The sequence below is a fragment of the Stenotrophomonas sp. NPDC078853 genome (assembly GCF_044901215.1).
GTDB lineage: Bacteria > Pseudomonadota > Gammaproteobacteria > Xanthomonadales > Xanthomonadaceae > Stenotrophomonas > Stenotrophomonas lacuserhaii.
The window spans coordinates 168935-223234 of record NZ_JBJDOQ010000005.1; the positions used below are offsets into that span (position 1 = coordinate 168935).

Below are 54300 nucleotides of genomic sequence, written 5' to 3' on the forward strand. Positions count from 1 at the left end.
GCATCCACATGGCTGCGCTGTACCCGGAACGCGTCCGGGTACAGGATCAGCTGCGACCAGCCACGCAGGCCGGCTTCGCCCAGCCCCAGCAGCGGCAGGCAGCACACCGCCGCCAGCAGCACGATGTCTTCATCGCGCAGGACCAGATCGCCCAGCGGGCTGATGGTCTTCTCGTGCAGGAAGCGGGTGGCCAGGGCGCGCAGCGCGTCCAGGCGATCAGCAGGCACGCCCTGCAGCCACGGGACATCCCGGCAGGCCTGCTGCCACAGCGGTTCGGGAATGGGACGGGGGGCCGGCCGCAGCCAGCGCGACAACGCCTGGATCAGCGGAACATACCCGGCAGGAAGCTGTGCCACTTCGGTGCGCGCAGGCGCTGCAGCACGTCATCCTCGCCACCGCCGCCGCCACTGCTGGTGGCCTGCGCAGGCACCGGCTTGGGCGTGCTGGGCACCGCAGCGGCAGCACTGCGTGCAGTCGGCGGGCGTTCGGCATCGGGCGTGGAATAGACACAGTCACCACGCCCTTCACTGGCCATCACGGTAGACGCGGTGGCAAGCAGCGGGGCCATCAACAGGACCAGGCAATGGGCAGAACAGCGCATCGACGACATCCGTGGTTAAGGGCGGGTGAGTTCCCGATTCTAGCCCGAATCCGGTCGCCTATTGGAAGACCCGCCGGGCAGGGGCAATTCCTTTGCCGCATACTTTCCCTGTTTATCTGACGGAAGCTGCCGTGGACGACCGCGAACTGCTGGCAAAACTGGCCGCCGGACCGCTGTCCGGTGATGCCCTGGCGCGCGAGCTTGGCCAGACCCGGGCGGCCATATGGAAGCGCATTCAAGGACTTAGGACAGCCGGGGTGGCGATTGAAGGCCGCGCCGGTGACGGCTATACGCTTGCACAGGCGGTCGACCTGCTGGACGCTGGCGGCATCCGCGCCGCGCTGCCTGACGCCGCCGCTGCGCTGCTGGACGAGCTGCAGGTGGTCTGGAGCACGGTGTCCACCAACACCGAATTGCTGCGCTGCAGCGCTCCGGAGCGCGGCAGTCGCGTCATGCTGGCCGAGCGCCAGACCGGTGGCCGCGGCCGTCGTGGGCGGGATTGGGCATCGCCGCTGGCCGCGCATATCTACCTTTCGGTGCTGCGCGGATTCGCCGGCGGGCTGGCCCAGCTGGGCGGGCTGAGCCTGGTGGCTGGCGTGGCGGTGGCCGAAGCCCTGCGCGGGCTCGGCCATGCGCAGGTGCAGTTGAAGTGGCCCAACGACCTGGTGGTGGACGGCCACAAGCTGGGCGGCCTGCTGGTGGAAGGCGGCGGCGAGTTCGCCGGGCCGGCGCGCGCGGTGATCGGCATCGGCCTCAACGTACACATGCCGCCGGCCTTTGCCGAGCGCATCGACCAGCCGTGGACCGATCTGGACCAGTTGGCGGGCGAGCCGGTGCAGCGCACTGCGGTAGCGACTGCGGTGCTCGCCGCGCTGCTGCCGGCGCTGGAGCAGTTTGAAACCGAGGGCCTGGCCCCGTTCCTGCCGCGCTATGCCGCGCTGGACAGCCTGGCCGGGCGCGAGGTGCGGGTGCAACTGGGCGGCGCCTGGCAGGACGGCCGCGCGCTGGGACTGGCCGAAGATGGCGCGTTGCGGGTGGAAATCGAGGGCCGCGAGCAGCATGTACACGCCGGCGAAGTGAGCGTGAGGGCACGATGAGCGACTGGTTGTTCGATCTGGGAAATTCCCGCTTCAAGTATGCCCCGCTGCTCGGCGACCGTGCCGGCGAGGTGCAGGCATGGACGCATGGCGCCGAAGACCTGCGCGGCGAAGCATTGCGCACGCTGCCGCAGGGCGGCACCGCCTACGTGGCCAGCGTAGCCGCCGCCGGACTGACCGCCACCATGCTGGAGATCCTGCGCATGCGCTTCCAGCACGTACACGTGGCCCGCACCGAAGCGGCGTTCGCCGATGTGCGCATCGCTTATGCCACGCCCGCGCGCTTCGGCGTGGATCGTTTCCTGGCCCTGCTGGCAGCCGCGCGCACGCAGCGCCACGTGCTGGTGGCTGGCGTCGGCACCGCGTTGACCATCGACCTGCTGGACGCCCACGGCCAGCACCACGGGGGTCGCATCGCGGCCTCTCCGACCACCATGCGCGAAGCCCTGCATGCGCGCGCGGCGCAGTTGCCGGCCAGTGGCGGGCACTACCGCGAGTTCGCCGATGACACCGATGATGCGCTGGCTTCCGGCTGCGACGGCGCGGCGATCGCACTGATCGAACGCAGCCGTGAGCAGGCAAGGCAGCGGCTGCAGGCACCGGTGGACCTGCTGCTGCATGGCGGCGGCGCACCGGCGCTGTTGCCGCAGCTACCGGCCGATGCGGGCCACCAGCCGCTGCTGGTGCTCGATGGGCTGGCACGCTGGGCCGTTCACCTGCCGACGGCGACAGGCTAGGATCGGCAGATGCTGACCCGTGCCCTGATCGTGTTCCTCGTGCTGCTCAACGTAAGCGTCGCCCTGTGGTGGATGCTGCGCGGTGAGCAGGTTGTCCCGGATGTGAAGCTGCCTTCCGGCGTGGCCGAACTGCAACTGGTGGATGCGGCCGTACCGGTGACGGCGCCCTCGCCAACGGCGTCCACTGCGCCGCTGACCGATACCACGCCCACCGCGGCCGAACCTGCCGCGGCGGTGGCCGATTCACCGTCCGGCCAAGCGCCCGCGGTGGCCGAAGCGCGTCCGGCCCCGGTTGCCGCCGCAGTGGTGGCACCGCCTGCACCCGCGCCGGAAACCGTGCCCGCCCCCGCAGCGCCCGAGCGTTGCGTCGCGCTGGGTCCGTTCGCGGACCAGGCCGCCGCCCAAGGCGCCCTGGCCAAGGTCGGTGCGGCACTGACCCGAACGCGCCTGCGCGAACAATCAACGCCCGGCGCCACCTCGCGCTACCGGGTGATGATGCCGCCGGCAGAGAACCGCGAAGCGGCCCAGGTCACCGTGCAGCGGATCATCGCCGCCGGCCTGAGCGATTACTACGTGATTGGCCAGGGACCTGACGCCAACGCCATCGCGCTGGGCCAGTACCGCAATCGCGAAGGGGCCGAGCGCCGGCTGGCGGCACTGCGCGCGGCCGGATTCCAGGCCCAGCTCAGTGGTGGCGAAGGCGCCTCCACGTGGTGGCTGCAGGGCGCGCTGGCCGATGGCAAGACCGATCCCGGCCTGCGCCAGCGTAGCGGGGCGGCGCAGCAACGCTCGCTGGACTGCGCTGGTCTGCGGTAGAATCGCCGTGCTTCGCGGCCTGGCCACGAACGCGTCGTACCCCGTGCCGCTTTAGCTCAGTTGGTAGAGCAACTGTCTTGTAAACAGTAGGTCATCCGTTCGATTCGGATAAGCGGCACCACCTGATACAGTCAAAAACCCCTTAAAAACAGCCTCGGAAACCAGAAAGGCCAGCGGGGGTGCTGGCCTTTTTCCGGCCACCGGTAAAATTGACGGTAAAATTAGTCACGTTTTTGTGGTTTCACGGCCAAGATAGTTCTCCTTGCAGAGCACTTGCCGAGCGCCGGCTGGGACGGGGCTCACCAATGGGGAGGCTTGTTGATTGGCTTCTTTCCCGTATGCACGCGCGGGGGCAGGTGCGCGCGCTCAAGATCGGCATCTAGAAGATAGGCACGCGTCCAGTCAGCTTGGGCAGACAAGGATGAACTCACTGCGCGGCCAGTGGGCTGGCCTGGTGTAGGGGGAGGTCGAGGGGTGACTACGCCCAGCCTGATCCCGGGAAAATCCGCCCTGATGGACTTTAGTACGGGCTCCACGTCGCTGTCATTCGAAACGACAACTTGCTGTTGATACTCACCAGACGCCGCGTCTCGGTACATCGACAACGCCAAGTTCACATCGGTCTGTTTTTCTTCGAGCTTCCACACCCGAACTCGCCTGTTTCGATCGTATGGGTGGCCTTCCACGTACTCAGGAAGCAGGGTTCCATGCTTGTCGTGACTGTGCTTGCCCATGGTCACTGCCAGTCGCGTTGGATGCAGGAACTGTAAGGCTCGCAGGTAAGTCTGTTGTGCGATCACAGAGGGCTCGCCGTGTGTGGCGAATCGTCCTAATGCAGGGGCGCTGAAATAGTGGACGTGTTGGAGGTCACTATCAGGATCTTGGTCATTTAGCAGGTAGTCGAACAGGCCAACGATGTCGAGCCACTTGTGAGCGCTTCCACGGATCCGCCCATAGTAGAAGTTGTAGCCGTCGATATAGACCGCGGTTGCTAAGCGCATCACATGCATCCTGCAGATATGAAAAAACCGCCTCTCGGCGGTTTTTTCGTCCTAAGCCGTGGAGCCAACCTAATGGCGCGACAAAGGAGGAGTGGTGACCCAATTATATGCCCGTTACACATGTAATACGCTAGCGATACACGCCACAAATAGAACGATGGGCCAACATATTTAGGACGATGAGACGCAACTTCCGGGGAACATGGTACGGGTCGCATTGTAACTGGCCCTAACCTAATGCATTAGACAAGTCATTTTTACCGAGGCCGGGGCGGCTTTACGAACGGGACTTCATGGTCGTAGCGCTGCCTCATCGCCTCCGTGCGGTGTCCGCCAGCAGACTTGTCGTCGCTATCGGTGATGCCTCGGTGCTTGAGCCCATGCAGGGCGAACCGCTGCGCCTCTGTGATCACGCTTTCAGCGATCGCGCGCTTTATCATCCGCTGCCACGCAGTGTCGAGGGCGGACTTCGTGAGTGGCGTCCCCGATTCGGACACCAGCAGTCGCCGCTCCCCGGCCTTGATAGGCACCGGTCGACCATGAGCGACCATCCGTTCGCTTCGGTAAGCCTGCAGCCAGTCCACGGCCTGGCGCAGATCCTTCGTCCAACGGGTGATGTTGTCGCGGGAGCCCTTTCGCCGGTTGCTTAGGATTCCCTCGGGCAGTATCTCTGCATCGGTGAGCGTATCCACCTCGATACCGCGCAGACGCACCGTGTAGGCCAGCACCATCACCGCAGGAAGGTAGGGCGGTGCGCTGCCGGTGGTGTGTGCCTTCTTCGACGCACCCTCGCGGGCAAACTGAAGAACGGCGGCAAAGGCATCGTGGTCAGGCATGCGATGTGCACCGACCTCCTTCACCTTGCGCACCCCTCTGGCAGGATTGCTCGCGCAGTGTCCTTGGCGGTTGCCCCACGCAAACAGTCGGCCCAGGTACTGAGCGATGCGACTAGCTTTCGACGGGGTGGCCGGCAGCTCCGGTTGCTTCCCTGCTGCAGGGCGGCCCATGGCGATCGTTTCAACCACGCGCTGAATGATAGGCACTGTGAGGTGAGCCACCTGCTGATGGCCGAGCGTACGCCCATCCTTGAGCACGTAGGTGCATGCTGCATCAGCAAGCCAGTCATATCCCTGACGGGATTTGATGCCTAGTGCCTTGTATTCGCTCGATCGCTTGAACAGCTTTGTCAGTTGCACCAGGCTCCCGCTGGCATCGCCTTCGACCCTGTTTTCCATGATCGCGTGCAGATCCGATTGACGGGCCTTTCGGCCCGCCACTGTTTCCTTTCTCTGCCCGGCACCTTCCGGGTGGCCGAGTGCAGCCGCGTGCTTAAGATGGCGCCCCCGTGCTGTTGTTCACTGACTGGCGACAGCTGCCGCTCACCACCGACGCCCTGCAGTGCGCCGGGTTCACTTGGCGAGGTGTGGCGGTCTGGGACAAAACCGAGGGTGTGCGACCCCAGCTGGGGCGCTTCCGAAATCAGGCCGAGTACGTGGTGTGGGGCAGCAAGGGCAACATGCCTTTGGGGCGGCGCGCGTCGGTGCTGCCCGGCGTTATCCGTGAGCCGGTGAGAAAGGCCGACAAGCATCACATGACCGGCAAGCCCACCGACCTCATGCGGCAGCTGGTGAGGATCTGCGAAGAGGGCGGGCGGATCCTCGATCCTTTTGCTGGATCCGGTACCACTCTGGTCGCCGCGGATCTTGAGGGCCACAGCTGGACGGGAATCGAGATGACCGGCCACTACCATGATGTAGCGCGTACGCGGCTGCTGACGCCGTAACCACTTCCAAGTAGACCAAAGAGCCGTCCTTGGGCGGCTCTTTTACTTTGAGCGACCAGCCCCGATGCCAGGTTCCGATACTGCCGGTGCTGTGAACATATGCTGCGGCCACCGCTCTTGGAACTCCCGAATCTTGCGCGTCAATGCCAGGGCAATCGGACTCAATTCCGTATCGCCGCGTTCGCGAGAAGAAAGGGATATCCCGACTATGCCAGACAGGAACGCTATTACGGCCACGCGCTGAACCTTGAGGGCCATCGCATCGGGTCCCACCTGGGGTTCGAAGGTGTCACCGCCATCAAACAATTCGACGATGATGTCGCCGCCGTGAACGAACCCGTGCCAGTCTTTCACCTCATCGGCGAGCGCCGCGATCAAGGCCGGTTCCTGCGGACAGATCGTCGGAGCCACCAGCTTTGCGATTAGGCGAGGACTCAGGTCGACCAGGTTTCCCGGCCTGCTCGGCCAGGCACGCATAGGGATGGTGCCGGCGGTCCGGAACGCGCTCACTTCGTCGTCCGTGGCTTCCACTTCGAAGAAGGCGGCGCGCAGCCATGTCTCAAGCAGTGGCCGCCAAAGCGTGAGCGTCACCATGTGCGTTTTGATTGGCTCTGTGCGCAGCATGTGGCAGATCGACCACGCAATGTCGAGTGCGTATACGAGCAGCGCGCCAGCGACCAGGCGACGCTCGGTCCTTGGCCCCCCGCCACCATCCGACAGCGCGGCGCGTGCCTCTTCCACGAAGCCCTGCGCATCGGTGGCGATAGCAACCAAGCTTCCCCGGGTCGCCGTCGGGCGTGTGCGTGCGGCTGATCGTGTCTGATCAATCGCACGCTTTATCGCTTCTTGCAGTTCATCCATCGTCAGTGATCCATTCCGAGCCACGGAGCATAGCGCCGGCAGGCAGGCAGGCGTTGGCGACCCGGTCGGGTGGCACCGTGCCATCACGGACCGACCAGAGCGGCACACCATACGAAGCGACACTCGGCCGTACGGGCGGGGCGGTCCAGACCCCTGCGCGCGCACTCGTCTCCCCGCCACGCCTGCGGTCTTTTTACCCCTGTTTTTCCGCACCCTGCGTCTCTCGGCGAGGGCCGCCGCAGCAGCTGCTCACGGCGCCCCGAATGCCTGCCCGGACCCTGCGGAACCCTGCGCCAAAGGGGCCATTCCTGAGCCCCCTGGCGCGGCTTGAGCGATGACCCCGCCAACCGAAATTATTTGGAGACCCACGGGAACCAGGTAACCCGGTAATCAGGCCGCTGAAATGTGCACGAGAGCTAGATGCCCCAAGGGATGCGCCAGATTACCTGCTCAGGTAATTCGAGGTAATTCCGTATCCGGTTGGGGGTAATGCAATTGATTTGAAAGGATTTTTTTTGTGGGGTGGTTACCTCGCCAAAAGGTAATCAGGTTACCTCGACGTTACCCAAAAATTACCTTTGATATATTGATATAAATATATGATTTATAAGTAATTATAGGGGGTCATGGGTGAGTGATTACCTAAGTTACCTATTTCCGATGGTCGTCCAAATATTCGCCATTAAAAGGCCGGGGAAGCTGCCCCGCCCCCACCGTCGCGCTCCACGCACTCTCACGCTCACCTTGCGAGTGCGGTTGATCACCCGCTTGGCCAGCGTCAGTGATCGCTGGCCGCAGGATCCGTCGGGGTGGCCAGGTCGGCGATCCTATCGTTGGGATGCAAGTCATAGACAAGTTGATGAGGGACGCCCACGCGTGCTCAAAGCAACAGCACCAGCGGGCCAACAAGTCCGTGATCACGTCTATGGAGGCATGTACTCGTCCGCTGCGCCGTTAGGGCATGCGTATGGAACGGTGCCGCCTGCGAGTCGTACGGCGCGCCTGGACACCACCACGCGTCAGGGCGGACCGCTGCTACGGAATTTGCTCCGATGAGCTTCGACGGCTTTTTTCGCCTCAGCGATATCGGCATCACTGAACTGCGAAGGCGATGGCATCGATTCTATGTAGCGGTGAAAGCGTTTTTCCATGCCCCCTAGACTGATGCTGTCGTAGTTGGATTCCTTGAACAGGTAGGAGGCTAGGGGAAGCAGAGCATCGTCTAAACGCTGAGTGAAAAACCGCTGCGCGATCCACAGATAGAGATCGACGATCTGCAAGCCGATCGAGTCCTTGCTACTGGAAATATGGAGGTCTTGGCTCGGTATGGATAGACCAAGTATTTCATCCTCGTCCAGATGGGTATAGAGGGGATGAGTTAGCAGTTGCTGTCGCTCTACGGGGGATGCATTGTTCATCCCGTCCCGCATTATTTTTTGCGCCCGGTGAGTCTCGATCTGTGCTTGGTTAAACTCAATTTGCCGATCGACCACGATGGCTGTCGCGTCCCTCAGCGATTTGGATCTGAGCCTTCTTCCGATTGATGTCGTCACAAATTGAAAGCCGACCGCATTAGGTGAAACAAGCTTTCGATCAGGTCGGCCAAAGTCCAACGAGAGCGGGTTCGAAATTCCATAACAAAGCGGCTGTATGAAGGCCTCTTTGCTGCGTTCGTCCCAATCGGTATCCAATATCCTCGCCTGCACTTTTCCGAGCAAGGCTACGATGTCCGCGGCTCTCGACTGTACATCTCTAGAGGTGCATAGATCCCACGCACTCCGGAGCAAGCTCTCATCCATGACATCAGAGAGCCCTTCAACGATAAGAAATCGTAGGGGCGTCCAGTAGTTGTGCCACATCACAGCAGGATTGAGACCAGCGTCGTACACAGCGTCGAAGAAAAGTACCACCGCTAAGGTCCGCTTCTCGATAAAGTAGAAGTCGAAGGCTAGTTCCAAATCGTCATGAAGCTTGATAAGCAGCGGTGCTATCGCTTGGATGCCCGCTGAGCGCATATTTTTGGCGTGTAGATCGGTACGGTCTGCCATCGCAAGCATCTCGCGATGGAGTTGGCTGCCCGCTTGATCCAAGTTGTGTACGGTGCTAACGACGCCATAGCCTAGGATTGGCTGATCTAAGTTGAAAAGATCATTTCCAGTGTTCCCTGACTCGTCTACATAGAAGTACATCGGCAGTCCATTGCGTGAGTAGTCTCGTCCGGTAAAATTAGCTCGGCAGTCCTTCAGTTGCAATGGTTTCACGCCATGCACTAGGTAAAAATAACGTGGCCAAGCCCATGATTTTTAAAGTTAGTTTAGCTACCTTGTAAACAGTAGGTCATCCGTTCGATTCGGATAAGCGGCACCATCTTTCAATGCCCAGCCGCCGCCCCCGCAGGCGACGACACCCCGTACTCAGGAATCGGCGTAGCGGTGCGACAGCAGCGAGCGCACCAGGAAGGTCACCTGCGCGGCCGAGCGTGCATCAACGCGCAGTACGGGAACGCGGAAGCCGGCAGCAAACAGGGCATCGCGCACGGTGGGAATCAACAGCTGCGGGTGCTCGTCGGTGCGGGTGACGCCGACCGCCAGGCTGGCATCGGGCGCGATGCGGGAAAACTCCTGCAGCAGTTCCAGCGTGGTGGCGACCGGGTCGGGTGATCCGGCGCTGACCAGCACGATCACCCCGAGCGCGCCTTCGCACACCATCGGCCACATGAAATCCAGGTAGCGCTGTCCCGGCACGCCGTACAGGTGCAGCAGTTCGCCGTCGTCCAGTTCGATCGAGCTGTAATCCAGCGCCACCGTGGTTTCCACCTTGTCGGCGGTGGCGTCCTCGCTCAGCGGCATTTCAGTGCTGATCGGTTCGACATCGGAAATCGCGCGCACCGCGGTGGTCTTGCCCGCGCCCATGCCGCCGACGAACACCAGTTTGTTGGCCGGACCGCTCATGCGCGACCCGCCTGCAGGTCCAGTCCGAATCGACGTGCGACCCAGGTCAGGAACCGTGAGTCGCGAAGGCCCGCGGGGCGCGCTGAGGGGGGCACGGCGTTCTCCTGGTGCTTGGCAAGGCCACTGCTGGCAGCAGCCGAGAAAAGGAATTGCACGGTATCGTGCGGCAAACCGCTCGCCGCGGCCAGCGCGGTGCTGGTCCACGACGCGGCATGCAGGCGTGCGATGGGCAGCAGCCAGCTGGCGGGCACATCGCGGTGGTCCAGGTCGGGCCAATGCAGCAGCTGCAGGGAGGTGCCCGCGGCGACCGCCGGCAGCAGCTGCGGGCGATGACGCGCGATGCAGAAATACAGCGATTCGAACGAATGGCGGCGCGGCAGCAGGTACACGTACTGATGCTGGAAAGTGTCCATGTCCAGCGCCGTCGACGACCAGGTGAGGTCATCCAGCAGCGGCACGATCTCCGACAGGGACGCGCCAACCGGCAGTGCAAGGCTGCGCGTCGCGGTATCCACCACCACCCGCGTAGCGCCACGCTGCAGCAGGTACAGGCTGGCATCATCGCCTGACTGCATCGCGCGCAGCAGCAGCGGCGTGCCCGCTTGCGCGGGTTGTTCCGCTGCCGGGTCCGGCGCTTCGCCCACGGTGGCCAGCAGCCCGGCCAGTGCCTGGTTGATGTCACGCACGCTGGCGCCGTGCGGCAGCACGCCCGTCGCAGCCGTCGCGCCACGCACGATGCGCAGCGTCGCCACGCCCTGGGTGCGTGCTTGCTGCTGCAGGACGGCCATGGCCGACGGATCGCCGCCCACCACCAGCAGATCGGCCTGCTCCCCGCTCCACGGCTGCAGACGGATATCCATGCGTTCGGCCAGCAACAGCGAGCAGGCCAGTTTCAGCCGGGTACCGTGCAGCAGGTCCAGCCCGGCGTGGGCGACCCGGAAATGTCGTATCGGTGTGTTCATGGGCGGTCAGTGCAGGTCGCCGGCCACGCCCGCGTCAGGCAACGACGGCGGGCGTGGGGCGAGCGCGGCTCAGCTGAAGTCCAGCGTCTTTTCGAAGGACTTCAGTTCGTGGCGCGCCATCGCCAGGTTCGAACGGCTGCGGTCCAGCGCCACGTACAGGAACAGCATCGGATTGCTTTCCAGCGGGCGGATCAGGTGGTACTGCGAGCTCAACGTGATCAGGATGTCTTCCAGCGTGTCCGACAGCCCCAGCTGCTGGGCGACGCGACGTTTGGCGCGCACCACTTCGGTGTTGCCGGCCGCAGCCAGTTCCAGGTTGATGTCGCCGCCACCGGTCATGGCCAGCGCCATGCCGCTGTCGCTGTCGACGAGCGCGGCACCGACGAAGCCGGCGAGCGTATTGAGGTTTTCCAGGTTGAGCTTAGACACAGTCGTCCTTTCTTGGGTCGTGCAGAGGGAAACAGGCCAGCAAGGCCTGCAAGGTGAAAAAACAAAGGCGCTACGATCAGGCGGCGCGGGCGCGCAGCGCGGTTTCCAGCTTGGCGGCGCATTCGCGCGCATGGAACAGCAGCACGGCCAGGTTGACCTCCACCGCCGCGACTGCGGTGAGCGTCATCGGCTTGTCCGCGTTGACCCGGATCAGCACGACGTTGCCTTGGCGGGTGCACACGGTGGCGTGTTCGGCTTCGCTGAGCGACAACTCGCGCGATACCGTTTCGCCCAGCGTGAGGAAGGAGTTGGCCATCGCAGCCAAACGACGGCCGTCCACGCCCAGCACCGAATCCTCGGCTACCGCGCGGCCATCGGCGGTGGACAGCAGGAGCAGGGTCAGGCCCGACTCGCGTTCGCGCGCCTGGCGGAAGATGTCTTCGATACGGGACGCATCGTAAAGATGGCGCGCGGGTAGGCTTTCGCCGGTCGCGCTGCGAACGATCTGGTTGATGGCACTGCGCTGCACTGGTTTCCCCCTGGAACCTGGGTCGGTACGACCCAGGGCGATGCTTTTCTATCAACCGCGGAGGGTCGAAAGTGTGAACCGTAGCACAGTATATCTGACCGTTTTCGTAATGGATCTTCACCTTGCAGGCGTGTCAAGTGTTTGACGCCCATGGAATTCCATCGGACCAGACCGATGACGTGGGTGCGGCGGACATCGCGCCTGCTGCACCGCCGCGAGTACACGCCGGGTGCGCTGGCTAGACTGCTTCTTTTGTCCAGAACGAGGTCTCCATGTCGCATCAACCTGTCTCGCTGATTGGCGTGCCTACCGATATCGGCGCCGGCGATCGCGGTGCACGCTTGGGCCCCGAAGCGTTGCGCATTGCCGGCCTGGCCGAAGCATTGATTGCCCGCGGCGTGGACGTGCGTGACCTGGGCAACCTGGATGGACCGCGCAACCCGTGGACTGCGCCGGTGCAGGGCTACCGGCATCTGGACGAGGTGGTGGAATGGAACCGCGTGCTGATGGAGGCCAGCCTGGCCGAGCTGCGCGCCGGTCGCATGCCGATCATGCTCGGCGGTGACCATTGCCTGGGCGTCGGTTCGGTTACCGCCGTGGCGCGCTGGTGCCGCCAACAGGGCAAGCAGCTGCGCCTGTTGTGGCTGGACGCGCACTCGGATTTCAACACCAGCGATGTCACTCCGTCCGGCAACGTCCACGGCATGCCGGTAGCCTGCCTGTGCGGGCTTGGCCCGGATGCATTGACCCGGCTCGGCGGTGACGCCCCGGCGATCCTGCCCTCGCAGGTGCGCCAGATCGGCATCCGCTCGGTGGATCCGGAAGAGAAACGGCTGATCAAGACCCACCGCGTGGACGTGTATGACATGCGCTACATCGACGAGGCCGGCATGAAGCGCACGATGGAAGCCGCCCTCGCCGGAATCGACGACAACACCCACGTGCACGTCAGCTTCGACGTCGATTTCCTCGACCCCAGCATCGCCCCCGGGGTGGGCACGACAGTGCCAGGCGGGGTGAACTACCGCGAAGCGCAGCTGGTGATGGAGATGATCGCCGACAGCGGGCGCATGGGGTCGCTGGACATCGTCGAACTCAACCCGCTGCTGGACAACCAGAACGCCACTGCGAAGCTGGCGGTGGACCTGGTGGAGAGCCTGTTCGGGAAGTCCACGCTGATGCGCGATTGAGGGCCAGTTGCGGCGTCCCGCTGGCCCACATGAACCGATCAACTGCTCGTTCACACTCGCTCCACGCGCCGCGCGCCAGATTGCACTTCACGCGGCACGCCCGGGTCGTTCCGGGCGCCGTGACCTGAGAAGGAGAAGTCGATGAAACGCATTATTTCCGTACTGCTGCTGGCGCTGTGTACTGCTGGTTCGCTGACTGCCTGCAATACCGTTGCCGGAGCCGGCAAGGACATGCAGGGAGCAGGCGAGGCCGTCCACGATACGGCGCAGGAATGCAAGGACGGCAAGTGCTGATCAACGGCTTTCCCGCCGTCTGCACCGCGGCCGCGGTGGTTTTTTAAATCAAACTGGAGAGTCCCTATGAAGCGTGTAATTTCCCTGATGCTGCTGTCGATGTTCTCGGTCGCCATGCTGGCCGGCTGCAATACCGTTGCCGGTGCCGGCAAGGACGTGCAGGGTGCTGGCGAGAAGGTCGAAGACGCCGCCCGCGGCAACTGATCCGCGCAAGCGTTTCAGTGATGAAAAGGCCGGGATTTCCCGGCCTTTTTTGTGCCTGCGCGATGGCATCCGTTCAACGAGATGAGCAGTGGTTTCATCTGTGCTTGACTGCTGCCCAACATCCGATGACGCATGCTGCAGATGCGGTAAACATGACGCACTTCATCAAGAGGCCAACGCACATGAACAAAGACATTATTTCCGGCAAGTGGACCCAGCTCAAGGGCAAGGCCCAGGTGCAGTGGGGCAAGCTTACCGATGACGACTTCGATGTTGCCGAAGGTAACGCGGAATACTTGGCCGGCCGCGTGCAGGAACGTTACGGCATCGCCCGCGACGAAGCGGACAGGCAGGTCAAGGAGTTCGATTCCTCGCTGCGCAAGGACTACCCGGACTTCAAGTAAGTCGGGCGGTTGAAACCGGTAGAAAAACGGGCCTTCGCGGCCCGTTTTTTTATGGGTGATCCAGGCTCAGCGACGCGGCGGGTCGGGCACGTACTGATCGGGAAAGGCCTGCGGCTCGCGCTCGGGGACACGCGCGGGACGATCGAGAACGATCCCACGCGCGCGCAGGTTGCGCGCACTGTCGTAGCGAAGCTGGGTAACCTGGGCCGGAGCGGACGTCGCGCGTTCGAAGGCGGTGTCGCGCACCGCTGAGGCCTCGCGTTCGCCATGTCCCGTGCCCAGCCGTTGCACCGGCGCCGGCGCGGATTCGGCCATCACCCGCGACTCGCTCCTGGCGGCATCCTGGCTTGCGGCCGGGGCAGGCGCGGCGCGGCGCGGCGACGTGGCCGGCCGATGCTCCCAGCGCACGGCATTGGCTTGGTTGAACACCGCGATGCCGACCACGCCCAGGTTGTCACCGCGCCCGGTGCGTTCGGCATAACTGTCGCGCGGGCTGCTGAAGACGAACTGCGCCACTTCATCGTTGGACTTCCGCCAGCCGGCGATGTCGGTGGTCTGCCAGGGGTTGAGCACGTAACCGGTCTGGTCGGGAGTGGCCTGCTCGCCGCTGATCGCGTTGATGCCATCCACCGACAGCACCACCAGCACGCGTTGCGGGCTGGCATTGCGCAGGCGCACGCTGTACCGGTGTCCGTGCTCGCCCGGGGTCCAGCGTTGGCCGTCGTGCGCGTACTGCGGCAGCAGCCCGCCGGTATCGCGGTCCAGCAGGGTCAGCAATACCGGTCCACTCGCGATCCGCGAGGGGGGTGGGGTGATCATCGGCGGCGTCGGCCTGAAGCCGGCCAGCAGGGCAACGCTCAACAGGGGCAGCAACAGGCGCTTCATCCGGATTCTCCACGGCGGGGTCTACTGCGCAAACGCCCGAACGGGGCCGACGGGGTTGCGCCAGCAAGGGTAAACTGCAGCCGTTCACCGAAAGTTTCCCGTCGAGCAGTCATGACCACCCGAGTCCTTACCGGCATCACCCCCTCCGGCACCCCGCACCTGGGCAACTATGTCGGGGCCATCCGCCCCGCCATTGCCGCCAGCCGTGCGCAGGGCATCGAGAGCTTCTTCTTCCTGGCCGACCTGCACAGCCTGATCAAGGCGCAGGAGCCGGCGCGCACCCAGCGTTCCACGCTGGAAATCGCCGCCAGCTGGCTGGCCTGCGGGCTGGATCCGGAACAGGTGTGGTTCTACCGCCAGAGCGACATCCCGGAAACCAACGAACTGATGTGGTTCCTGACCGTGGTCGCCAGCAAGGGCATCCTCAACCGTGCGCATGCCTACAAGGCGGCAATCGACAAGAACGAGGCCGAGGGGCTGGACCCGGACGCCGGCGTGAGCGCCGGGCTGTTCATGTACCCGGTGCTGATGGCCGCCGACATCCTGATCTTCAAGGCCAACCGGGTGCCGGTGGGCCGTGACCAGATCCAGCACATCGAGATGGCCCGCGACTTCGGCCAGCGCTTCAACCACGTCTACGGCAAGGAGTACTTCCCGCTGCCGGAGGTGGTGATCGACGAACAGGTCGCTACGCTGGCAGGCCTGGATGGCCGCAAGATGAGCAAGAGCTACAGCAACACCATTCCGTTGTTCGCCCCGCGCGAAGAGCTGAAAAAGCTGGTGTTCTCCATCCTGACCGATTCGCGTGCGCCGGGTGAGCCGAAGGACACCGAAGGCTCGGCCCTGTTCCAGATGTACCAGGCGTTCGCCACGCCGGAACAGACCGCCGGCTTTGCCAGGGCCTTCGCCGAGGGCATCGGCTGGGGCGATGCCAAGCAGCAGTTGTTCGAGCGCATCGATGCCGAACTGTCGCCGCTGCGCGAGCGCTACGAAGCGCTGATGGCCGAACCGGAGAAGATCGAAGCGCTGCTGCGCCGGCGCGGCCAGCAGTTGCGCGAACAGTACGCGGTGCCGCTGCTGAAGGAGCTGCGCCATGCGGTAGGCCTGCGCGACCTGGCCGACGTGCCGAAGGCCGCCGCCGCCGAACTGGCCCGCAGCGCACCGCCGGTGTTCAAGCAGTACCGCGAGAAGGACGGCCGGTTCTACTTCAAGCTCACCGACGGCGAAGGCACGTTGCTGGTGCAGAGTGCGGGCTTTGATTCACCGCGCGACGCCGGGCAGCTGATCGCCGTGCTCAAGCAGGCCGAACAGGGCGACGCGCTGCAGAGCGAACTGTTCACGCTGGAAGCCGAAGTGGACGCCGTGCTGGCTGCCCTGGCCACCCTGCGCGACGCCGGATAACGGGCGACCCCTTTCAACCGAGGATCTGCTGATGGCCTGGTTGTCGCTGCTGCTGTTCCTGCCCTGGTTCATGCTGCTCGGCGGGCTGTTCTGGTGCTACCCACGCCAGCCGCGTTGCCCGCGGCGGCGTGCCTTCGATGCGGTCGCGCTGCTGCTTGCCCTGGTGTTGAGCGTGCTTTCCATGCACTGGGGTTTCCAGTTGGGTCGGGCCCAGCCCGATGCCGGCCCTGTCTGGCCGCAGGTGCTGGCGGTGCTGTATGCCTACGGCGCGTTCCTGGCGGTGATGGTGGCCGCGCTGCTGCTGCGCCCGCGCTGGCTGCTGCGCGCGCCCTGACGCAGCCCTCGACCAAAGCCGCATCGAACGCCTTCGCCCGCGCGCCTACCATGGGCATCTGTCCTTGATCCTGCCAGGTGTGCGTCGATGACCGCCGATCCCAGCATCCACACCATCGATACCGGATTCCAGCGCGCCGACTTCGACGCGGCCTACCTGGTGGTGGAGAACGGCCGTGCCGCCTTCATCGACTGCGGCACCTCGCTGGCGGTACCGGCGATGCTGCAGGCCCTGGCCGATGCCGGGCTGGAACCGCAGGCGGTGGACTGGCTGCTGCTGACCCACGTGCACCTGGACCACGCCGGTGGCGCCGGCACGCTGATGCAGCACCTGCCCAATGCGCGCGCGGTACTGCATCCGCGCGGTGCGCCGCACATGATCGATCCCGCACGGCTGATCGCCGGTGCCACGGCGGTGTACGGCGAGGAGGAAATCGCGCGCAGCTACGGTCGCATCGAGCCGATTCCGGCAGAGCGGGTGGTGGTGGCCGAAGATGGCCAGCGCATCGACCTGGCCGGGCGCGCGCTGGTGCTGATGCACACGCCCGGCCATGCGCAGCACCATTACTGCGTGTGGGACGCACGCAGCCGCAGCTGGTTCACCGGCGATACCTTCGGTCTGTCCTACCGCGAACTGGACAGTGCGCAGGGGGCCTTCATCATCCCCACGTCTTCACCGGTCCAGTTCGATCCCGAGCCGTTGAAGGACTCCATCCGCCGGATGCTGGCTTACCAGCCCGTCGCCATGTACCTCACCCATTACGGGCGGGTGGACGCAGTGGAAGCGCGCGCTGCGGACCTGTTCGAGCAGATCGACGCGATGGTGGCGATCGGGCGCCAGTGCGACGGCCGCCCGGACCGCCATCGCCATCTGCTTGCGGCATTGCGCGCGCTGTACCTGGAACGCGCGCTGGCGCATGGCTGTGCGCTGGACCAGGATGCGGTAGCTGCGGTGCTGGCGATGGACATCGAGCTCAATGCGCAGGGCCTGGCGTGCTGGCTGGACCGCGGACGGCGCTGATCATTCCGCGTCATCGTGCTGTCACGTACACTCAGGGCATCCCTGTTTCCCTGTCCCCCGGTGATCCGTGAACCCGATGCGCGTGCTGTTGTTGTCGTCCTGCCTGTTCGTCGGTGGCCTTGCACATGCGGCCAATGATCTTCCCGGCGGCGGCATCGATCCGCAGGCGCTGTCGCGCCACGTGCGCGTGCTGGCCTCCGATGAGTTCGAAGGCCGCGCACCGGCCAGCGAAGGCGAAGAGCGCACGGTGCAGTACCTGATCGAGCAGTTCCGCAGCTACGGCCTGCAGCCGGGCGGCGTAGACGGCAGCTGGGTGCAGCCGGTGCCGCTGGTGCGCGCGCAGCTGGACGGCGCGGCCACCGCCACGCTGTCGCTGAAGGGCGGCAAGCGCACCCTCGCCAACGGCGCGGACGTGACCCTGCAGAGCCTGCAGCCGCGCGCGCGGGTACAGATCAAGGATGCGCCGCTGGTGTTCATCGGCTATGGCATCGATGCGCCCGAGCGCAGCTGGGACGATTACAAGGGCGTGGACCTGCGCGGCAAGATCGCGGTGGTGCTGATCAACGACGCTGACTTCGAGACCGACGCACCCGGCGCCTTCGATGGCAAGGCGGTGACCTACTACGGCCGCTGGACCTACAAATTCGAAGAGGCCGCGCGCCGGGGTGCCGAAGGCGTGCTGATCGTGCACGAGACCGCGCCGGCGGCCTATGGCTGGGCCACGGTGAAGAGCTCGGGCACCTCGCCGCTGTTCGACATCCAGCGCAGCCGGGACGAAGCCATGGCCCAGCACACGCCACTGCGTGGCTGGATGCAGCGCACCCTGGCCGAGGCGATCTTCGCCGATGCCGGCCTGGACTTCGAGGCGGAAAAGCGCAAGGCGCAGCGCGCCGATTTCAAGCCGGTGCCGCTGGACAACGCCCGCCTGAGTGCTGCCTTCAAGCTCAAGCGTGAAGAGGTGGTCACCCGCAACGTAGTGGCCAAGCTGCCCGGTGCCGAGCACGGCGACGAGGCGGTGATCTTCTCTGCCCACTGGGATGCGTTCGGCATCGGCGAGCCTGATGCGAAGGGGGATCGCGTGCGACGCGGCGCCATCGACAACGCCACCGGCGTGGCCACGGTGCTGGAACTGGGCCGCGTCTTCGCCGCCGGCCCGCAGCCGCAGCGTTCGCTGTATTTCGTCGCGCTGACCGCTGAAGAGAAGGGCCTGCTCGGCGCCAGCTACTACGCCAGGCACCCGCTGGCACCGCTGGAAAAGACGGCCGCAGTGCTGAACATCGAGATGTTCAGCCCGGATGGCGCGACCCGTGACATCGCCTCGTGGGGCAAGGGTCGGGTATCGCTGGAAGGCGACCTGGAGCGCGTGGCAAAGGCCCGCGGCCGCGGCTACAGCCCGGATCCGAACCTGGAAGCGGGCTTCTTCTACCGTGCCGACCACTTCGCGTTCGCCCGCCTGGGCGTACCGGCGATCACCATCGGTCCGGGGCTGGACAAGCTGGACGGTGGCATCGAAGCCGGCCGTGCGCTGCGCGAGAAATACTTCAAGGACTGTTACCACCAGGCCTGCGATGCATGGACCCCGAGCTGGGACCCGGCCGGCCACGCTGCCGATACATTGCTGGTCTATGACCTCGGCCTGGAGCTGGCCAACGGCCGCAGCTGGCCGCAGTGGGAAGAAGGCTCGGAGTTCCGCAAGGTGCGCGACGCCAGCGAAGCGGCACGCCGCTGATCTGGTGGGTGACGACCGTTGGTCGTCACGCCTCTCCCGCAGCCTCAGACCACCGGCGGACCGGGCTGCTTCCAGTGATTGTTTCCCGGCAGCAGCAGGTTCAACGCGATCGCCACCACCGCGCACAGCGCGATGCCCTTCAGGCCGAAATCATCCGGACCGGTGCCGGTGCCGACCAGTACGCCGCCGATACCGAACACCAGCGTTACCGACACGATCACCAGGTTGCGTGCTTCGCCCAGGTCGATCCGGTGGCGGATCAGGGTGTTCATGCCGACTGCGGCGATGGAGCCGAACAGCAGGCACAGGATGCCGCCCATCACCGGTACCGGGATGCTCTGCAGCAGCGCACCGGACTTGCCGATGAAGGCCAGGCTGATGGCGAAGACCGCCGCCCAGGTCATGATCTTCGGGTTGTAATTCCTGGTCAGCATCACCGCCCCGGTGACTTCGGCATAGGTGGTGTTGGGGGGGCCACCGAACAGTCCCGCCGCGGTGGTCGCCACGCCATCGCCGAACAGGGTGCGGTGCAGGCCGGGCTTCTTCAGGTAGTCGCGCCCGGTGACGCTGCCGACGGCGATCACCCCGCCGATGTGTTCGATCGCCGGCGCCAGCGCGACCGGCACGATGAACAGGATCGCCTGCCAGTTGAACGCCGGGGCGGTGAACCGTGGCAGGGCAAACCACGGTGCCGCCGCGATGCGCGCGACATCGACCACGCCGAATGCGAAGGACAGCCCGAAACCCACCAGCACGCCGAACATGATCGGCAGCAGCCGGAACATGCCACGACCGAACACCGCCACCACCAGCGTGGTCAACAGGGCCGGCATCGAAATCAGCATCGCTGTCTGGTACGGAATCAACTGCGCCCCATCGGCGTCCTTGCCCATGGCCATGTTGGCGGCGATCGGCGCCATCGCCAGGCCGATCGAGATGATCACCGGGCCGATCACCACCGGCGGCAGCAGCCGGTCGATGAAACCGGTGCCCTTGATCTTCACCGCCAGGCCCAGGAAGGTGTAGACCAAGCCAGCAGCCATCACCCCGCCCATGGTTTCAGCCAGGCCGAACTGCTGCTTGGCGAGGATGACCGGGGTGATGAAGGCGAAGCTGGAAGCCAGGAACACAGGCACCTGGCGGCCGGTCATCAACTGGAACAGCAGCGTGCCCAGCCCGGCGGTGAACAGCGCCACGTTCGGGTCCAGCCCGGTGATCAGCGGCATCAGTACCAGCGCGCCGAAGGCCACGAACAGCATCTGCGCGCCGGACAGCACCTGGCGCCAGAGCGGGTCGTTGAATTCATCCTGCATCGTCGGGAGTTCCTGGGTAGGCGCCGGCAACCAGTTCGTCGGCAGGGGCGGGGTGGATGATATAGGCCTTGTCCGCGCTCCGCTGGAGACGCGTCGCCAGCATGCGCGGCGCGCCGAAAACAGCATGCCGCGTTCCTGACTGCTGCGCGGCGCCGCAAAGGCCTAGAATCCTCCTTCCCCCGCACCCTGGTGGCCCATGGCCGTCGTTCCTGAATCCCCCGCCGCACCGCGTCCCGGTGCCGTCGCCCTGGCGTTGCTGCTGGTCTACGTGGTCTGGGGCTCGACCTACCTGGGCATCGCCAAGGCGCTGCAGGCCGGCGTGCTGCCGCTGACCTCGGTCTCCGGTGCGCGCTTCATCATCGCCGGCAGCCTGATGTACGCCGTGCTTCGGTTGTTCAGGAAGATGCCGCGTCCGACCCTGCGCCAGTGGCGCAACCTGACCATCATGGGCTTCACCATGCTGCTGCTGGGCAACGGCATGGTGGTATTGGCCGAACGTGACGTGTCCTCGGGCCTGGCCGCCACCGCGGTGGCCTCGGTGCCGTTGTGGATGGCGCTGTTCTCGGCGGTGCGCGGCCAGCACGCCAGCCGCGGGGAATGGCTGGGCATTGCCATCGGCTTCCTCGGCGTGGTCTGGCTCAACGCAGGCAGCAGCCTGGCGGCCTCGCCGACCGGTCTGGTGCTGTTGCTGGTGGCACCGGTCGGCTGGGCATTCGGCTCGGTCTGGGTACGGGGCCAGGACCTGCCGGGACCGTTCATGACCGCTGCCGGGCAGATGATCTGCGGCGGCATCCTGCTGGTCATCACCGGACTGGCGGTGGGTGAGCGGCCGACCGCGCTGCCGAGCCTGGACGGCCTGCTGGCGGTGGCTTACCTATGCGTGTTCGGCTCGATCGTGGCCTTCACCGCCTACGTGTGGCTGCTGCACAACGTACGTCCCGCGCTGGCCGGCAGCTATGCCTATGTCAATCCGGTGATCGCCGTGCTGCTCGGCGTACTGCTCAACGGCGAACACTTCGGCTGGCGCGACCTGGTGGCGATGGCGGTGATCCTGTCCGGCGTGCTGGTGCTGGCACTGGCGAGGACGCGCAAGTGAGCGCCATGCCCACCAGCGAGCAGGAGCAGGAGCAGGAACAGCGCCGTGGCTTCGCCGTCACCGCTTTCACCTTCGTGCTGTGGGGACTGGTACCGGTGTACTGGCACCTGCTGCGCGAAGTGCCTTCGTTCCAGATCATCGCCCACCGCATCATCTGGAGCACGGTACTGGTGGTGGGCTGGCTGCTGCTGAGCAGCCGCCTGCGGTGGTGGAAAGCGATTGCCGCGCAGCCGCGTGCGCTGGCCACGCTGGCGGTCAGCAGCCTGGCCATCGCGTTCAACTGGGGCCTGTACATCTGGGCGATCAACGCGGGCCACGTGATCGATACCAGCCTGGGCTACTTCATCAATCCGCTGGTCAGCGTGGTACTGGGCGTGGTGGTGCTGAAGGAACGCCTGCGTCGCCTGCAGTGGCTGGCGGTGGCCTGCGCGGCGGCCGGCGTGGGCTGGCTCACGTGGCAGGCCGGTGCACCGCCATGGATCGCGCTGGGGCTGGCCGGCTCGTTCGGCCTGTATGGCCTGCTGCGCAAACTGATATCGGTCGATCCGGTGGCCGGCCTGGCGGTGGAAAGCCTGTACTTGTTCCTGCCGGCGCTGGGCTTCGCGCTGTGGAGCGAGAACGGCCACGGCGGCGCCTTCTTCGGGGGCTGGGGCTGGCGCAACGACCTGTTGCTGGTCTTCGGCGGCGTGGTCACTGCCGCGCCGTTGATCGGCTTTGCCTACGGCGTGAAGCGCATCGCCCTGTCCACCGTAGGCGTGCTGCAGTTCATCGCGCCCAGCCTGGGCCTGGTGCTGGGCGTGTTCTTCTTCAACGAACCCTTCGATGGCGCACGCGCCACCGGCTTCATCGCGATCTGGATCGGCCTGGGCCTGTTCGTCTTCGACGGCCTGCGCCGCGCCCGCCGCTAGTCAGACCTCGCGCAGGGCGGTGGTGATCGGCAGGCGGGCGGCGCGCAGGGCGGGGAACAGGCCACCGACCAGGCCGATGCCCAGCGCCCACTTCAGCCCGCTCCACAGCAGTTCCGGGGAGACGTGGAACTTGAACACCACCGCACTGAAATTGCTGCCGATGGTGGACACGCTGTAGCCGTTGAACAGCAGCCAGGCGATCGCGCAGCCCAGCAGCCCACCCAGCAGGGCCAGCAGCATGGTCTCCAGCATCACGGCGGTCACCACCGGCAGCCCGCGGAAGCCGATCGCGCGCATCGTGGCGATCTCGCGCGCCCGCGTGGCTACGGCGGCATACATGGTGTTGAGCGCACCGAACACGGCGCCGATGGCCATGATGGTGCCGATGACCTTGCCCAGGATGTTGATCAGCGTGGTCAGTCCGCCGCCCTGCTTGCTGTAGTACAGCCGCGTAGTTTCCACCTCCAGCTTCAGGCGCGGGTCGCCGGCGACGGCGGCCTTGAACTGCTCGAAGCCCGGCTTGCCGTCGGTGCGCACCGTCACCGATTGCAGCGAGTCGCGCTGGTAGGTGGTGGCCAGCGTATCCACGTCGGTCCACAGCTCCGAGTCGTGCGCATCGCCGGAAGCGAACACGCCGACCACCGTCCATGCCTGGTTGCCCAGGGTCAGCGTGCTGCCCACGTCCATGTCGCGGAACTGGGTCTTCGCACCCTGGCCCACCACCATCTCGCGCTTGCCGCTGGCGAACCTGCGGCCTTCGATGATGCGTACGCGATCATGCACCGCCCAGGCCATTTCGCCGACGCCGCGGAACTGCGCGTTGACATCGGTGCCGTCCGAGCGGGACACCAGGTTGACCACCTGCGACAGTTCGGCGGACAGCAGTGCGCGCCCCTTTTCGTCGCGTGCCACGCCGGGCAGGGTGGACAACAGCGGAATCTGGTCGCGGGTGATCACCGAGTTGGTTTCCGCCTGCGAGCCCCCGCGCAGCACGATGGCGGTGGTGTCATCGCCGGTGCTGTTGAGCGTGGACTGGAACCCTGCGCCCATCGCCAGCATCGCCACCAGCACGCCCACCACGCCGGCGATGCCGACCACGATCACCGAGGAGGCGCCCCAGCGTTGCGGCAGGCTGGCGATACCGATGCGGGTGGCAGCCAACGCGAGCCGTCCGCCGCGGGTCAGCACCAGCCACAGCGCGACCAGCACCGCCACGATCAGCACGCCCTGCCACGGCAGCCAGATCCATCCCGCCAGGCCCACCGCCAGCACCACCAGCATCGCGCCGTTGAGCAGCCACTTCTTCAGTGTGTTCTTCATGTGCGGGTCCTCAGCGTCCGGCCAGGGCGTCGACGATCTTCAGCCGCTTGGCGCGCAACGCCGGCAGCAGTCCGACCACGATGCCGATCACGATGATCAGTCCAATGCCCACCAGCCAGGTGGTGGTCGGCACATGCGGTGGCAACAGGCCGCGTGTCTGTGGTGCCAGCACCGGCAGGATGGTCGCCGCCAGGCCCATGCCGATCGCACCGCCCAACCCTACCAGCAGGATCGATTCCACCATCACCAGGGCCAGTACGGTACGGTCCTGGAAGCCGAGCGTCTTCAGCGTGGCCAGTTCCGGGATGCGTTCGCGCACCGCCTGGGCCATGGTGTTGCCGGTCAGCAGCAGCAGGGTGAAGAACACCGCGCCCATGATCGAGGTGACGATCATGCCGATGTCCGCGAACTGCTTGACGAAGGCCTGCTGGAACGCCGATTCGGTCTGGGTCTTGGTTTCGTGGTCGGAGTTGGCCGATATCGCGTCGATGGCCTGGGCCACCCGCGAGGCATGGTCCGGGTTGTCCAGGGTGATGGTGTACCAGCTGACCCGGTTCTTGATGTAGTCGTTGGACTCATCGAAGTACTTCCAGTTCATCATCAGCTGCCGCTCCTCGTTCCCGGCCACTGCGCGGTCCTTGGAGCGGAACGTGCCGACCATTTCCAGCGGCCAGTCGTTGCTGCCGCCGCGCGGGAATATGGTGGCCTGCAACGGGATGGTGTCGCCGATCTTCCAGCCGAAATCCTTGGCCAGCGACTCGCCGACGATGGCGCCGGTGCGGGTGTCCTGCCAGCGCTTGAGCTGGTCCGGGGCGACCTCCAGTTCGCCGTAGACGTCGAAGTAGTTCGGTGCTACCGAGAAGTTCGGGAAGAAGTCCTTGGGGTCGCGGTAGATGCCACCGAACCACATGCCGTAGGTGACGTCGCGCACGCCGGCTACCTGGCGGATCTGCGCTTCCAGGCGGATCGGCAGCGACTGGGTGATCGACAGCCGCGAGGCGGTGATCAACCGGTTGGCGCCTTCCACGCTGCCACCGGACATGAAGGCCACGCGCACCGAATCGAGCATGCCGAACAGCAGGAACGCGGCCACCACCGACAGCAGGGTCAGCAGGGTGCGGGTGCGGCTGCGGAACAGCTGCGCCCACACCAGGGAGAAATACTTCATCGCCGTGCCCTCGGTCAGTGCGCCAGCGGCGCGTCGGCAAGTTCGCCCTTGTCCAGGTGCACCGTATGGGTCGCGTACTCGGCGGCCTTCGGGTCGTGGGTCACCATGATGATGGTCTTGCCGTGTTCACGGTTGAGCTGCTGCAGCAGCTGCAGGATCTCTTCGGCGGACTGGCGGTCCAGGTCGCCGGTCGGCTCATCGCAGATCAGGAAGGTGGGATCGGAAACAATCGCGCGGGCGATTGCCACGCGCTGCTGCTGGCCGCCGGACAGTTCGTTGGGCCGGTGGCTGCGGCGGTCGGCCAGGCCGACCAGGGTCAGCGCGATCTCTGCGTTGCGCTTGCGCTGCGCAGCACCCAGGTGGGTCAACAGCAGCGGCAGTTCGACGTTCTTCTGTGCTGTCAGCATGGGCATCAGGTTGTAGAACTGGAACACGAAGCCAACGTGGTGGCTGCGCCAGGTGGACAGCTGGCCGCCGCTCATCTGGTCGATGCGCTCGCCTTCGATGGTGATCTCGCCGCCGCTGGGCGAGTCCAGTCCACCGATCAGGTTCAGCAGGGTGGTCTTGCCGGAACCGGAGGGCCCCATCAACGCCACGAAGTCGCCCTTCTCGATGTCCAGGTCGATGCCGTGCAGCACCTTCACCTGCTCCGGGCCCCGCTGGTAGGTCTTGGTGATGCTGCGCAATGAAACCAGGGTCGACATGCCGATTCTCCGAATGCGTTGGTGACGGCCGCTGGCCGTCAGACAGAAAACCTACGGTTGTTCCTTCACCTTGCTGCCATCGCGCAACGTATCTGCTGGGCTGGTCACCACAAGCTCACCCGGGCGGACGCCCTGCAGCAGTTGTCGATCCGTATTCAACGCCAGGCCTGGCTTCACGCTGCGCTGCTGCACGGCATCGTCCACCAGCACGAACACCACGCTGCCACCCTCGCGTTCCACCACGGCATTGGCCGGCACCCGCACGCCCTGCGGCTTTGCCGCTGCATCGGCCCTGGGTTGTTCCAGGAAGCTCACCCGCACGCCCATTTCCGGCACGATCCGCGGGTCGCGGGTCTTGATCGCCACGCGTACCTTCACCGTGGCCTTGCCGCGGTCGGCGGTGGGAACGATGGCGATAACCTCGGCCGGGATTTTCCAGTCGGGATAGGCGTTGAGCGTGGCTTCCACCGGCATCTTCGGCTGTACGCGGCCGATGAACGCCTCGCCGACATCGACTTCGATCTCCAGCGAATCCATGTCCACGATGGTGCCGATGCCGGTGCGGGTGAATCCGCCGCCGGCCGACAGCGGCGAGACGATCTCGCCCGGCTGCGCGGCCTTGGCAGTGACCACGCCGGAGAACGGGGCGCGGACGATGTTGTTGTCCACGCCCAGGTCGGCGATCGCCAGTTGGTTGCCGGCCACCTGCACGTTGCGCCGGGCGGTATCCAGCTGCGCACGCAGGCTGTCACGCTGGGCCACGGCCTGGTCGAACTGCGAGCGCGATACCAGCTGCTGGCCGACCAGCGCCTGCAGCCGGGTCGCCTCGGCATCGGCCTGGGTGAGCTGGGCCTGCAGGCCGGCGACCTGGCTGCGCGCGGCCTGCACCTGCGAAGCATAGAGATCGCGCTGGGCGCCGGCATCGATCGGGTCCAGCGTGGCCATGACCTGGCCCTCTTCGACCCGCATGCCTTCTTCAATCATGACTTCACGCACCTTGCCGGTGATCTTGGCCGATACGGTCGCCATGCGCCGGGCCACCACGTAGCCGCTGGCATCGAGCACCGATGCGCTGCTGCCTGCCTCGCCCAGTGCCACCGCGGGTGCGGTCTGCACTTCGATGGCCTGCGGACGCAGCCGCCATGCCGCGATGGCGGCGGCGAACAGCACCACCACGATGATCACGATCCACAGCCAACGGCGGCTGCCCGGAGCGGGCGGCGGCGTCTTGCGGTCGATGCGAAGTTCCTTCAACAGTTCAGCAGAGGCGTTCATAGGGACCATGACGATGGATCGAGCGGAGTGTGACCCCAACACCGACTGGGGGCAAACCGGGTTCCGGCGTCGGCAAGGATGCACGCCTGGTACCGGAAACGGGCAGTGACAGCTGTCACCCTCTGCTGCTGACGTGCGCCAGTGCGTGTACGCTGCGACCTGCCGCACACTGGCCACCTCTTTCCCGGGAGTTCGCGATGCACCTCGATGCCCCTCCACTTGCGGTCCTTGAGCAGGTGCACGTGCGATATCGCAACGTGCAGGCGCTGGCTGGAGTCAGCCTGCAGGTACAGGGAAGCGAAGTGCTGGCCCTGCTCGGTCGCAACGGCGCCGGCAAGAGCACGGCCATCGCAGTGCTGCTTGGGCTGCGGCGGCCGGACAGCGGACAGGTGCAGCTGCTCGGTGGCGATCCGCAACACCGTGCCCAGCGCGAGCAGGTCGGGGTGATGCTGCAGAGCACCGCGCTGCCGCCGAACCTGCGGGTCGGTGAGCTGGTGGAGCAGTTCCAGGCCAGCTACCCGCGGCCTCGCCCGCTGGCCGAATGCCTTGCCATCGCCGGTGTCCGAGACCTGCGGGAGCGGCCCTACGGCGCGCTGTCCGGCGGCCAGCAGCGGCGCGTGCAGTTCGCCATCGCCGTGTGCGGCGGTCCGCGCCTGCTGTTCCTTGATGAGCCGACCACCGGCCTGGACATCGAGGCCCGGCAGGCCATCTGGGACGCCATCGCGACGCTGCGCCAGGAAGGATGCGGCATCGTGCTGACCACCCATTACCTGGAAGAAGCCGAAGCGCTCGCCGGGCGCGTGGTGGTCATGGAACGGGGGCAGGTACTGGCCGATGGCCCACTGGCGACGTTCCGGCCGCAGCTGGCTCCGCGGCGGATCCGATGCCGCAGCCGGCTGGACGTGGCCCACGTGCGCGGTTGGGAGGGCGTCATCGATGCCCGCCGCGAAGGCGACCACCTGCAGCTGCTGGCCGAACCGGCCGAGGCGGTGGTGGCCCGCCTGCTTGCCGAAGATCCCCAGCTGCGCGAGCTGGACGTGCGCGGCGGGGGACTGGCCGAAGCATTCGTTGAAATGACCCGGGAGGCCGCATGAGCCTGCCCCGGGCCGACAGCGAAGCAGTGCGCCGTCCGGTGGCGCGGCGGCTCGCACCGTACGTCGCCGAGTTGAAGGCCGAGCTGCGGCGCACCTGGCGCACGCCGGCCTTCGTGCTGCCCTGTCTGCTGTTCCCGGTGCTGTTCTACCTGATGTTCGGTGTGCTGCTGGGGCGTGGCGAAGCGGGGCGCTACCTGCTCGCTACCTACTGCATCTTCGGCGCCATGGGGCCTGCCCTGTTCGGTTTCGGCGTACAGCTGGCCGTGGACCGGGCCAGTGGCCTGCTGACCCTCAAGCGCGCCCTGCCGGTTCCGCCGCTGGCCCCCATGCTGGCCCGGCTGCTGATGGCCCTGATCTTCGCCGTGGTCGTGGCGGCCTTGCTGATCATCGCCGCGCACGCGGTGGGCGAGGTCGTGCTGACCCCCTCGCAGATGGCTGGCCTGATCGGCGTTTCGGCGCTGGTCGCACTGCCGCTGGGCGCGGTCGGCCTGCTGATCGGCAGCCATGTCGGTGCCGATGCGGCGCCGGCGATGGTGAACCTGTTCTATCTGCCCCTGGCGCTGCTGTCGGGCCTGTGGGTACCGCTGTCGATGCTCCCGGACGTGTTCACCCGGCTCGCTCCGCTCTGGCCGACCTGGCATGCGGCCCAACTGGCGTTGCATACCATCGACGAGCCGGCCAGCGGCAGCATGCCGGTGCACGTGGGGGTGCTGGCCCTGGTGACGGTGATCGGCGCGCTGCTGGCGACCCGTCGCCTGCGCCGCATCGGCTGAGTCCATGATCGCCCGCGCCCGCCGCCTGCTGGAATCCACCGTGCTGTCCAAGGGGTTGGCCACCCTGCTGCGCCCCGCGCCGGATTCCGCTGCAGCCGACCATCGGCGGCGCGGCCAGTCCGGCTGGAGTGATTACGTCCACCTGCTGTGGACCTCATGGGTGTTCCTGACGCCGCTGTTCGGTGGCGGGTATACCGCGCGCTGGGCGCTGCTGACCCTGCTCAGCTATCCCACCTTCCTGTTCCTGTACGCGCGCGCGATGCTGGCGCCGCGCCACCATGCACCGCGCTATGCGCTCGCGATGGTCGTGATGAGCCTGGTGCTGGTGCCGTGGTATCCGTCCGGCATCAGTTATTTCGTGTTCGGCTGCGTGATGCTGCGCGTGTGCCGCAACGGCAGCACCTGGCGCTATCTGTTGCAGTTGCTATTGCTCAATGCGGTGTATGTCGGCACCGCGTGGCTTGCGGGCTGGGCCTGGCAGAACCTGGTCTGGATTCCCTTCATGTCGGTGGTGATCGGCCTGATATCGAACATGGAGGCGGTCAACAAGGACCGCGACGCACAGCTGCAGCTGTCACAGGATGAGGTGCGCCGGCTGGCGGCCACGGCCGAGCGCGAGCGCATCGGCCGCGACCTGCATGACCTGCTCGGGCACACGCTGTCACTGATCACGTTGAAGCTGGAGCTGTCGCGCAAGCTGTATGACCGCGGCGATGCGCGTGCACGGCAGGAGATCGGCGAAGCGGAAGACATCGCGCGGCAGGCGCTGGCGCAGGTCCGCAGTGCGGTCACCGGATTCCGCTCCAGCGACCTTGCCGGTGAGCTTGCCTCGGCCCGGCTGCTGCTGGAATGCCAGCAGGTCCACTTGGACTACCAGCCGCCGCCGCCGATGCCGCTGGAGATCGAGCGCGCGCTGGCGCTGGTGCTGCGCGAGGCGGTGACCAACATCGCCCGCCACGCGCTTGCGGGCAACGCCCAGGTGCACTTCGAACGCGACGGCCATGCCCTGATGATGCAGGTCCGCGACAACGGCCGTGGCGGCGTGACCACCGAAGGCAACGGCCTGGCTGGAATGCGCGAACGCATCGCCGCACTGCGCGGTACGCTGCAACTGGAGCCGCTGCCGCAGGGCGGCACCTGCATCACCGTGCGCGTGCCGATGCCGGCCGTATCGACGCCCAGGGACCGGGCGCCGGATCCATTGCCTGCCAGCCTGCTGAAGGGAACCCCATGATCCGGATCGTGCTGGCCGAAGACCAGGCCATGGTGCGCGGCGCGTTGTCGGCGCTGCTGGGGCTGGAGCCGGACATCGAGGTGCTGGGCACCGCAGCCGACGGCGAAGCGGCGTGGCGACTGCTGCAGCAGGTGCGGCCGGACATCCTGGTCACCGACATCGAAATGCCCGGGCTGACCGGGCTGGAACTGGCGCAGCGGATTGCGCGGCAGCAACTGCCGATCAAGGTGGTGATCGTCACGACCTTCGCCCGTACCGGCTTCCTGCGCCGCGCCCTGGACGCGGGCGTGCTCGGTTACCTGCTCAAGGACGCGCCGGCCGACCACCTGGCCGATGCCCTGCGCCGCGTGCAACGGGGCGCCCGCGCCATCGACCCGCAACTGGCACTGGACGCCTGGTCGCAGGCCGATCCGTTGACCGACCGCGAGCGCCGCGTGCTGCGCCTGGCAGGCGAAGGAAAGACGGCCGGGGAGATCGCCACCGAGCTTGGCCTGTCGCATGGCACGGTGCGCAATTACCTGTCCGAATGCATCGGCAAGCTGGGCGTGGCCAACCGCATCGAAGCTTACCGGCTGGCCCGCCAGAAGGGCTGGCTCTGACGCCGGCTACTTCTTCGCCATCGACTCGAACACGCCATCGCGGCGCACCCAGGCGTGGTACAGCGCAGCGCCCAGGTGCATCAGCACGGTGGCGAACAGCACATAGGCCAGCAGGCTGTGGGCGCTGCGCAGCGCGGTATACAGCGCTGCCGAATGCGGGGCGATCGGGGGCAGGTTGAAGCCGCTCCACAGCACGATCGGATAGCCGCCGGCGGACAGCATCGACCACCCCAGCAGCGGCATCGCCAGCATCAACGCGTACAGCAGCCAGTGCGACGCCTTCGCGGCCAGCGCCTGCCACCACGGCAGATCGGCCGGCAGCGGCGGTGGCCGGTGGCGCAGGCGGTTGTACAGGCGCAGCAGCACCAGCAGCCCGATGGCGATGCCCAGCGGACGATGGATGTCCACCAGGGTCGGCCGCAGGTGCAACGAGGCCATCATGGTCACGCCGATAAACAGCATCGCCAGGATCATCACGGCCATCGTCCAGTGCAGCACGCGGGCCAACAGGTTGAAATGGCCGGTCGTGCGATTCGGTGCGTTCATTTCGATACCCCTGCGCCATCGCCGGCTTCGCCACGCGCGGTCTCGCGTTCGCGGCGGTTGAACGAATGCGAGTACACCGCCGAGCGTGCCGCCAGCACCGCATCGTCGCTGCCGCTGATTCCATCGGGCAGGATCAGCGGATCGAAGTTGAGGTCGTTGCAGGGCCCCCCGGCCTGCGGCTGCATATGCGCCAGCGACAGCACGCCGGCCTGCACACGGGAGCGTCCGGCGGGCCACGGGGTGGAGGGATCTTCCACCACGTCGCCGGGTCCTGCCAGGGTCACCACCAGGTTCCAGCGCACCGGCCCGCTGGCCAGCCGCGTGGCGAACTCGTCGGCCAGATGGTCCAGACCGGCACCGGCGCGCGCCGTTTCGTCCAGCACCTCGACCGCAGCCTGCGGTTCCCAGCTCCAGCGCACCGCCTGGCGGGTGCCGTCGGCGGCGGTGAACCAGAAGCTGTTGACGCTGTTGAACTGCGTGTTGGCCCAGCTGGTGGTCCACGGGGCGGTCTTTGCCCACTGCTGGAAGGCGCGCGCGCTGGGATACTTCTGCAGCACGGCGGCCATCTTCGCCGGGTCCGGCTTGCCGGTGGACGGGTCGGGCAGCTGCGCCTGGGTCTGTTCCAGGAAGGCCTCCGGGCTGGGCACGGCGAAGAACGGGAAGCTGTTCATCGCCATCCGCCATTCCTGCCCGTTGTCACTGACCAGCTGCAGGGCGATGCTGCGCACCCGTGCCTGCGCATCGGCACCGTGCGGATCGCCGCCGCCGATCGACAGCCGCCCCAGCACCGGCACCCGTTCCTGCTGGAACACCTGGGCGCGGGACAGCGCCGCACCCTGCGACGTGGGTTCGAACCAGCCACTCACACACACGCCCTTGCTATGCGCGCGACGGAAGCCGGGATGCGCCGGGCCGGTGGCTTCGATGGTGTCGGTGAAGCGCTGCGCCGTGGGCCGATCACGACCAATCCAGCCGGCCAGCCATGCAAAGGCCAGCGCGATCAGGCCCACGATCAACGCAATCAGCGCGAGCCAGGGCAGCGGCGAATGCGGCCGTGGGCCGCGCGATAAGCCGCCTTTGCGGGTGAAGCGGAACAAGGGCATCGACGGTTCCTGCCTGGCATGGAAATGCGCGGTGCCCACATCCTAAGCAAAAAAGGGGACGGAGGGGATTAAGTCGCAAACGACCCTATCTGGTCACCCGCGACTTAATCCCCTCCGTCCCCTTTTTCAGGAGTCAGGCGTAGCGTGTTTTCAGCATGGCCCAGGCCGAACGCAGGGCCAGGGCTTCGCCGCCAGCGGGGCGGCCGGGGCGTTCGCCGTCGTTCCAGGCATACACGTCCAGGTGGGCCCAGCGCTGGCCGTCGGCCAGGAAGCGTTCCAGGTACAGCGCTGCGGTGACCGCGCCACCCATCCGCGAACCGGCATTGGCCAGGTCGGCGACGCCGCTGTGCAGGTAACGCAGGTACGGCCGCCACAACGGCATCCGCCACACCGGGTCACGGGTCTGCTCGCCGGCCTGCAGCCACTGCTGGGCCACCGTGTCATCGTTGCTGAACAGCGCCGGCAGGTCCGGGCCCAGCGCGATGCGTGCCGCACCGGTGAGGGTGGCGAAGTCCAGCACCAGGTCCGGCTGCTGTTCACTGGCGAAGGTCAGGGCATCACCCAGGATCACCCGGCCTTCGGCGTCGGTGTTGTCGATCTCCACGCTCAGTCCCTTGCGGGTGGCGATCACTTCGCCCGGACGGAATGCATCCGGGCCGATCGCGTTTTCCACCGCTGGCACCAGCAGCGTCAGCCGCACCGGCAGGGCCTGGGCCATCACCAGCCCGGCCAGCGCCAGCGCATGTGCCGCCCCACCCATGTCCTTCTTCATGTTGCGCATGCCGTCGGCCGGCTTGATGTCCAGCCCGCCGGTATCGAAGCACACGCCCTTGCCGACCAGCACCAGCGACGGATCGGTGTCCTTGCCCCAGCGCAGCACGATCAGCCGCGGCGCACGGTGGGAGGCACGGCCCACCGCGTGGATGGCCGGGAAATCCTGCTCCAGCAGCGCCTCACCGGTGATCGCCTCGAGCTGCGCGCCATGTGCGTTCGCCAGTGCGCGCGCGGCGTCTTCCAGCTGCTGCGGCCCCATGTCTTCGGTGGGCGTGTTGACCCAGTCGCGCACGCGCAGGCTGGCGGCGACCAGCGCGGCCACCTCGGCCGACGGGCTGGCCAGCAGCTGGGCCGGTGCACGATTGCGCGCCTTGTAGCGGTCGAAGCGGTAACTGCCCAGTCCCCAGCCCAGCTGCAGCAGGTCCTGTTGCGCCGGTTCCAGTGCGGTGGCCACCTTCCACACGGTGCCTTCGGGCAGCGCGTGCGGTGCATGGGCATAGCTGTACGCATCGCCTGCATCGCCGATCCCGATCACCGCACCGGCAATGCCGTGTTCGCCCGGCAGCAGTGCCACGCTGTGGCCGCTGGCGGTGAAATTCTGCGACTGCAGCCACGCCTGCAGCGCGGGTGGCTGGGCGGCATTCCATGCCATGAACTGCGCCCGGTCCAGCACGTGCAGCGGCAGCGCCTGGTCGGAGGTGGCAACGAAACCGGTGATCTCGGTCATGGGGTCAGGCGCTCCTGGTTGCGCTGGCGGCGGGGTTGGCATCAAGCCAGTCGGCCAGCCCGGTGAGGGTGTCGAACTGCAGGTCCGGCTGCAGCGAAGGATGGTTCCAGCGGGCCGCTTCGCGGTTGATCCAGCAGCCGCGCAGGCCGGCGGACATCGCCCCGGCCACGTCCATTTCAATGTGGTCGCCCACGTGCAGCACGTGCTCCGGTGCAACACCGAGGCGCTCGCAGGCGGCATGGAAGATGCTGGCGACCGGCTTTGCCGCACCGTGTTCGCGGGCACCCAGCTGGAAGGCGAACAAGTGCGCCACGCCGATCCGTTCCAGGTCGGCGTTGCCATTGCTCAGCGCCGCCACCGGCACCCGGGCGGCGATGCGCTGCAGGGCATCCAGCGCATCGGGGTAGTACTCCACCTGGTTGCGCGCGGCGAAGAAGGCTTCGTAAGCGGGCTCCAACAGGGCCGCATCGGCGCCGCTGTCCTGCAGCGCCTGCTGCAGTGCCAGCCGGCGCAGCGCACTCAGGTCATGGTGCAGGTGGGGATTGTCGAGGTAGGCGCGCTCGCGCAGTTCACGCATCGCGGCCTGCGGAAACATCGCGGCCGTGGCGGGACTGTGCTGCAGCATCCAGTCGTGCAGGACCTGCTCGATGCGTGCGCCGATCGGAGCGAAGGGCCACAGGGTGTCGTCGAGGTCGAGGGTGATGGCTTGGATGGGGAAGTTCACCCGGTCATTCTACGCCCGTCGCTATCGGCTTTCATTCCAGCAGCCGCGACCAGCCCTGCATGCCCTCCAGCCGTGCCAGCACCAGCTTGACGCAGACCAGCAGCGGCACCGCCAGCAGCAGGCCGACGAAGCCCCACAGCCAGCCGAAGATCATCAGCGCCAGGATCAGCACCAGCGGCGAAAGTTTCATCCGTCGGCCCAGCACGATCGGGGTGATCAGCTGGCCCTCCAGCGCGTGCAGGGCCAGGTAGCAGGCGGCCGGCAGGATCGCCTTGAGCGGATCCGGGAATTCGACGAAGCCGACCAGCAGCATCAGCGCCACGCCGATCAGCGGACCCACGTACGGGGCAAAGTTGAGCAGTGCGGCCATCGTGCCCCACAGCAGGGCATCCTGCATTTCCAGGCCCAGCAGCATCAGCGTGCCGGCGAACACCAGGCCCACCAGGCTGTTGATCACGGTGATGGTCAGCACATAGCGCGACACTTCGCGTTCGATCGAACGCAGGATATCGGTGGTGAAGCGCTGTTGCTGGCGGCTGGGGAACAAGGCAATGGCATGCCGCTGCAGGTCCTGGCCGTAGATCATGAAGAACAGCGTCAGCAGCACCACCGCCAGCACTGAGGCGAGCAGGCGCGGGGCCTGGGTGATCGCCCGGTACGGGTCATCCAGCTGGGTGCGCACCACCTCCACGCGGCGGTTGCCTTCACCGGCGGCCACGCGTGCGAAGTTCTCGGCGGCCTGGTTGGCCTGCTGCACCGGTTTGGTCAGGTTCTGCACCTGGCGGCCGATCTTGCGCAGCTGCTGCGGGGCTTCCTGCGCCCACTCCATGGTCGGCACGACCAGTTGCACGGCCAGTGCAGTGGTGGCACCCAGGCCGACCACGATCACCAGGATGGCACCGAGCGCGCGCGGTACCCAGATGCGTTCCAGCATGCGCAGGATGGGGTTGCCCACCAATGCGAAGAACATCGCCAACAGGATCGGCAGCACCACCGGCTGGGCCGCCCACAGCGTGAATGCCACGGCGAGCGTTGCCAGCACGACCAATGACACCGGCGCGCGGGGGCGCGCGGGCAGTGGCGCGGGCGCGATCGGTTCGACGGGGACGCTGGAAAGGGACTCGCTCATCGTCGCACCGACAGGGGAAAAGTTGCCCATTATCTGCCCGCCGCGATCAACGCGGCGGGTTCACCGTGTCAACGCTCGGACAATTCCGTAGCGGCTTCGGCCGGGCGGGGACCGTTGGCGTCCTGTGGTTGCTGGCGGCCCGGGCCGGCCTGCGGCGCAGGGGACCGCTGCACGGATGCCGCGGCCGCCGCGCCAGCGGCCGCACCCGCAGCAGCGGCTGCCCCGGGATTGACTGCATCATCGACTTTGTCGGCGGCAGCATCGGCCTGCTCGGCGGCATCGTCTGCCGCACCGGCCGCGTGCGCGGCCATCGCCGAAGCGAACGCGGCCTGGCCACTGGCCAGCAGGTTGGAGACCGAGCCGATCATCTGCAGCCAGCGTGCGCCATTGATCTTGCCGGGCACTTCCAGCTTGCCGACCACGAAGCCGCTGGCCACGCCGGCAATGATGATGCGCAGCGGCGACCAGCCACTGCGCCACGCCTGGCTGAGCACGCCCCAGTTGTCCTGGGTATCGGCCAGCCGTACCGCAACCACCTGCTCGCAGCGCTTCACCCGGCTGCGCAATACGCTGAACTTCATGGCTTGCCCTCCGGGATCTTGACGCCGGCGTCGGGGTCTTCTTCATCGCCGGGCTCGTCGAACAGGCCCAGCTTGGACAGCTGCCGGCGGGTGGAATGCATGCCGGTGTGGTGGAAGAAGTAGGACACCCGCCACGCGGCCAGGCCGGTTATCGCCAGGCTCAGCAGCGAAGTGATAAGCAGCGCATGCAGCCAGGACATGCCCCAGCTCTGCAGCAGGGCGATCAACGTGGCCGCCATCAGCAGCCACGCCGACGCGCCGAACACGATCGCCACCCCCGCCCATGCGAGCGCACGGCCGAAGGCACTGCGTGCCAGGGCAAAATCCGCTGACGCCAACCGACGCAGCGAACGGAACGAATGCTTTGCGGCATCCACCGTTGCGCGGCTGGCCTGGCTGACCTGCCGGATGCTCTCATCCAGCGGCGGGGTAGCCGCTGGATCAGGCCCGTTGGCGGTGTTGTCGCTTTCGCTCACGCCGCGGCTTACTTGTCGCCGCCGCTACGGGCCAGCTTGGCGATCAGCCAGCCGGCAGCGAAGGCGACGCCGAACGAAGCGAGGGGACGCTCGCGGATCAGTTCAGCGGCGCTGTCGACCAGGTCCTTGCCCTTGTCCATCAGTGCATCGACCTGTTCCTTGGCAGCGGCACCGCCGAACTCGGCAGCAGCCAGGCCGGACAGGGCGGTATCGGACAGTTCAGCCTTGACGTTGGCCTTGCCGATCCGCAGTTCATCGCCGGCCGCACCCGTGGCACCCTTGATGGCGCTGCCAGCCGCGTTGGCGGCCGACTTCAGGTGGGTGGAGGCTTCGCCCAGGTGGTCCTTCAGGTTTTCGGTGTTGGTGGGGCTCATCGCAATCTCCTGCTTCAGTGAATAAGGCGGCCGCCATCCCGACATGCGGGATGGCCACGGACGACATGGATACCATCGCCCGGGTATAGGGGGCGTTACGGTACGTCATGCCGTCAGCGCATGACCAACTGCCCCCTGGCATTGCCCCGCACGATGCGCAGCACCAGTTGCTGCGGAGGCTGCAGGAAATTGGCCCGCCAGCTGGCGAGGTCGGCGAACTCACCTGCGCTGGCCTCGGTCACGATGTCGCCTTTGGCAAGGCCGGAAGCGGCGGCGCGGCTGCCGCGGGTGACCTCGTTGACCAGCACGCCGCTGAGCCCGGACTGGCGCAGCGACTCGGGCAGGTCAACGAAGGTGGCACCGCCCAGGCGCGGATCCAGCGTGTCCCCGCTGATCGCGCGTGCCTGCTCCTTCAGGGTGGCCTTGACCTGCACCGGCTTGCCATCGCGACGCAGTTCCAGGGTCATCGTGCTGCCGACCGCCGCGAGTCCTTCTATGTTGTGCAGCGCCTGCGCGCTGTCCACGCGTTGGCCGTTGGCGGTCACCACCACGTCGCCGGCACGCACGCCGGCCGCCGCTGCCGCCGATCCCGCCAGCACCCGGGTGACCAGCGCACCACGCGCCTCGCTCAGTCCCAGGCCCTGCGCCAGCTGCGGGGTCAGGTTCTGGCTTTCGATGCCCAGCGTGCCGCGCACCACCACCCCATGCTTGACCAGCTGGTCGACCACGTTGCGCGCCAGGTTGGACGGAATGGCCAGGCCCAGGCCGATGTTGCCGGCCATGCTGCCCTGCGGGTTGAAGCTGGCGGTGTTGATGCCCACCAGCTGCCCCTGCAGGTTGACCAGCGCGCCGCCGGAGTTGCCGGGGTTGATCGATGCATCGGTCTGGATGAAGTTCTGGTAGCCAAGCCCGCGGATGCCGCTGCGGCCGACGGCCGACACGATGCCCGAGGTCACGGTCTGGGTGAAACCGAATGGATTGCCGATGGCGACCACGAAGTCACCTACGCGCAGCTGGTCGCTGTTGCCGAGGGTGATGCCGGTCAGGCCCTGCGCGGGGATGCGGATCAGCGCGATGTCGGTGTCCGCATCCGAGCCGAGGAATTCGGCTTTCACCGTGCGCCCGTCGGACAGGGTGACCTGCACGTCGTCGGCGTTGTCGATGACGTGGTGGTTGGTCAGTACCAGGCCTTCGGCGGCGTCGATGATCACGCCCGAACCCAGCGATTCGTTGATGCGTTCCTGCGGCACGTCCGGGAACAGGCGGCGGAAGAACGGGTCTTCGAAAAACGGATTGCGCACGCGCACCACCTGCTTGGTGTTGACGCTGACCACGGCTGGGGTGACCTTCTCCAGCATCGGTGCCAGCGAGGGAACCGGCTGCCCGGCGACCGCAGCGGGCAGCGCGCTGGTGGCCGGGATGGTGATCGGCGCCGGCGCTGCTTCGGCGCGGTTGTCCAGGTGTGCATTGATGCCGCTGGCGACGAAGCCGCCGAAGGCTGCGGCCAGTGCGAGCGTAAGCAGGGTCGGAATCGGTCGCATGGGAATCGGTGTCCGGGCAGGAAGGTGGAGTAGGGCGCGCTCGATGCTGCAGGCGAGGCCCGCAGGGAGCTGCGGCAGGGCCGCAGAAGTGTCTCCCGCGCTGGATAAACATGCCATGAAAGATGCGGTCCGGCACATGGAAAGTTGCGCAGTTCCGCGCAAACTCCGCTGCCGGTGTCGTATCGGCAAGCGGTCCTGCAGCATCGCGGCGGCTGCCCACGATGACGCCCGCCGTGCAGGACGCCTGGCGCCAAACCACTTGAAAACGCGGGTTTTCGAGTTGCCATGCGCGTCGATGGTCGTGCCTGGTCGCAGCCATCGTGGTGGCGCGCGCTTGCGCCTGCGCAGTTTCCCGTTCCACGATGCACCCTGCCGGTATAGCATCGCCTCCGTTTTGACATTCCAGCCCCTCAGGAGGGCAAATCATGAGCAACGGTAATGGTGTGACGACGACATTGAGCGAGACCGTCGAGACTGTAAAGGAAGCTGCAACCAACGTTGGCGAGACCATCGCCCACACCGCCGAAGACGCCGTGGCTGCGGTCAAGACCACGGCCAAGCGCGTGCGCAAGGCCGCCACCACCCGCGTGGATGCCGCCAGGAACGCCGTTGCCAAGGTCGAGAAGACCGTCGCCAAGCAGGCTGACAAGGCCGCCAGGTCGGTGGGCAAGTCGATCTCCAAGGCCAAGCAGAAGCTTGAAGCCGCCAAGCAGAACGCACAGGCCGAATCGGCCGCGCTGAAGAAGGTCGTCGCCAAGAAGAAGGCCGCCGCCACCAAGACCGTTGCCAAGAAGGCTGCCGCAGTGAAGAAGACCGCAACCAAGAAAGCTGCCGTAGCCAAGAAGCCCGTCGCCAAGAAGGTCGCCGTGGCCAAGAAGACCGCGACCAAGAAGGCCGCTGTTGCCAAGAAGCCCGTCGCCAAGAAGGTCGCCGTGGCCAAGAAGACCGCGACCAAGAAGGCCGCTGTTGCCAAGAAGACCGTCGGCAAGAAGGCCGCCGTTGCCAAGAAGACCGTCGGCAAGAAGACCGCGGTTGCCAAGAAGGCCGTCGGCAAGAAGACCGCGGTTGCCAAGAAGACCGTCGGCAAGAAGACCGCGGTTGCCAAGAAGGCCGTCGGCAAGAAGACCGCGGTTGCCAGGAAGACCGTCGGCAAGAAGACCGCCGTTGCCAGGAAGACCGTCGGCAAGAAGACCGCCGTTGCCAGGAAGACCGTCGGCAAGAAGACCGCCGTCGCCAGGAAGACCGTCGGCAAGAAGGCCGCCGTTGCCAGGAAGACCGTCGGCAAGAAGACCGCGGTTGCCAAGAAGACCGTGGCCAAGAAGTCGGCTGTCGCCCGCAAGGCCGTTGCCAAGAAGGCAGCGCCGGTGAAGAAGGCCGCCCGCAAGGCGCCTGCCAAGAAGGTCGCCACCCGCAAGGCCGTGACCAAGCGCGGCAAGTAAGCGCGCCGGGCACCCCTGTCGCCGGCTGGCGCCAGGGGATGTCGATGATGATGCGCCTGCACACACGTGGCAGGGCATCATGGGGGCCTCGCCAAGGAGTGCCCCTCATGCGTGGTCTCGATTTCAGTTCATGGCAGGCCGTGCTGTCCACCCTCGGTGGACTGGCGCTCATCACCCTGCTGGGCGTGGGTATCCGCCTGCTGGTGATGCAGACCCTGCAAGCGCGCCGCGAGCGCGAAAACCGCCAGATCAATGAACGGCTGCGTACCTTGATGGCGGCCTACAAAGTGCTGGGCGGATCGTTCACCGGCGATCTCGATGTCGATCCTTCGCACCTGCGCCAGCTGCGCGAGCGCGCACACCAGCACGGCATCAGCGAGCCCGGTTCGGATCGGGCGCGGCGCATCCGCGATGCCGTGGAAGCGGCGTTGTCGGACATCCTGCTGCTGGGCACCGACGACCAGGTGCGGTTGGCTGCGCATGCCGCCACCGAACTGGCCCAGGGCCGCCCCGTGCACACCCATGCATTGGTGGTTTCGCTGCGTGACTTCATCCGCGGCGCGTTGGACCTGGCGCCCATTCCCAGCGGATTGGAGATTCCGCACCAAGGGCCGACACGTCCTGCATCCGGCGGCGCCGCCAAGGGCCGCGCCGATGCAGGCGAGCGCGGCGGCAAGGCTGGTGGCGGCGGCGGCGGTGGCGGTGGCGGCGCTGGCATGGGCGCGATGGGCCGCCTGGGTGCCGGCATGGCAGTCGGCACCCAGGCCCCCGGCGACACGCCGGACGGTCCCTGACCCGTCCGCGTTACGGTAGTTCGACGATCGGCGTGAAGCCGCCGAAGATCATCCGTTGCCCGTCGAACGGCATGGGATTGTTGGTCGGATCCATCCGTGGATCGTCCATCATCCTGGCCATGCCGCTGTCGCGGGTGGCTTTATCCGGCCACTCCACCCATGAAAACACCACGGTCTCGTCTTCCTTGGCTTTCACTGCCCCGTAGAAATCCGTCGTCTTGCCGTGCGGTACGTCGTCGGCCCAGCACTCGACCACCCGCGTCGCGCCCAGCTCCAGGAATACCGGATCCATGCTGCGCGCGTGGTCGATGAACGCCTGTTTCTTGCCCGTGGGTACCGCCAGGACGAACCCGTCGATGTAGCTCATTGCCTGTTCTCCGGATGGCCTGCGGATGCAGGGCCTTCATGGGTACGACGAACGAGTGGTCTCCAGAACGACATGCTGCGACGTCATCCACCGTGTCCTGGCTGTTTACGCCCGGACACCCTCGATGCGCGTGAATGCCGTATGCACACCAGGAAAGGGAAAGCGCGCGCGTATGCCTGAAAACAGCTGAATAGCAGCCAAAAATCGCTTTCCTGCTTTCAGGATGGGGTTAGGTCAAAAAACGGAAACTTTACATCCCCCGATGCGACGGCGTTCCGGCGCTGCTGCAACAAAACCAGAAAGACAAGAGGTTGTACCCATGAAGATGTCCCTGATTGCCCTGGCCCTGGCTTCCGCGCTGCCGTTCGCTGCTTCGGCTGCCGAGAACCTGTCCTACAACTACGCCGAAGGCAACTACGTAAAGACCGATGCCGATGGCGGCAAGGCCGATGGTTGGGGCGTCAAGGGTTCCTACGGCGTGCTGCCGAACATGCACGTGTTCGGTGAGTTCAACCAGCAGGAAGTGGATGCGACCAAGCAGGACGTCGACCAGTGGCGCGTGGGCGTGGGCTACAACGTTGAGATCGCACCGTCGACCGACTTCGTCGCGCGCGCTGCATACAACAAGTTCGACGCCAAGCACGGCCTGGATTTCAACGGCTACAGCGCTGAAGCCGGTATTCGCACCGCGTTCGGCCAGCACGCCGAAGTCTACGCACTGGCCGGTTACGAAGACTACAGCAAGAAGCACGGCATCAGCCCGGAAGGCGAGTGGTACGGTCGTCTGGGTGCGCAGGTCAAGTTGAACCAGAACTGGGGCATCAACGGTGACATCAAGATGAACCGTGACGGCGACAAGGAATGGTCGGTCGGCCCGCGCTTCAGCTGGTAATACCGCCGCTGCATGCCCCGCGCATGCAGCCTGCTTGAACAGACAGGCCCGGCATTGCCGGGCCTGTCTGGTTTCCGATTCCGCGCGGCGCGTACGCCAGCTTACTGGCCCTGGTACTGCTTCTCTTCCACCAGCGCCGAGCCGGCCACCCGGTTGATCTCGTTCTTGACCTGCACGCGCTCGCCGTTGGTGCGGTACACCCCGCGCGCCAGCTGCACGAAGGCATCGTCGAACACCTGCGCTGCTTCCTTGTCGCGCAGCTGGTCCTGGATGTCCCACATGCGTTCGTTGATCACCTTCAACTGCTGCTTGAGTGCCTCCAACGCCGGCTGGTTGCTGCGCTGCGTCGCGTAAAGCGGCAGCAGGCCGTCCAGTTCGGTGCGCACGTTGGCCAGCTTGGCCGCATCGTCGATACGCTCGGCCTTGATTTCCAGGATGGTGATCTTGTCGATCAGCTCACCGATCGATACAGGGGTCAGGATCGCGTCCACGCAGGTGCTCCGTTCAACAGGCCTGCATGATAGCGCGCAGCCGCCATGCCGATGCGATGCCACGGTTTACGCAGGCTTTGCGCGCAACCGCTGCTGACGCCCTCGATCATTTACGCCGCCGGATCCCACACTGCGCAGCTCCGGTGGCAGGGCCACCCAGCAGACAAAGGTGATGGGATGAAGTGGCAGGCAATGGGCAGCGTGGGCATGGCCGGCGTGATGGCAATGAACCTGGTGGCCGTGGGGGACGCCAAGGCCGATGTCAGCGGCACCCTCGCGCTTGCCAGCGATTACATCTGGCGTGGCAGCTCCCAGACCGGCGAAGAGGCCGCCGTGCAGGCAGGCGTACGTGCCACGCATGGCAGCGGCCTGTATGCCAGCCTGTGGGGATCCAACGTATCGTTCGAACCGGACAGCGGCGCACGCAGCGAGTTCGATGCGGTGCTGGGCTGGAGTGGCGAGCTGGCCCCGGACTGGAGCCTGGATGCCAACGCCACGCGCTATCTGTATCCGGGAACGGGACGCGCGCTGGACTGGACCGAGCTGTCCGCCACCGCGACCTTCAAGCAGTGCGCCTGGCTGCAACTGGCGCACTCGCGCGACGCGCTGGCCGGCGGCCATCCCGGCACCTATGCACAGATCGGCATGCGCCTGCCGTTGTCAGACGCGACGCGTCTGGAAGCGGCCTACGGCCATTACCGGTTGGCCAGCGCACAGGCCGCCGATTACCAGCACGTGCAGCTCAGCGTGATCCACGCCATCGCCCCGAAGTGGGAGCTGCGTGCCACCGGCCACGCCACCGACAACGCCGCACGCCAGCTGTTCCCCGGCAATGCCGGCACCCGCCTTGAACTGGCCCTGCAGGCCAGCTTCTGATCCCGGCACAGCCGCCGAGCATGGCTCGGCGCTACCGCACCTCTGCAGGCCGCCAGGAAGCCGTCCGGGGGTCGGGCGGGGTGGGCTTGGCGGGACGCTGAGCCGCATGGATGCGGCGACGCAGCCTACAAGGACGTACTTGCGGCGTGTCCCGCCAAGCCCATCCCGCCCGACCCCTGCACCGTATCCGGCTGTTGCTCCAAGCGACTCAGCCGTTCGAAGAGGAACCACGCACGCGCAGCACCAGGCCCTTCAGGAAGTAGCGCATCAACTGGTCGCCCGCCTTGCGGAAGTGCTTGTGGTCGCGCTGCCGGAACACCGCGCTCAACTCCGGTTTGGAGACTGCAAAGCCCGCCGCCTGGAAGATCTCCTGCAGGTCCACGTCACGCAGCTGGAAGGCCACGCGCAGCTTCTTCAGGATCAGGTTGTTGTCGATGCGCGTCTCGATCGCGCGCTGTGGCTGGCTCTCGTCGCGGCCGCGCAGGTGCACGATCAGGCCATCCAGCACATGGGCCAGCGCCTCGTCGCTGCAGGGCTCGGCACCCGCTTCGTTGTCCGGCTTCAGCCAGGCATTGACCTGCTCGGCGGTGACCGGGAAGGCAGGGTCGGCCAGCTCGCACAGCACCACTATGTGGTTGTCGCTCAGGTCCAGGGCAAAGCGCAGGCTGCGCAGCACATCGTTGTTGATCATTGTCTTCCACACCGCCGGCAGGGAGCGCCGGGACGTGCATTGTACCGCCCGCGCCGCTGTCATCCTGCGGTCATCGAACTGCAGCACAGTGCGCCCCTCGACCCCTTAAGCAGGATTGCCCGCCATGCGTCCCTGGATTCCCTTGCTGCTGGCCGTCTTGCCGGCCGCCTGCCCGGCGGCGGCGCAGGACCGCTACGTGCCGCTGGAGCAGCGCATCGACGCGGCGCGGCTGGCCGACGTCGGCCTGACCCCGGACCAGCTGCAGCAACTGAACCGCCTGCTGCGCGAGACCCAGCCGCAGGCGCCGACGGCATCCGACGCGCCGCCGCCTGCCGACCGCGCCACGCCGACCGCTGCGGCCCCGATGTTCATCGGCCTCGACGACGGCCCGATCAAGGCGCATGCCACCGGCACCATCAGCGGCTGGCAGCCGGGCATGCTGTTCACCCTCGACAACGGCCAGCAATGGCAGGTGCTGAAGGGCGAAATGACCCTGCGCCGACCGCTGCAGGATCCGCCCATCGAGGTGGTGCCCGGCATCGCCGGCCGCTGGTTCCTGCAGGTGGATCCGGACCTGCCGAAGGCGCGCGTATTCCGCGTGCGCTGATCGCGGGCGACCGATCCGGCAAGGCAGGTGGACGCTGACAGTGCCAGAATATCGGCCTGGATCTTTCTGGAGTTGCCTGATGACCCGTACCGTTCTGATCACCGGCGCCACCTCCGGCTTCGGCGCTGCCGCCGTCCACCGCTTCGCCAAGGCGGGCTGGAAGGTGATCGCCACCGGCCGTCGCGGTGAGCGCCTGCAGCCCCTGGTGGACGCCTATGGTGCCGACCAGGTGCACGCGGCGGTGTTCGATGTCCGCGACGCAGTCGCCATGGAAGCGGCACTGCTGGCGTTGCCGCCGGCGTTCGGGCAGATCGACCTGCTGGTCAACAATGCAGGCCTTGCGCAGGGCACGCTGCCGGCACAGCACGCCAAGCTGGAGGATTGGCGCACGATGATCGACACCAACGTCACCGCGCTGGTCACGCTCACCCACCGCCTGCTGCCGCAGTTGGTGGAGCGCAAGGGGGCGATCATCAACATCTCTTCGGTGGCCGGCGTCTACCCGTATCCGGGCGGCAATGCCTACGGCGGCACCAAGGCCTTCGTCAGCCAGTTCTCGCTGGGGCTGCGTTCGGACCTGCACGGTACCGGCGTGCGGGTGACCACCATCGAACCGGGCATGGCTGAAACCGAGTTCACCGTGGTGCGTACCCATGGCGACCAGGCCGCGTCGAACAAGCTGTACACCGGCGCCAACCCGATGACTGCCGAAGATATCGCCGAGCAGATCTACTGGGTGGCCAGCCTGCCGCCGCACCTGAACATCAATCGCCTGGAACTGATGCCGGTCAGCCAGTCGTATGCCGGCTTCCAGGTGGCACGCGAAGGCTGAGGCCGCCCGGCGAAGCATCCGCTGGGCGAACCGCCGAGCCCCTCGTGGCTGGTCGCGAAGTGCTTGTTCTCGTGCGCGGGCCGGGCAACAAGGCTGGGCGGGGGACGGCAAAAACCGCTCCGGCGGGCCTCGTGTCGCGCCATCCATGGCGTTCCACGCCCCCGCCCAACCTTACCGCCCGGCCCTGCCACGGATCGCTTGGCGTCCACCACGGTAGAAAGAAAAGAGCGTGGAGCTGACCTGCGGACCGTGGCGGGTGTTACTGCGCCTTGATCGCCATCGCCTGCAGGCCGGTTCCATCCAGCTTCTGCTTGGCTTCGGACAGCTCGCCTGCGGTGCCATACGGCCCCATGCGTACGCGATACACCGTCTTGCCGCTGATCTGCGCCGATTCAACCCGCGCAGCAAGCCCGATCATCGCCAGCTTCGCCTTGGTCGCTTCGGCATCGCCGGACGCACCGAATGCGCCGGCCTGCAGGATGTAACGCACGTTGCTTTCGGCAGGCGCGGCTGCAGGCGTGGTCGCTGCGGTCGCTGCAGGCGCGCTGGTGGTGGCGGCCGGCGGTGCGGTGGCGGTGGCCGGCGCGGCGGGACGCTCGCTCAACGGTGTCGGCAGGGCGACCTGGCGTACCGGCGCCGTGCTTGCCACCGTCGCCGTGGCACCGGTGGTGGTGGCTGCGGTGGAAGCCGGCGCAGGCGCGGCGGCCGGGACCGGCTTGCCTTCCAGCGCCGCCTGCGCGCGCTGCGCCTCGCTGCGGGCAAGGCGCTGTTCCTCAGCGCGCGTGCTCGCAGCCAGCTCTGCATCGGACATCTCCACTTCCTTGCCTGGCAGCAGCGTGTAGAAGTCGTACTGGGTCGCCGCTGGCTTGGCCGGGGTATCCGGCTTGGCCGCTGCAGGCGTTTCCACCTGCGTGCCGACGTCACCCTCGGCTTCGACCACCGGTGCCGGCTGGGCGTTCGGATCCGGACGCGGACCTGCGCGCAGGAAGCCATCGGCATCCCCCTTGAACAGGTTCGGCGCGGCCAGGAACACCACGGCGGCAATCGCCACACCGGCGACCAGCCACACCCACCCCGGCGTTCCCTGGCTGCTGTTGCGCCGTGCCTGACTCTTGCCGCGTCGTGCTGCCATGTCTACTGCTTCTCCAATGCTTACATTTTTTCCGGGGCGCCTACGCCCAGGAGTTCCAGGCCATTGCGCAACACCTGGCGCGCCGCGCTGGCCAGGGTGAGTTTGGCATCGCGGTCGGCGGCATCTTCCACCAGCACCGGCGTCCCGTGATACCACGTGTGGAAGGCGTGCGCCAATTCACGCAGGTACTGCGCCACCAGGTGCGGTTCAAGCGCGATGCCGGCTGCTTCCACCACTTCGGGGTAACGCGAGATTTCATTCATCAGGTTCAGTGATGCCTCGTCCTGCAGCGTGCGCAGCGCGGCCAGTCCCTGTTCCTGCGAATACACCAGTCCCTTCTCCTGCGCCTGGCGATGCAGGCTGCAGACGCGGGCATGCGCGTACTGCACGTAGAACACCGGATTGTCGTTGCTCTGCTGGCGCGCCAGGTCGATGTCGAAGGTCAGCTGCGAGTCCGGCTTGCGCGCGATAAGGAACCAGCGCGTGGCATCACGACCGGCTTCATCGATCAGGTCGCGCAGGGTGAAGTAGCTGCCCGCGCGCTTGGACAGCTTCACTTCCTCGCCGCCGCGCATCACCGTCACCATCTGGTGCAGCACATATTCCGGCCAGCCCTGCGGAATGCCCACGCCCATCGCCTGCAGGCCGGCGCGCACGCGCGACAGCGAGCCATGGTGGTCGGCACCCAGTTCGGTGATCGCGCGCTCGTAGCCACGCTGCCACTTGGTCAGGTGGTAGGCCACGTCGGGCACGAAATAGGTGAAGGTGCCGTCGGACTTGCGCATCACGCGGTCCTTGTCATCACCGAAATCGGTGGAGCGCAGCCAAAGCGCGCCACCCTCTTCATAGGTGTGCCCGGAATCCTGCAGGCGCTGTACCGCTTCGGCGACCTTGCCGTCGTTGTACAGCGAGCTTTCCAGGAAGTAGATGTCGAAGTCCACGCCGAACGCGGCCAGGTCCAGGTTCTGCTCGTTGCGCAGGTAGGCCACGGCGAAACGACGGATCGCGGCCATGTCATCCGGGTCCTTGGCGCCGACCACGGTGGTGCCTTCCAGGTCCACGCTGGCACCGCGCAGGTAAGCGTCGGCCACGTCCTGGATGTAATCGCCGCGGTAGCCGCCTTCCGGCCAGCCGGCGTCATCGGGCTTGATGCCCTTGGCCCGCGCATGGGTGGACAGCGCCAGGTTTTCGATCTGCACGCCCGCGTCGTTGTAATAGAACTCGCGCTTGGCATTCCAGCCATTGGCATCGAGCACGCGCGCGATGCAGTCACCGATCGCGGCGGCGCGGCCGTGGCCCACGTGCAGGGGTCCGGTCGGATTGGCCGACACGTATTCCACGCCCACCGTCCGACCATTGCCGGACAGGTTGCGGCCGTAGTCATCGCCTTCCTTGATCACGCTGGCGGCTTCGCGCTGGAACGCGCTGCCGGCCAGGTGGAAATTGATGAAGCCGGGACCTGCGATCTCTACCTTGCTGACATCCGCGCTCTGCGGCAGCGCATCCAGCAGGGCCTGGGCGATCGCGCGCGGGTTGCTGCGCGCGGCCTTGGCCAGCAGCATGGCGGCATTGGTGGCGAAGTCGCCATGCTCGCGGGTCTTCGGGCGTTCAACCACGAACTCGGGTGGAATCGAATCGGCGGGCAGGGTGCCATTGGCGCGCAGGGCTTCGATGCCTTGGCTTATCAGGGCGCGGAGGAGATTTTTCACGTGGCCTGCTGTGAAGTGCGGCGGAATCCCCCATTTTAGCCGATCTGCCCCGCCCCGGCAGACGGGGATGAACCGTGGGGGTTCAGCCCCGTGCCGGCTGCGGCCCCGATGGAGGCGTGCCTGCGGTTCCTGAGGCAGTTCAGCTTCGCGATGGCGGGGCGCTGGCCGAGCCCAGCCATCCTCGTTCAGCAAACGACACGGGCGCGCCTTCCCCTATCACCAGATGGTCCAGCAGGCGCACGTCCAGGTGGGCCAGCAGGGATTGCAGCTCCGCGGTGACCTGGTGGTCGGCGGCCGACGGCTCAGCATCCCCGGAGGGGTGGTTGTGGCTGACGATGACGGCGGCCGCGTTCAGCGCCAGCGCCCGGCGGACCACTTCGCGCGGGTAGATGGACGCGGCATTCACCGTGCCCTGGAACAGCTCCTCGTAAGCCAGCAGGCGATGCTGGTTGTCCAGGAAGAGGGCGACGAATACCTCGTTGGAACGTCCGCGCAGCCGATGCTGCAGGAAGCGCGCGGCCACCGCAGGGGACTGGCCCACGCATTCGCCGCGAACCAGTTGCGCGGCAAGATGGCGCTGCGCCAGTTCCAGCGCGGCGGCCAGCGCGCAGCTGCGCGCCGGACCCAGCCCGGGCAGGCGCGCCAGCGCAGGAGCGGGGAGGTCGAGCAGCCTGCGCAGCGGTCCATGCTGGGCCAGCAGATCGCGGGCGGTCTGCACGGCATCGCGCCCGCGTGTGCCCGAGCCGAGGAAGATGGCCAGCAGTTCCGCATCCGAGAGCACGCCGGGGCCCTGCGAGAGCAGGCGTTCGCGGGGTCGTTCCTGTGCGGGCCAGTCGTGGATCGTCATGCCGACAGTGTGGCCACCCACGCTGCGCACGGCCATGGGGCAGCCGCAGCCTGGTGGGTCAGGAAGGGCGTGAGCCCTTGATCGGGTAAGTGCGCAGGAACGCGTGGAGCTCGTGGTTTCCAGTCAGCCCCAGTTTGCGCATCGCATCGGACTTCTGCCGGCTGACGGTCTTCGGACTGCGCCCTCGTTGCTGGGCGATCATGCTGAGGTTCATGCCGCGGCTGAGGCCTTCCAGCACATCGCGTTCGCCCTGTGACAGCGAGGCCGGCGTTGCCCGGTGGGCCAGGTCACGGGCCTGCAGGTGGGAGCGCAGGTGCTGTGAGACGTAGGTCTGCCCGGCAGCGGCACTGCGCACCGCCTGGGCCAGTTCGTCGAAATCCGCGGCTTTGTCCAGCGCGCCATGCACCCCGCAGCGCAGCAGCGTGATCAGCACCGTGGGGCTGGCGGTACCGGTCAGCACCACCAGCGGCAGCCACGGGTGCGCAACGCGGATGCAGTCGAGCAGCTCGGGCCCATCGGGGCCCTTGCCGGGCATGGTCAGGTCGGTCAGCACCACGTCGCACGGCTGGCGCTCCAGCAGGGCAAGCAGGTGGGTCCCGCCGGAGGCCTCGCCGACCACGTCGATGCGTGCGTTCTCCAGCACCACGCGTGCGCCGTGGAGGATGATCGGATGGTCGTCGGCAATGATGGTGCGGATGTACACGGTAGGGTCCTGCGGTCCGGCGGGGCAGGTCCCGGCAACCGCCGGGCGCAAGCGGATGACGCGACAACTGGCATCGTTAAATGCTGTCATACATGTACTTATATCCGTCGGTCATATCGCCCCGAATAGGGGCACTACGGGGCTTTCGGCTAAGCTAATGTCTTTGCGTGCATAGGATTTCCCCGGTGGCTGACTCACCCAAGACTTCCCCGGCGCGGCAGCGTCCGCTGGAAGGGCGCAGGCTGCTGTTGTGCGTGGGCGGCGGCATCGCGGCCTACAAGGCGTTGGAGCTGGTCCGCCGGCTGCGCGATGCCGGGGCGCTGGTGCAGGTGGCGATGACCGCCGGTGCACAGCAGTTCGTCACCCCGCTGAGCTTCCAGGCATTGTCCGGCCAGCCCACGCGCACCACGCTGTGGGACAGCGCGGCAGAACAGGCGATGGGGCATATCGAGCTGGCACGCTGGGCCGACCGCATCGTGGTCGCACCGGGCACCGCCGACCTGCTGGCACGCCTGGCCCAGGGCCATGCCGATGACCTGGTGAGCACGCTCTGCCTGGCCAGCACCGCCCCGCTCACCGTGTGCCCGGCGATGAACCACCGCATGTGGCTGCACCCGGCCACCCAGGCCAACATCGCCCTGCTGCGCACGCGCGGGGCGCAGGTGGTGGGTCCGGTGGACGGACCCTTGGCCGAGGGCGAGTCCGGGCCCGGGCGCCTGGCCGAGCCGGACGACATCGTGGCCGCGCTGGTGGCCATCGAACGCACCTCGGATGCAGCAGGCGACGACGCCACGCATGGTCCTTCCGCGCTGGCGGGCCTGCGCCTGCTGATCAGCGCCGGACCCACCTACGAAGACATCGATCCGGTCCGTTACGTGGGCAACCGCAGCAGCGGCAAGATGGGCTACGCGCTGGCCGCGGCGGCCGCCCGGCTCGGTGCCGAGGTCGTGCTGGTCAGTGGCCCGGTGAACCTGCCGACGCCGGCGGGCGTGCAGCGGATCGACGTGCGTTCGGCCGCGCAGATGCGCGATGCCGTGCTGGGTGCGCTGCCTGCGGATATCTATATCGGTGCCGCCGCGGTATCGGATTACACCCCGCGCCAGGTCGCACCGCAGAAGTTGAAGAAGACCGCCGACAGCCAGTCGCTGGTGCTGGAACTGGTCCGCACCGCGGACATCCTGGCCGAGGTGGCCACCCAGACCCAGTCGCTGAAGCTGGTGGTGGGGTTCGCTGCGGAAACCCATGACGTGGAGAAGTACGCGCGCGGCAAGCTGGTGGACAAGCGGCTGGACCTGGTGATCGCCAACCAGGTGGGCCAGGCCGGCGCGGGTTTCGAAAGCGACGACAACGCCGCAACGGCCTATTGGCAGGACGGTGAACAGGTATTCCCGGCCACCTCCAAGACCGAGCTGGCCACGCAACTGCTCGCCCTCATCGCGCAAAGGCTGACCGCATGAACGCTGCATCGCACCCTGTTTCCGCCTCGCTGCAGCCGCTGCAGGTGAAGCTGCTCGATCCGCGCTTCGGCGACAGCTGGCCACTTCCGGCCTATGCCACCGAAGCCAGTGCCGGCATGGACCTGCGCGCGGCGACCGAAGCGCCGCTGGTGCTGGCCCCGGGCGATACCGCGTTGATTCCCAGCGGGCTGGCGATCCACGTCGCCGACCCGAACCTGTGCGCGATCATCCTGCCGCGCTCCGGGCTGGGCCATCGGCACGGCATCGTGCTCGGCAACGGCACCGGCCTGATCGACGCCGATTACCAGGGGCCGCTGCTGATCAGTGTCTGGAATCGGGGCCGCGAGGCCTTCACCATCGAACCCGGCGACCGCATCGCACAGCTGGTTGTCGTTCCCATCGTGCGTGTTGCCCTGCAGGTAGTGGATACTTTCACCGACAGCACGCGGGGCTCGGGTGGGTTCGGGCATACCGGGGTGCGCTGACTCGGGGGACAGGATGATCGGCAGCAAGGGGAAGGGCGTGGCGGTCACGGGACGTACGGGGCCGCTGCTGGCGGCGATGCTGTTGCTGTTGGCGGGGTTGTTCGGCTGGAGTGCGGTGCAGCAGTGGCGCCAGGCCAACACCGGTGCCCAGCTGGAACAGGCGCGCGACAGCGCATTGCAGGGCCTGCAGAAGGCGCTCGACGGTCAACTGCTGCAGTTCGGCAAGCACCTCGAATCCGCACGCGTCGGGCAGGCACTTGCTGCCGGTGACGGAGCCGCAGCGGCGCTGGCGCTGCGCGAAACCTGGACCGGCGTGGAAGAGGTGCAGGTCTGGCCAGCTTCGCTGGAGGCCGCCTACGCCGATCCGGCCGCCTTCGGCTATGCCCGGCTGGCACTGCTTGAAGCGGCGCTGGTCAGTGACAAACCCGTGGCGCGCGTGGTGCGCGATGCCGGTGGCGCGCGGTTGGGCCTGGCGGCGAGCGTGCCGTTGGGCTCCGACGGGCTGGCGCTGGTCTACGTGCGGCAGCCGCTGATGCAGCTTACCGGCCCGCTGGACGCGGTGCGTGCCCCTGCCGAAGGCTATCTGGCGCTGCGCCAGGGCAGCTACAACGTGCTTGAACGCGGTGATCGCAAGCTGGCCGACAGCGGCGAAGTGCTGGCGCGTCCACTGGCCAACAGCAGCCTGCGGCTGGCCGCGGGCGTGCCGTCGATCGAGCCCGGCCCGCTGGGACTGGGGGCGCTGGCCGCTTCGATCGTGGCGCTGTTGCTGGTGCTGATCGCGGTGCTGCTGCTGGTGGGCAAGTCCCGTTTGCCGCTGCCCCGGCGGGCTGCGCGCGAAGGCGCAGAAGAGCAGGGTCCGACCCTGAGCGAGAGCCTGGCGCAGTCAGCCGCCGAGGTGTCGAGCGGCGCGTCGGCGGAGCAGGGCGCCGGTGCCGCATTGGAGCCGCCGCCCTTGGCCGCGAGCCTGGCGGCGGGCATTTTCCGCGCCTACGACATACGCGGCGTGGTCGGCGAAGAGCTGACGCCCAAGGTGGCGGCTTTGATCGGCCAGGCCATCGGCAGCGAAGTGTTGGCGCAGGGCCTGCGCGAAGTGGTGGTCGGCCGCGATGGCCGCCTGTCCGGACCGGAGCTGGCCGCTGGCCTGGCCGAAGGCCTGCGCCGCGCCGGCTGTGATGTCATCGATATCGGGCTGGCACCGACCCCGGTGGTGTACTTCGCCAGCCACTACCTGCGGACCGGCAGCTGCGTGGCGGTGACCGGCAGCCACAACCCGCCCGAGTACAACGGTTTCAAGATCGTCATTGCCGGGCAGACCCTGTCCGGCGATGCGGTGACCGCGCTGTACCAGCGCATCGTCGAAGGGCGACTGGCGCAGGCGCCATCGCCGGGCAGCTACCAGCAGCGCGAGGTCAACGATGACTACGTGCGCCGGATCGCCGACGACGTGCAGCTGGAGCGTCCGCTGAAGGTCGTGGCGGACGCCGGCAACGGCGTGGCAGGTGCCCTGGTGCAACCGTTGCTGGAGGCCATCGGTGCCGACGTCATTCCGCTGTACTGCGATGTCGATGGCACCTTCCCCAACCATCATCCTGATCCGAGCGATCCGGCCAACCTGCAGGACCTGGTGCAGACGGTGAAGCGTTTCGACGCCGACCTCGGCATCGCGTTCGATGGCGACGGCGATCGCCTCGGCGTGGTGACCCCGGATGGCACGATCATCTTCGCCGACCGTCTGCTGATGCTGTTCGCCGCCGACGTGCTGCTGCGCAACCCCGGCGCGATGGTGATCTACGACGTCAAGTGCACCGGCAAGCTGGCCGACTTCGTGCTGCGCCACGGCGGCAGCCCGATGATGTGGAAGACCGGCCATTCGTTGATCAAGGCGCGCATGGCCGAGACCGACGCGGAGCTGGCCGGCGAGATGAGCGGGCACTTCTTCTTCCGCGAGCGCTGGTTCGGATTCGACGATGGCCTGTACGCCGCTGCGCGCCTGCTGGAAATCCTCGCGCTGCGCGAAGAAACCCCGCAGGAGGTGCTGGAAGAGCTGCCGCAGAGCATCTCCACCCCGGAGATCAAGGTGCCGGTGGCCGATGGCACGCCGCACGCGCTGGTTTCACTGGTGGTGAGCGCAGCGCAGTCCGCGGACAACCCGTTCGTGGGTGGCCGCATTTCCACCATCGACGGCCTGCGCGTGGACTTCCCCGACGGCTGGGGCCTGGTCCGCGCCTCCAACACCACCCCGGTGCTGGTCCTGCGTTTCGAAGCCGACAGCGAAGTCGCCCTCGAGCGCA

Annotated in this window: 58 protein-coding genes, 1 tRNA gene and 1 pseudogene (2 of these 60 only partly in view); 28 read left to right on the forward strand and 32 right to left on the reverse strand. The window is 66.6% G+C overall.

What is annotated here, in order from left to right:
* A protein-coding gene (locus ACI2JH_RS07730) for a zinc-dependent peptidase (RefSeq protein ID WP_404735870.1) crosses the window boundary here: on the reverse strand, positions 1-356 show its 5' portion. It extends 451 nt beyond the left edge of the window; only the first 356 of its 807 coding nucleotides appear in the window; the start codon lies at positions 354-356; its stop codon lies beyond the left edge, outside the window.
* Positions 323-601: a hypothetical protein gene (locus tag ACI2JH_RS07735; RefSeq protein ID WP_182656463.1), complete on the reverse strand. Its 279-nt coding sequence runs from the start codon at positions 599-601 to the stop codon at positions 323-325. The genes ACI2JH_RS07730 and ACI2JH_RS07735 overlap by 34 nt, the downstream gene beginning before the upstream one ends.
* A gap of 131 nt (positions 602-732) precedes the next feature.
* Between ACI2JH_RS07735 and birA the strand changes: the two genes are divergently transcribed.
* From birA to ACI2JH_RS07755, 4 genes are all read left to right on the forward strand, one after another.
* A complete protein-coding gene (birA, locus tag ACI2JH_RS07740; protein WP_404735871.1) occupies positions 733-1698 on the forward strand; it encodes a bifunctional biotin--[acetyl-CoA-carboxylase] ligase/biotin operon repressor BirA in 966 nt (321 codons plus the stop codon).
* Complete coding sequence (locus ACI2JH_RS07745; protein ID WP_042613752.1) at positions 1695-2435, forward strand: type III pantothenate kinase; 741 nt, start codon at positions 1695-1697, stop codon at positions 2433-2435. The genes birA and ACI2JH_RS07745 overlap by 4 nt, the downstream gene beginning before the upstream one ends.
* Before the next feature lie 9 nt (positions 2436-2444).
* Complete coding sequence (locus ACI2JH_RS07750; RefSeq protein WP_404735872.1) at positions 2445-3251, forward strand: SPOR domain-containing protein; 807 nt, start codon at positions 2445-2447, stop codon at positions 3249-3251.
* 45 nt (positions 3252-3296) lie between these two features.
* Positions 3297-3372, forward strand: a tRNA-Thr gene (locus tag ACI2JH_RS07755).
* Positions 3373-3550: 178 nt separating this feature from the next.
* On the opposite strand, the gene ACI2JH_RS07760 is transcribed toward ACI2JH_RS07755, so the two are convergent.
* Entirely contained in the window at positions 3551-4252 is a 702-nt protein-coding gene (locus ACI2JH_RS07760) for an NYN domain-containing protein (protein WP_404735873.1), read from the reverse strand.
* Positions 4253-4509: 257 nt separating this feature from the next.
* A complete protein-coding gene (locus ACI2JH_RS07765) occupies positions 4510-5487 on the reverse strand; it encodes an integrase (RefSeq protein ID WP_404735874.1) in 978 nt (325 codons plus the stop codon).
* A 72-nt stretch (positions 5488-5559) separates the two neighbouring features.
* Here ACI2JH_RS07765 and ACI2JH_RS07770 point away from each other — a divergent pair.
* Positions 5560-6035: pseudogene (locus tag ACI2JH_RS07770) on the forward strand (DNA-methyltransferase); the annotation flags it as partial.
* A 42-nt stretch (positions 6036-6077) separates the two neighbouring features.
* Here the strand turns inward: ACI2JH_RS07770 and ACI2JH_RS07775 are convergent.
* The 6 genes from ACI2JH_RS07775 to ACI2JH_RS07800 form a co-directional block, all read right to left on the reverse strand.
* The gene (locus ACI2JH_RS07775; RefSeq protein ID WP_404735875.1) at positions 6078-6896 is read right to left on the reverse strand and encodes a hypothetical protein; all 819 of its coding nucleotides are present in this window, start codon (positions 6894-6896) and stop codon (positions 6078-6080) included.
* A 1019-nt stretch (positions 6897-7915) separates the two neighbouring features.
* Positions 7916-9085 (reverse strand): DUF3800 domain-containing protein, encoded by a 1170-nt coding sequence (locus tag ACI2JH_RS07780; RefSeq protein WP_404735876.1) that lies wholly within the window; start codon positions 9083-9085, stop codon positions 7916-7918.
* Between the two features lie 225 nt (positions 9086-9310).
* Positions 9311-9847 (reverse strand): ATP/GTP-binding protein, encoded by a 537-nt coding sequence (locus tag ACI2JH_RS07785; RefSeq protein WP_182656460.1) that lies wholly within the window; start codon positions 9845-9847, stop codon positions 9311-9313.
* Positions 9844-10809, reverse strand: a complete 966-nt coding sequence (locus ACI2JH_RS07790) for a hypothetical protein (RefSeq protein WP_404735877.1) — start codon at positions 10807-10809, stop codon at positions 9844-9846. The genes ACI2JH_RS07785 and ACI2JH_RS07790 overlap by 4 nt, the downstream gene beginning before the upstream one ends.
* A gap of 69 nt (positions 10810-10878) precedes the next feature.
* A complete protein-coding gene (locus ACI2JH_RS07795) occupies positions 10879-11238 on the reverse strand; it encodes a roadblock/LC7 domain-containing protein (protein ID WP_182656458.1) in 360 nt (119 codons plus the stop codon).
* Positions 11239-11314: 76 nt separating this feature from the next.
* Positions 11315-11767 carry a roadblock/LC7 domain-containing protein gene (locus tag ACI2JH_RS07800; RefSeq protein WP_404735878.1) on the reverse strand — a complete coding sequence of 151 codons (453 nt, stop codon included), beginning with the start codon at positions 11765-11767 and terminating at the stop codon, positions 11315-11317.
* A gap of 272 nt (positions 11768-12039) precedes the next feature.
* Between ACI2JH_RS07800 and rocF the strand changes: the two genes are divergently transcribed.
* The 4 genes from rocF to ACI2JH_RS07820 all read left to right on the forward strand — a co-directional run bounded on the left by rocF (position 12040) and on the right by ACI2JH_RS07820 (position 13859).
* A complete protein-coding gene (gene rocF, locus ACI2JH_RS07805; protein ID WP_404735879.1) occupies positions 12040-12957 on the forward strand; it encodes an arginase in 918 nt (305 codons plus the stop codon).
* A 141-nt stretch (positions 12958-13098) separates the two neighbouring features.
* The gene (locus ACI2JH_RS07810) at positions 13099-13251 is read left to right on the forward strand and encodes an entericidin A/B family lipoprotein (RefSeq protein ID WP_404735880.1); all 153 of its coding nucleotides are present in this window, start codon (positions 13099-13101) and stop codon (positions 13249-13251) included.
* A 66-nt stretch (positions 13252-13317) separates the two neighbouring features.
* The gene (locus ACI2JH_RS07815) at positions 13318-13455 is read left to right on the forward strand and encodes an entericidin A/B family lipoprotein (protein WP_042613760.1); all 138 of its coding nucleotides are present in this window, start codon (positions 13318-13320) and stop codon (positions 13453-13455) included.
* Positions 13456-13637: 182 nt separating this feature from the next.
* On the forward strand, positions 13638-13859 hold the full coding sequence (locus tag ACI2JH_RS07820) for a CsbD family protein (protein WP_042613761.1): 222 nt from the start codon (positions 13638-13640) through the stop codon (positions 13857-13859).
* 66 nt (positions 13860-13925) lie between these two features.
* Here ACI2JH_RS07820 and ACI2JH_RS07825 read toward each other — a convergent pair whose 3' ends face one another.
* Positions 13926-14744, reverse strand: a complete 819-nt coding sequence (locus ACI2JH_RS07825) for a hypothetical protein (protein WP_404735881.1) — start codon at positions 14742-14744, stop codon at positions 13926-13928.
* A 111-nt stretch (positions 14745-14855) separates the two neighbouring features.
* On the opposite strand from ACI2JH_RS07825, the gene ACI2JH_RS07830 reads away from it, so the two are divergent.
* The 4 genes from ACI2JH_RS07830 to ACI2JH_RS07845 all read left to right on the forward strand — a co-directional run bounded on the left by ACI2JH_RS07830 (position 14856) and on the right by ACI2JH_RS07845 (position 19228).
* Positions 14856-16145, forward strand: coding sequence for a tryptophan--tRNA ligase (locus tag ACI2JH_RS07830; protein ID WP_182656455.1), 1290 nt, complete (start codon positions 14856-14858; stop codon positions 16143-16145).
* A 31-nt stretch (positions 16146-16176) separates the two neighbouring features.
* Complete coding sequence (locus ACI2JH_RS07835) at positions 16177-16479, forward strand: hypothetical protein (protein WP_182656454.1); 303 nt, start codon at positions 16177-16179, stop codon at positions 16477-16479.
* Positions 16480-16566: 87 nt separating this feature from the next.
* On the forward strand, positions 16567-17499 hold the full coding sequence (locus ACI2JH_RS07840; RefSeq protein ID WP_404735882.1) for an MBL fold metallo-hydrolase: 933 nt from the start codon (positions 16567-16569) through the stop codon (positions 17497-17499).
* Between the two features lie 76 nt (positions 17500-17575).
* Positions 17576-19228, forward strand: coding sequence for a M28 family metallopeptidase (locus ACI2JH_RS07845; RefSeq protein ID WP_404735901.1), 1653 nt, complete (start codon positions 17576-17578; stop codon positions 19226-19228).
* 44 nt (positions 19229-19272) lie between these two features.
* Here ACI2JH_RS07845 and ACI2JH_RS07850 read toward each other — a convergent pair whose 3' ends face one another.
* The gene (locus ACI2JH_RS07850) at positions 19273-20541 is read right to left on the reverse strand and encodes a uracil-xanthine permease family protein (protein ID WP_404735883.1); all 1269 of its coding nucleotides are present in this window, start codon (positions 20539-20541) and stop codon (positions 19273-19275) included.
* 196 nt (positions 20542-20737) lie between these two features.
* Here ACI2JH_RS07850 and yedA point away from each other — a divergent pair, with 196 nt between their 5' ends.
* Together yedA and rarD are read left to right on the forward strand one after the other, a co-directional pair.
* Positions 20738-21637: a drug/metabolite exporter YedA gene (gene yedA / locus ACI2JH_RS07855; RefSeq protein ID WP_101099531.1), complete on the forward strand. Its 900-nt coding sequence runs from the start codon at positions 20738-20740 to the stop codon at positions 21635-21637.
* 5 nt (positions 21638-21642) lie between these two features.
* Positions 21643-22545, forward strand: a complete 903-nt coding sequence (gene rarD / locus ACI2JH_RS07860; RefSeq protein ID WP_404735902.1) for an EamA family transporter RarD — start codon at positions 21643-21645, stop codon at positions 22543-22545.
* On the opposite strand, the gene ACI2JH_RS07865 is transcribed toward rarD, so the two are convergent.
* The 4 genes from ACI2JH_RS07865 to ACI2JH_RS07880 are packed head-to-tail and all read right to left on the reverse strand — an operon-like array spanning position 22546 to position 27012.
* A complete protein-coding gene (locus ACI2JH_RS07865; protein WP_101099529.1) occupies positions 22546-23865 on the reverse strand; it encodes an ABC transporter permease in 1320 nt (439 codons plus the stop codon). It lies immediately after the preceding gene.
* A 10-nt stretch (positions 23866-23875) separates the two neighbouring features.
* A complete protein-coding gene (locus ACI2JH_RS07870; protein ID WP_042613306.1) occupies positions 23876-25033 on the reverse strand; it encodes an ABC transporter permease in 1158 nt (385 codons plus the stop codon).
* 14 nt (positions 25034-25047) lie between these two features.
* The gene (locus ACI2JH_RS07875) at positions 25048-25737 is read right to left on the reverse strand and encodes an ABC transporter ATP-binding protein (protein WP_042613307.1); all 690 of its coding nucleotides are present in this window, start codon (positions 25735-25737) and stop codon (positions 25048-25050) included.
* A 51-nt stretch (positions 25738-25788) separates the two neighbouring features.
* On the reverse strand, positions 25789-27012 hold the full coding sequence (locus ACI2JH_RS07880) for an efflux RND transporter periplasmic adaptor subunit (protein WP_319275145.1): 1224 nt from the start codon (positions 27010-27012) through the stop codon (positions 25789-25791).
* 197 nt (positions 27013-27209) lie between these two features.
* On the opposite strand from ACI2JH_RS07880, the gene ACI2JH_RS07885 reads away from it, so the two are divergent.
* Genes ACI2JH_RS07885 through ACI2JH_RS07900 form a run of 4 tightly spaced genes read left to right on the forward strand, consistent with a single transcriptional unit; the run spans position 27210 to position 30712 of the window.
* Entirely contained in the window at positions 27210-28106 is an 897-nt protein-coding gene (locus ACI2JH_RS07885; protein ID WP_182656451.1) for an ABC transporter ATP-binding protein, read from the forward strand.
* Positions 28103-28879 carry an ABC transporter permease gene (locus ACI2JH_RS07890; RefSeq protein ID WP_101099526.1) on the forward strand — a complete coding sequence of 259 codons (777 nt, stop codon included), beginning with the start codon at positions 28103-28105 and terminating at the stop codon, positions 28877-28879. Before ACI2JH_RS07885 ends, ACI2JH_RS07890 begins: the two co-directional genes overlap by 4 nt.
* A gap of 4 nt (positions 28880-28883) precedes the next feature.
* The gene (locus ACI2JH_RS07895) at positions 28884-30113 is read left to right on the forward strand and encodes a sensor histidine kinase (RefSeq protein WP_404735884.1); all 1230 of its coding nucleotides are present in this window, start codon (positions 28884-28886) and stop codon (positions 30111-30113) included.
* Entirely contained in the window at positions 30110-30712 is a 603-nt protein-coding gene (locus ACI2JH_RS07900) for a response regulator transcription factor (protein WP_101099524.1), read from the forward strand. Before ACI2JH_RS07895 ends, ACI2JH_RS07900 begins: the two co-directional genes overlap by 4 nt.
* 6 nt (positions 30713-30718) lie before the next feature.
* On the opposite strand, the gene ACI2JH_RS07905 is transcribed toward ACI2JH_RS07900, so the two are convergent.
* From ACI2JH_RS07905 to ACI2JH_RS07945, 9 genes are all read right to left on the reverse strand, one after another.
* Positions 30719-31258, reverse strand: coding sequence for a cytochrome b (locus ACI2JH_RS07905; protein ID WP_101099523.1), 540 nt, complete (start codon positions 31256-31258; stop codon positions 30719-30721).
* Positions 31255-32361 (reverse strand): catalase family peroxidase, encoded by a 1107-nt coding sequence (locus tag ACI2JH_RS07910; protein WP_404735885.1) that lies wholly within the window; start codon positions 32359-32361, stop codon positions 31255-31257. Before ACI2JH_RS07910 ends, ACI2JH_RS07905 begins: the two co-directional genes overlap by 4 nt.
* Before the next feature lie 133 nt (positions 32362-32494).
* Positions 32495-33862 (reverse strand): leucyl aminopeptidase family protein, encoded by a 1368-nt coding sequence (locus ACI2JH_RS07915; protein WP_404735886.1) that lies wholly within the window; start codon positions 33860-33862, stop codon positions 32495-32497.
* A gap of 4 nt (positions 33863-33866) precedes the next feature.
* Positions 33867-34586, reverse strand: coding sequence for an HAD family hydrolase (locus ACI2JH_RS07920; protein WP_101099521.1), 720 nt, complete (start codon positions 34584-34586; stop codon positions 33867-33869).
* 31 nt (positions 34587-34617) lie between these two features.
* A complete protein-coding gene (locus tag ACI2JH_RS07925; RefSeq protein ID WP_182656447.1) occupies positions 34618-35715 on the reverse strand; it encodes an AI-2E family transporter in 1098 nt (365 codons plus the stop codon).
* Between the two features lie 68 nt (positions 35716-35783).
* Positions 35784-36296 carry a protein sip-5 gene (locus ACI2JH_RS07930; protein ID WP_404735887.1) on the reverse strand — a complete coding sequence of 171 codons (513 nt, stop codon included), beginning with the start codon at positions 36294-36296 and terminating at the stop codon, positions 35784-35786.
* Positions 36293-36772, reverse strand: a complete 480-nt coding sequence (locus ACI2JH_RS07935) for a phage holin family protein (RefSeq protein WP_182656445.1) — start codon at positions 36770-36772, stop codon at positions 36293-36295. The genes ACI2JH_RS07930 and ACI2JH_RS07935 overlap by 4 nt, the downstream gene beginning before the upstream one ends.
* An 8-nt stretch (positions 36773-36780) precedes the next feature.
* Complete coding sequence (locus tag ACI2JH_RS07940; RefSeq protein ID WP_042613320.1) at positions 36781-37146, reverse strand: hypothetical protein; 366 nt, start codon at positions 37144-37146, stop codon at positions 36781-36783.
* Positions 37147-37259: 113 nt separating this feature from the next.
* Positions 37260-38687: a Do family serine endopeptidase gene (locus tag ACI2JH_RS07945; protein ID WP_404735888.1), complete on the reverse strand. Its 1428-nt coding sequence runs from the start codon at positions 38685-38687 to the stop codon at positions 37260-37262.
* Positions 38688-39112: 425 nt separating this feature from the next.
* Here ACI2JH_RS07945 and ACI2JH_RS07950 point away from each other — a divergent pair, with 425 nt between their 5' ends.
* Positions 39113-40126 (forward strand): histone, encoded by a 1014-nt coding sequence (locus ACI2JH_RS07950; protein WP_404735889.1) that lies wholly within the window; start codon positions 39113-39115, stop codon positions 40124-40126.
* A gap of 107 nt (positions 40127-40233) precedes the next feature.
* Positions 40234-40920 (forward strand): hypothetical protein, encoded by a 687-nt coding sequence (locus ACI2JH_RS07955; RefSeq protein WP_404735890.1) that lies wholly within the window; start codon positions 40234-40236, stop codon positions 40918-40920.
* A 10-nt stretch (positions 40921-40930) separates the two neighbouring features.
* Here ACI2JH_RS07955 and ACI2JH_RS07960 read toward each other — a convergent pair whose 3' ends face one another.
* Entirely contained in the window at positions 40931-41287 is a 357-nt protein-coding gene (locus ACI2JH_RS07960; protein WP_319275130.1) for a DUF1428 domain-containing protein, read from the reverse strand.
* Between the two features lie 319 nt (positions 41288-41606).
* On the opposite strand from ACI2JH_RS07960, the gene ACI2JH_RS07965 reads away from it, so the two are divergent.
* Positions 41607-42179: an Ax21 family protein gene (locus tag ACI2JH_RS07965; RefSeq protein ID WP_101099513.1), complete on the forward strand. Its 573-nt coding sequence runs from the start codon at positions 41607-41609 to the stop codon at positions 42177-42179.
* Positions 42180-42280: 101 nt separating this feature from the next.
* Here the strand turns inward: ACI2JH_RS07965 and ACI2JH_RS07970 are convergent, their stop codons facing one another.
* Positions 42281-42670 carry a DUF6165 family protein gene (locus ACI2JH_RS07970; RefSeq protein ID WP_101099512.1) on the reverse strand — a complete coding sequence of 130 codons (390 nt, stop codon included), beginning with the start codon at positions 42668-42670 and terminating at the stop codon, positions 42281-42283.
* Positions 42671-42862: 192 nt separating this feature from the next.
* Between ACI2JH_RS07970 and ACI2JH_RS07975 the strand changes: the two genes are divergently transcribed.
* A complete protein-coding gene (locus ACI2JH_RS07975; protein ID WP_404735903.1) occupies positions 42863-43546 on the forward strand; it encodes a TorF family putative porin in 684 nt (227 codons plus the stop codon).
* A 208-nt stretch (positions 43547-43754) separates the two neighbouring features.
* Here ACI2JH_RS07975 and ACI2JH_RS07980 read toward each other — a convergent pair whose 3' ends face one another.
* Positions 43755-44237 carry a DUF1456 family protein gene (locus ACI2JH_RS07980; protein ID WP_042613327.1) on the reverse strand — a complete coding sequence of 161 codons (483 nt, stop codon included), beginning with the start codon at positions 44235-44237 and terminating at the stop codon, positions 43755-43757.
* 124 nt (positions 44238-44361) lie between these two features.
* Between ACI2JH_RS07980 and ACI2JH_RS07985 the strand changes: the two genes are divergently transcribed.
* A complete protein-coding gene (locus tag ACI2JH_RS07985) occupies positions 44362-44844 on the forward strand; it encodes a hypothetical protein (RefSeq protein WP_404735891.1) in 483 nt (160 codons plus the stop codon).
* Between the two features lie 79 nt (positions 44845-44923).
* Positions 44924-45676: an SDR family NAD(P)-dependent oxidoreductase gene (locus tag ACI2JH_RS07990; RefSeq protein WP_101098226.1), complete on the forward strand. Its 753-nt coding sequence runs from the start codon at positions 44924-44926 to the stop codon at positions 45674-45676.
* Positions 45677-45935: 259 nt separating this feature from the next.
* Here the strand turns inward: ACI2JH_RS07990 and ACI2JH_RS07995 are convergent, their stop codons facing one another.
* From ACI2JH_RS07995 to ACI2JH_RS08010, 4 genes are all read right to left on the reverse strand, one after another.
* Positions 45936-46808 (reverse strand): SPOR domain-containing protein, encoded by an 873-nt coding sequence (locus ACI2JH_RS07995; RefSeq protein ID WP_319275125.1) that lies wholly within the window; start codon positions 46806-46808, stop codon positions 45936-45938.
* 20 nt (positions 46809-46828) lie between these two features.
* Positions 46829-48517, reverse strand: coding sequence for an arginine--tRNA ligase (gene argS / locus ACI2JH_RS08000; RefSeq protein ID WP_101098224.1), 1689 nt, complete (start codon positions 48515-48517; stop codon positions 46829-46831).
* A gap of 139 nt (positions 48518-48656) precedes the next feature.
* Positions 48657-49364: a DNA repair protein RadC gene (gene radC, locus ACI2JH_RS08005; protein ID WP_404735904.1), complete on the reverse strand. Its 708-nt coding sequence runs from the start codon at positions 49362-49364 to the stop codon at positions 48657-48659.
* 58 nt (positions 49365-49422) lie between these two features.
* Positions 49423-50067 (reverse strand): response regulator transcription factor, encoded by a 645-nt coding sequence (locus ACI2JH_RS08010; protein WP_042613332.1) that lies wholly within the window; start codon positions 50065-50067, stop codon positions 49423-49425.
* A gap of 185 nt (positions 50068-50252) precedes the next feature.
* Here ACI2JH_RS08010 and coaBC point away from each other — a divergent pair, with 185 nt between their 5' ends.
* The 3 genes from coaBC to ACI2JH_RS08025 all read left to right on the forward strand — a co-directional run.
* Positions 50253-51524, forward strand: coding sequence for a bifunctional phosphopantothenoylcysteine decarboxylase/phosphopantothenate--cysteine ligase CoaBC (coaBC, locus tag ACI2JH_RS08015; RefSeq protein ID WP_404735892.1), 1272 nt, complete (start codon positions 50253-50255; stop codon positions 51522-51524).
* The gene (gene dut / locus ACI2JH_RS08020; protein ID WP_101098222.1) at positions 51521-52009 is read left to right on the forward strand and encodes a dUTP diphosphatase; all 489 of its coding nucleotides are present in this window, start codon (positions 51521-51523) and stop codon (positions 52007-52009) included. The genes coaBC and dut overlap by 4 nt, the downstream gene beginning before the upstream one ends.
* A gap of 76 nt (positions 52010-52085) precedes the next feature.
* Positions 52086-54300 carry the 5' portion of a phosphomannomutase/phosphoglucomutase gene (locus tag ACI2JH_RS08025; RefSeq protein ID WP_404735905.1) on the forward strand. Its footprint extends 62 nt past the window's final position, so 2215 of the gene's 2277 nt are visible here — the first part of the coding sequence; it begins with the start codon at positions 52086-52088; its stop codon lies beyond the right edge, outside the window.

What these genes read in the sequence shown, in the direction of transcription:
- ACI2JH_RS07885 (WP_182656451.1), top strand. Translation starts at nt 27,210, where the DNA reads ATGCACCTCGATGCCCCTCCACTTGCGGTCCTTGAGCAGGTGCACGTG.
- ACI2JH_RS07995 (WP_319275125.1), bottom strand. Translation starts at nt 46,808, where the DNA reads ATGGCAGCACGACGCGGCAAGAGTCAGGCACGGCGCAACAGCAGCCAG.
- ACI2JH_RS07945 (WP_404735888.1), bottom strand. Translation starts at nt 38,687, where the DNA reads ATGCGACCGATTCCGACCCTGCTTACGCTCGCACTGGCCGCAGCCTTC.
- radC (WP_404735904.1), bottom strand. Translation starts at nt 49,364, where the DNA reads ATGACGATCCACGACTGGCCCGCACAGGAACGACCCCGCGAACGCCTG.
- rocF (WP_404735879.1), top strand. Translation starts at nt 12,040, where the DNA reads ATGTCGCATCAACCTGTCTCGCTGATTGGCGTGCCTACCGATATCGGC.
- ACI2JH_RS07830 (WP_182656455.1), top strand. Translation starts at nt 14,856, where the DNA reads ATGACCACCCGAGTCCTTACCGGCATCACCCCCTCCGGCACCCCGCAC.
- ACI2JH_RS07850 (WP_404735883.1), bottom strand. Translation starts at nt 20,541, where the DNA reads ATGCAGGATGAATTCAACGACCCGCTCTGGCGCCAGGTGCTGTCCGGC.
- ACI2JH_RS07950 (WP_404735889.1), top strand. Translation starts at nt 39,113, where the DNA reads ATGAGCAACGGTAATGGTGTGACGACGACATTGAGCGAGACCGTCGAG.
- ACI2JH_RS07760 (WP_404735873.1), bottom strand. Translation starts at nt 4,252, where the DNA reads ATGCGCTTAGCAACCGCGGTCTATATCGACGGCTACAACTTCTACTAT.
- ACI2JH_RS07940 (WP_042613320.1), bottom strand. Translation starts at nt 37,146, where the DNA reads ATGAGCCCCACCAACACCGAAAACCTGAAGGACCACCTGGGCGAAGCC.
- ACI2JH_RS07865 (WP_101099529.1), bottom strand. Translation starts at nt 23,865, where the DNA reads ATGAAGAACACACTGAAGAAGTGGCTGCTCAACGGCGCGATGCTGGTG.
- ACI2JH_RS07870 (WP_042613306.1), bottom strand. Translation starts at nt 25,033, where the DNA reads ATGAAGTATTTCTCCCTGGTGTGGGCGCAGCTGTTCCGCAGCCGCACC.
- ACI2JH_RS07790 (WP_404735877.1), bottom strand. Translation starts at nt 10,809, where the DNA reads ATGAACACACCGATACGACATTTCCGGGTCGCCCACGCCGGGCTGGAC.
- yedA (WP_101099531.1), top strand. Translation starts at nt 20,738, where the DNA reads ATGGCCGTCGTTCCTGAATCCCCCGCCGCACCGCGTCCCGGTGCCGTC.
- ACI2JH_RS07810 (WP_404735880.1), top strand. Translation starts at nt 13,099, where the DNA reads ATGAAACGCATTATTTCCGTACTGCTGCTGGCGCTGTGTACTGCTGGT.
- ACI2JH_RS07890 (WP_101099526.1), top strand. Translation starts at nt 28,103, where the DNA reads ATGAGCCTGCCCCGGGCCGACAGCGAAGCAGTGCGCCGTCCGGTGGCG.
- ACI2JH_RS07875 (WP_042613307.1), bottom strand. Translation starts at nt 25,737, where the DNA reads ATGTCGACCCTGGTTTCATTGCGCAGCATCACCAAGACCTACCAGCGG.
- ACI2JH_RS07745 (WP_042613752.1), top strand. Translation starts at nt 1,695, where the DNA reads ATGAGCGACTGGTTGTTCGATCTGGGAAATTCCCGCTTCAAGTATGCC.
- ACI2JH_RS07975 (WP_404735903.1), top strand. Translation starts at nt 42,863, where the DNA reads ATGGGCAGCGTGGGCATGGCCGGCGTGATGGCAATGAACCTGGTGGCC.
- ACI2JH_RS07915 (WP_404735886.1), bottom strand. Translation starts at nt 33,862, where the DNA reads ATGACCGAGATCACCGGTTTCGTTGCCACCTCCGACCAGGCGCTGCCG.
- ACI2JH_RS07960 (WP_319275130.1), bottom strand. Translation starts at nt 41,287, where the DNA reads ATGAGCTACATCGACGGGTTCGTCCTGGCGGTACCCACGGGCAAGAAA.
- rarD (WP_404735902.1), top strand. Translation starts at nt 21,643, where the DNA reads ATGCCCACCAGCGAGCAGGAGCAGGAGCAGGAACAGCGCCGTGGCTTC.
- ACI2JH_RS07735 (WP_182656463.1), bottom strand. Translation starts at nt 601, where the DNA reads ATGCGCTGTTCTGCCCATTGCCTGGTCCTGTTGATGGCCCCGCTGCTT.
- ACI2JH_RS07775 (WP_404735875.1), bottom strand. Translation starts at nt 6,896, where the DNA reads ATGGATGAACTGCAAGAAGCGATAAAGCGTGCGATTGATCAGACACGA.
- ACI2JH_RS07750 (WP_404735872.1), top strand. Translation starts at nt 2,445, where the DNA reads ATGCTGACCCGTGCCCTGATCGTGTTCCTCGTGCTGCTCAACGTAAGC.
- ACI2JH_RS07985 (WP_404735891.1), top strand. Translation starts at nt 44,362, where the DNA reads ATGCGTCCCTGGATTCCCTTGCTGCTGGCCGTCTTGCCGGCCGCCTGC.
- ACI2JH_RS07895 (WP_404735884.1), top strand. Translation starts at nt 28,884, where the DNA reads ATGATCGCCCGCGCCCGCCGCCTGCTGGAATCCACCGTGCTGTCCAAG.
- ACI2JH_RS07965 (WP_101099513.1), top strand. Translation starts at nt 41,607, where the DNA reads ATGAAGATGTCCCTGATTGCCCTGGCCCTGGCTTCCGCGCTGCCGTTC.
- ACI2JH_RS07930 (WP_404735887.1), bottom strand. Translation starts at nt 36,296, where the DNA reads ATGAAGTTCAGCGTATTGCGCAGCCGGGTGAAGCGCTGCGAGCAGGTG.
- ACI2JH_RS07785 (WP_182656460.1), bottom strand. Translation starts at nt 9,847, where the DNA reads ATGAGCGGTCCGGCCAACAAACTGGTGTTCGTCGGCGGCATGGGCGCG.
- ACI2JH_RS07990 (WP_101098226.1), top strand. Translation starts at nt 44,924, where the DNA reads ATGACCCGTACCGTTCTGATCACCGGCGCCACCTCCGGCTTCGGCGCT.
- ACI2JH_RS07765 (WP_404735874.1), bottom strand. Translation starts at nt 5,487, where the DNA reads ATGGAAAACAGGGTCGAAGGCGATGCCAGCGGGAGCCTGGTGCAACTG.
- ACI2JH_RS07840 (WP_404735882.1), top strand. Translation starts at nt 16,567, where the DNA reads ATGACCGCCGATCCCAGCATCCACACCATCGATACCGGATTCCAGCGC.
- dut (WP_101098222.1), top strand. Translation starts at nt 51,521, where the DNA reads ATGAACGCTGCATCGCACCCTGTTTCCGCCTCGCTGCAGCCGCTGCAG.
- ACI2JH_RS07925 (WP_182656447.1), bottom strand. Translation starts at nt 35,715, where the DNA reads ATGAGCGAGTCCCTTTCCAGCGTCCCCGTCGAACCGATCGCGCCCGCG.
- ACI2JH_RS07815 (WP_042613760.1), top strand. Translation starts at nt 13,318, where the DNA reads ATGAAGCGTGTAATTTCCCTGATGCTGCTGTCGATGTTCTCGGTCGCC.
- ACI2JH_RS07905 (WP_101099523.1), bottom strand. Translation starts at nt 31,258, where the DNA reads ATGAACGCACCGAATCGCACGACCGGCCATTTCAACCTGTTGGCCCGC.
- ACI2JH_RS07780 (WP_404735876.1), bottom strand. Translation starts at nt 9,085, where the DNA reads ATGTACTTCTATGTAGACGAGTCAGGGAACACTGGAAATGATCTTTTC.
- ACI2JH_RS07955 (WP_404735890.1), top strand. Translation starts at nt 40,234, where the DNA reads ATGCGTGGTCTCGATTTCAGTTCATGGCAGGCCGTGCTGTCCACCCTC.
- ACI2JH_RS07820 (WP_042613761.1), top strand. Translation starts at nt 13,638, where the DNA reads ATGAACAAAGACATTATTTCCGGCAAGTGGACCCAGCTCAAGGGCAAG.
- ACI2JH_RS07880 (WP_319275145.1), bottom strand. Translation starts at nt 27,012, where the DNA reads ATGAACGCCTCTGCTGAACTGTTGAAGGAACTTCGCATCGACCGCAAG.
- ACI2JH_RS07845 (WP_404735901.1), top strand. Translation starts at nt 17,576, where the DNA reads ATGCGCGTGCTGTTGTTGTCGTCCTGCCTGTTCGTCGGTGGCCTTGCA.
- ACI2JH_RS07980 (WP_042613327.1), bottom strand. Translation starts at nt 44,237, where the DNA reads ATGATCAACAACGATGTGCTGCGCAGCCTGCGCTTTGCCCTGGACCTG.
- ACI2JH_RS07825 (WP_404735881.1), bottom strand. Translation starts at nt 14,744, where the DNA reads ATGAAGCGCCTGTTGCTGCCCCTGTTGAGCGTTGCCCTGCTGGCCGGC.
- ACI2JH_RS07900 (WP_101099524.1), top strand. Translation starts at nt 30,110, where the DNA reads ATGATCCGGATCGTGCTGGCCGAAGACCAGGCCATGGTGCGCGGCGCG.
- ACI2JH_RS07910 (WP_404735885.1), bottom strand. Translation starts at nt 32,361, where the DNA reads ATGCCCTTGTTCCGCTTCACCCGCAAAGGCGGCTTATCGCGCGGCCCA.
- ACI2JH_RS07835 (WP_182656454.1), top strand. Translation starts at nt 16,177, where the DNA reads ATGGCCTGGTTGTCGCTGCTGCTGTTCCTGCCCTGGTTCATGCTGCTC.